General features: G+C 66.7%; 54 protein-coding genes and 4 tRNA genes (2 of these 58 running past the window's edge). 46 read left to right on the top strand and 12 right to left on the bottom strand.

Features of this window, described 5'->3' with window-relative positions; all coding sequences use genetic code 11:
• The 3 genes in view from HGB39_RS12960 to HGB39_RS12950 are tightly spaced (at most 44 nt apart) and all read left to right on the top strand, a layout consistent with a single transcriptional unit that may run on beyond the window.
• Window positions 1–45: the 3' portion of a PaaI family thioesterase gene (locus HGB39_RS12960; protein WP_005258299.1), read on the top strand. It extends 609 nt beyond the left edge of the window; only the last 45 of its 654 coding nucleotides appear in the window; its start codon lies off the left edge, out of view; its stop codon occupies window positions 43–45.
• Window positions 46–76: 31 nt separating this feature from the next.
• Entirely contained in the window at window positions 77–1,078 is a 1,002-nt protein-coding gene (locus HGB39_RS12955; protein WP_168442929.1) for an o-succinylbenzoate synthase, read from the top strand.
• A 44-nt stretch (window positions 1,079–1,122) separates the two neighbouring features.
• A complete protein-coding gene (locus HGB39_RS12950; protein ID WP_005574507.1) occupies window positions 1,123–1,569 on the top strand; it encodes a DUF6918 family protein in 447 nt (148 codons plus the stop codon).
• Window positions 1,570–1,623: 54 nt separating this feature from the next.
• On the opposite strand, the gene HGB39_RS12945 is transcribed toward HGB39_RS12950, so the two are convergent.
• Both HGB39_RS12945 and HGB39_RS12940 read right to left on the bottom strand, forming a co-directional pair.
• Window positions 1,624–2,451, bottom strand: a complete 828-nt coding sequence (locus HGB39_RS12945) for a siderophore-interacting protein (protein WP_005574506.1) — start codon at window positions 2,449–2,451, stop codon at window positions 1,624–1,626.
• Between the two features lie 61 nt (window positions 2,452–2,512).
• Entirely contained in the window at window positions 2,513–3,109 is a 597-nt protein-coding gene (locus HGB39_RS12940) for a flavin reductase family protein (protein ID WP_005574505.1), read from the bottom strand.
• 93 nt (window positions 3,110–3,202) lie between these two features.
• Between HGB39_RS12940 and menD the strand changes: the two genes are divergently transcribed.
• The 5 genes from menD (at window position 3,203) to HGB39_RS12915 (ending at window position 8,677) form a co-directional block, all read left to right on the top strand.
• Window positions 3,203–4,828 (top strand): 2-succinyl-5-enolpyruvyl-6-hydroxy-3-cyclohexene-1-carboxylic-acid synthase, encoded by a 1,626-nt coding sequence (gene menD / locus HGB39_RS12935; RefSeq protein ID WP_064080679.1) that lies wholly within the window; start codon window positions 3,203–3,205, stop codon window positions 4,826–4,828.
• A complete protein-coding gene (locus HGB39_RS12930; protein ID WP_043793881.1) occupies window positions 4,825–5,265 on the top strand; it encodes a DUF3592 domain-containing protein in 441 nt (146 codons plus the stop codon). The genes menD and HGB39_RS12930 overlap by 4 nt, the downstream gene beginning before the upstream one ends.
• Window positions 5,266–5,337: 72 nt before the next feature.
• A complete protein-coding gene (locus HGB39_RS12925) occupies window positions 5,338–6,483 on the top strand; it encodes a glycosyltransferase family 4 protein (RefSeq protein ID WP_081276596.1) in 1,146 nt (381 codons plus the stop codon).
• 56 nt (window positions 6,484–6,539) lie between these two features.
• Complete coding sequence (locus HGB39_RS12920; RefSeq protein WP_064080680.1) at window positions 6,540–7,916, top strand: NAD-dependent succinate-semialdehyde dehydrogenase; 1,377 nt, start codon at window positions 6,540–6,542, stop codon at window positions 7,914–7,916.
• 62 nt (window positions 7,917–7,978) lie between these two features.
• Window positions 7,979–8,677 (top strand): demethylmenaquinone methyltransferase, encoded by a 699-nt coding sequence (locus HGB39_RS12915; RefSeq protein WP_037204242.1) that lies wholly within the window; start codon window positions 7,979–7,981, stop codon window positions 8,675–8,677.
• A gap of 3 nt (window positions 8,678–8,680) precedes the next feature.
• On the opposite strand, the gene HGB39_RS12910 is transcribed toward HGB39_RS12915, so the two are convergent.
• Complete coding sequence (locus HGB39_RS12910; protein ID WP_064080681.1) at window positions 8,681–9,943, bottom strand: geranylgeranyl reductase family protein; 1,263 nt, start codon at window positions 9,941–9,943, stop codon at window positions 8,681–8,683.
• 129 nt (window positions 9,944–10,072) lie between these two features.
• On the opposite strand from HGB39_RS12910, the gene HGB39_RS12905 reads away from it, so the two are divergent.
• Both HGB39_RS12905 and htpX read left to right on the top strand, forming a co-directional pair.
• Window positions 10,073–11,128: a polyprenyl synthetase family protein gene (locus HGB39_RS12905; RefSeq protein ID WP_005571705.1), complete on the top strand. Its 1,056-nt coding sequence runs from the start codon at window positions 10,073–10,075 to the stop codon at window positions 11,126–11,128.
• 144 nt (window positions 11,129–11,272) lie between these two features.
• Window positions 11,273–12,133 carry a zinc metalloprotease HtpX gene (gene htpX / locus HGB39_RS12900; protein ID WP_005252087.1) on the top strand — a complete coding sequence of 287 codons (861 nt, stop codon included), beginning with the start codon at window positions 11,273–11,275 and terminating at the stop codon, window positions 12,131–12,133.
• A 68-nt stretch (window positions 12,134–12,201) separates the two neighbouring features.
• Here htpX and HGB39_RS12895 read toward each other — a convergent pair whose 3' ends face one another.
• Window positions 12,202–12,693: a YajQ family cyclic di-GMP-binding protein gene (locus tag HGB39_RS12895; RefSeq protein WP_005252088.1), complete on the bottom strand. Its 492-nt coding sequence runs from the start codon at window positions 12,691–12,693 to the stop codon at window positions 12,202–12,204.
• 198 nt (window positions 12,694–12,891) lie between these two features.
• Between HGB39_RS12895 and HGB39_RS12890 the strand changes: the two genes are divergently transcribed.
• From HGB39_RS12890 to rplA, 11 genes are all read left to right on the top strand, one after another.
• A tRNA-Tyr gene (locus tag HGB39_RS12890) sits at window positions 12,892–12,974 on the top strand.
• A gap of 347 nt (window positions 12,975–13,321) precedes the next feature.
• A tRNA-Thr gene (locus HGB39_RS12885) sits at window positions 13,322–13,394 on the top strand.
• 45 nt (window positions 13,395–13,439) lie between these two features.
• Window positions 13,440–13,512, top strand: a tRNA-Met gene (locus HGB39_RS12880).
• A 61-nt stretch (window positions 13,513–13,573) separates the two neighbouring features.
• A complete protein-coding gene (gene rpmG / locus HGB39_RS12875) occupies window positions 13,574–13,741 on the top strand; it encodes a 50S ribosomal protein L33 (RefSeq protein ID WP_005252089.1) in 168 nt (55 codons plus the stop codon).
• An 89-nt stretch (window positions 13,742–13,830) separates the two neighbouring features.
• Entirely contained in the window at window positions 13,831–14,394 is a 564-nt protein-coding gene (gene hadA, locus HGB39_RS12870; RefSeq protein ID WP_005571706.1) for a (3R)-hydroxyacyl-ACP dehydratase subunit HadA, read from the top strand.
• Window positions 14,381–14,806: a (3R)-hydroxyacyl-ACP dehydratase subunit HadB gene (gene hadB / locus HGB39_RS12865; RefSeq protein ID WP_005252091.1), complete on the top strand. Its 426-nt coding sequence runs from the start codon at window positions 14,381–14,383 to the stop codon at window positions 14,804–14,806. Before hadA ends, hadB begins: the two co-directional genes overlap by 14 nt.
• Window positions 14,807–14,990: 184 nt before the next feature.
• A tRNA-Trp gene (locus HGB39_RS12860) sits at window positions 14,991–15,063 on the top strand.
• Window positions 15,064–15,094: 31 nt separating this feature from the next.
• Entirely contained in the window at window positions 15,095–15,547 is a 453-nt protein-coding gene (gene secE / locus HGB39_RS12855; RefSeq protein WP_005258268.1) for a preprotein translocase subunit SecE, read from the top strand.
• A 58-nt stretch (window positions 15,548–15,605) separates the two neighbouring features.
• Window positions 15,606–16,508 (top strand): transcription termination/antitermination protein NusG, encoded by a 903-nt coding sequence (nusG, locus tag HGB39_RS12850; RefSeq protein ID WP_005571707.1) that lies wholly within the window; start codon window positions 15,606–15,608, stop codon window positions 16,506–16,508.
• Between the two features lie 59 nt (window positions 16,509–16,567).
• A complete protein-coding gene (gene rplK / locus HGB39_RS12845; RefSeq protein WP_005252095.1) occupies window positions 16,568–17,002 on the top strand; it encodes a 50S ribosomal protein L11 in 435 nt (144 codons plus the stop codon).
• A gap of 157 nt (window positions 17,003–17,159) precedes the next feature.
• Entirely contained in the window at window positions 17,160–17,876 is a 717-nt protein-coding gene (gene rplA / locus HGB39_RS12840) for a 50S ribosomal protein L1 (protein WP_005252097.1), read from the top strand.
• A 66-nt stretch (window positions 17,877–17,942) separates the two neighbouring features.
• Here the strand turns inward: rplA and HGB39_RS12835 are convergent, their stop codons facing one another.
• Window positions 17,943–19,562 carry an MFS transporter gene (locus tag HGB39_RS12835; protein WP_043792661.1) on the bottom strand — a complete coding sequence of 540 codons (1,620 nt, stop codon included), beginning with the start codon at window positions 19,560–19,562 and terminating at the stop codon, window positions 17,943–17,945.
• A 461-nt stretch (window positions 19,563–20,023) separates the two neighbouring features.
• Here HGB39_RS12835 and rplJ point away from each other — a divergent pair, with 461 nt between their 5' ends.
• The 13 genes from rplJ to HGB39_RS12770 all read left to right on the top strand — a co-directional run bounded on the left by rplJ (window position 20,024) and on the right by HGB39_RS12770 (window position 33,074).
• Window positions 20,024–20,584: a 50S ribosomal protein L10 gene (rplJ, locus tag HGB39_RS12830; RefSeq protein ID WP_005252102.1), complete on the top strand. Its 561-nt coding sequence runs from the start codon at window positions 20,024–20,026 to the stop codon at window positions 20,582–20,584.
• A 78-nt stretch (window positions 20,585–20,662) separates the two neighbouring features.
• Window positions 20,663–21,049, top strand: coding sequence for a 50S ribosomal protein L7/L12 (rplL, locus tag HGB39_RS12825; protein ID WP_005252104.1), 387 nt, complete (start codon window positions 20,663–20,665; stop codon window positions 21,047–21,049).
• A 303-nt stretch (window positions 21,050–21,352) separates the two neighbouring features.
• Entirely contained in the window at window positions 21,353–22,447 is a 1,095-nt protein-coding gene (locus tag HGB39_RS12820) for an ABC transporter ATP-binding protein (protein WP_005571709.1), read from the top strand.
• Between the two features lie 9 nt (window positions 22,448–22,456).
• Window positions 22,457–23,251 carry an MlaE family ABC transporter permease gene (locus HGB39_RS12815; RefSeq protein WP_005252107.1) on the top strand — a complete coding sequence of 265 codons (795 nt, stop codon included), beginning with the start codon at window positions 22,457–22,459 and terminating at the stop codon, window positions 23,249–23,251.
• 4 nt (window positions 23,252–23,255) lie between these two features.
• Complete coding sequence (locus HGB39_RS12810) at window positions 23,256–24,116, top strand: MlaE family ABC transporter permease (protein WP_005258256.1); 861 nt, start codon at window positions 23,256–23,258, stop codon at window positions 24,114–24,116.
• Entirely contained in the window at window positions 24,113–25,471 is a 1,359-nt protein-coding gene (locus tag HGB39_RS12805; RefSeq protein ID WP_037204233.1) for an MCE family protein, read from the top strand. The genes HGB39_RS12810 and HGB39_RS12805 overlap by 4 nt, the downstream gene beginning before the upstream one ends.
• Complete coding sequence (locus HGB39_RS12800) at window positions 25,468–26,547, top strand: MCE family protein (protein WP_005258253.1); 1,080 nt, start codon at window positions 25,468–25,470, stop codon at window positions 26,545–26,547. Before HGB39_RS12805 ends, HGB39_RS12800 begins: the two co-directional genes overlap by 4 nt.
• On the top strand, window positions 26,544–27,539 hold the full coding sequence (locus HGB39_RS12795; protein WP_005564073.1) for an MCE family protein: 996 nt from the start codon (window positions 26,544–26,546) through the stop codon (window positions 27,537–27,539). The genes HGB39_RS12800 and HGB39_RS12795 overlap by 4 nt, the downstream gene beginning before the upstream one ends.
• Window positions 27,539–28,795 (top strand): MCE family protein, encoded by a 1,257-nt coding sequence (locus HGB39_RS12790; RefSeq protein ID WP_005564074.1) that lies wholly within the window; start codon window positions 27,539–27,541, stop codon window positions 28,793–28,795. The genes HGB39_RS12795 and HGB39_RS12790 overlap by 1 nt, the downstream gene beginning before the upstream one ends.
• The gene (locus HGB39_RS12785) at window positions 28,792–30,090 is read left to right on the top strand and encodes an MCE family protein (protein WP_005564075.1); all 1,299 of its coding nucleotides are present in this window, start codon (window positions 28,792–28,794) and stop codon (window positions 30,088–30,090) included. Before HGB39_RS12790 ends, HGB39_RS12785 begins: the two co-directional genes overlap by 4 nt.
• Entirely contained in the window at window positions 30,087–31,334 is a 1,248-nt protein-coding gene (locus tag HGB39_RS12780; RefSeq protein ID WP_005258243.1) for an MCE family protein, read from the top strand. The genes HGB39_RS12785 and HGB39_RS12780 overlap by 4 nt, the downstream gene beginning before the upstream one ends.
• Before the next feature lie 134 nt (window positions 31,335–31,468).
• On the top strand, window positions 31,469–32,065 hold the full coding sequence (locus HGB39_RS12775; RefSeq protein ID WP_005574377.1) for a hypothetical protein: 597 nt from the start codon (window positions 31,469–31,471) through the stop codon (window positions 32,063–32,065).
• Window positions 32,066–32,144: 79 nt separating this feature from the next.
• Window positions 32,145–33,074 (top strand): hypothetical protein, encoded by a 930-nt coding sequence (locus HGB39_RS12770; RefSeq protein WP_043793821.1) that lies wholly within the window; start codon window positions 32,145–32,147, stop codon window positions 33,072–33,074.
• 108 nt (window positions 33,075–33,182) lie between these two features.
• Here the strand turns inward: HGB39_RS12770 and HGB39_RS12765 are convergent, their stop codons facing one another.
• Window positions 33,183–35,345 (bottom strand): MMPL family transporter, encoded by a 2,163-nt coding sequence (locus tag HGB39_RS12765; RefSeq protein WP_005574379.1) that lies wholly within the window; start codon window positions 35,343–35,345, stop codon window positions 33,183–33,185.
• 408 nt (window positions 35,346–35,753) lie between these two features.
• Here HGB39_RS12765 and rpoB point away from each other — a divergent pair, with 408 nt between their 5' ends.
• From rpoB to HGB39_RS12750, 3 genes are all read left to right on the top strand, one after another.
• Entirely contained in the window at window positions 35,754–39,260 is a 3,507-nt protein-coding gene (rpoB, locus tag HGB39_RS12760; RefSeq protein WP_005258235.1) for a DNA-directed RNA polymerase subunit beta, read from the top strand.
• 117 nt (window positions 39,261–39,377) lie between these two features.
• Window positions 39,378–43,334 (top strand): DNA-directed RNA polymerase subunit beta', encoded by a 3,957-nt coding sequence (locus HGB39_RS12755; RefSeq protein ID WP_005252128.1) that lies wholly within the window; start codon window positions 39,378–39,380, stop codon window positions 43,332–43,334.
• 146 nt (window positions 43,335–43,480) lie between these two features.
• On the top strand, window positions 43,481–44,713 hold the full coding sequence (locus HGB39_RS12750) for a M23 family metallopeptidase (RefSeq protein WP_005574380.1): 1,233 nt from the start codon (window positions 43,481–43,483) through the stop codon (window positions 44,711–44,713).
• A gap of 167 nt (window positions 44,714–44,880) precedes the next feature.
• On the opposite strand, the gene HGB39_RS12745 is transcribed toward HGB39_RS12750, so the two are convergent.
• Window positions 44,881–45,267 carry a TetR/AcrR family transcriptional regulator gene (locus HGB39_RS12745; protein ID WP_005574382.1) on the bottom strand — a complete coding sequence of 129 codons (387 nt, stop codon included), beginning with the start codon at window positions 45,265–45,267 and terminating at the stop codon, window positions 44,881–44,883.
• A 119-nt stretch (window positions 45,268–45,386) separates the two neighbouring features.
• Here HGB39_RS12745 and HGB39_RS12740 point away from each other — a divergent pair, with 119 nt between their 5' ends.
• Window positions 45,387–45,587 carry a hypothetical protein gene (locus HGB39_RS12740; protein WP_005258232.1) on the top strand — a complete coding sequence of 67 codons (201 nt, stop codon included), beginning with the start codon at window positions 45,387–45,389 and terminating at the stop codon, window positions 45,585–45,587.
• 5 nt (window positions 45,588–45,592) lie between these two features.
• Here the strand turns inward: HGB39_RS12740 and HGB39_RS12735 are convergent, their stop codons facing one another.
• Both HGB39_RS12735 and HGB39_RS12730 read right to left on the bottom strand, forming a co-directional pair.
• Window positions 45,593–46,105, bottom strand: a complete 513-nt coding sequence (locus HGB39_RS12735) for a SixA phosphatase family protein (protein ID WP_005258230.1) — start codon at window positions 46,103–46,105, stop codon at window positions 45,593–45,595.
• 9 nt (window positions 46,106–46,114) lie between these two features.
• Window positions 46,115–47,128, bottom strand: coding sequence for an aldo/keto reductase (locus tag HGB39_RS12730; protein ID WP_005574383.1), 1,014 nt, complete (start codon window positions 47,126–47,128; stop codon window positions 46,115–46,117).
• A 134-nt stretch (window positions 47,129–47,262) separates the two neighbouring features.
• On the opposite strand from HGB39_RS12730, the gene HGB39_RS12725 reads away from it, so the two are divergent.
• Window positions 47,263–48,099, top strand: coding sequence for a helix-turn-helix transcriptional regulator (locus HGB39_RS12725; protein WP_005574384.1), 837 nt, complete (start codon window positions 47,263–47,265; stop codon window positions 48,097–48,099).
• On the opposite strand, the gene HGB39_RS12720 is transcribed toward HGB39_RS12725, so the two are convergent.
• Complete coding sequence (locus HGB39_RS12720) at window positions 48,100–48,879, bottom strand: acyl-[acyl-carrier-protein] thioesterase (protein WP_005258224.1); 780 nt, start codon at window positions 48,877–48,879, stop codon at window positions 48,100–48,102.
• Window positions 48,880–49,031: 152 nt separating this feature from the next.
• Between HGB39_RS12720 and HGB39_RS12715 the strand changes: the two genes are divergently transcribed.
• The 7 genes from HGB39_RS12715 (at window position 49,032) to HGB39_RS12685 (ending at window position 56,470) form a co-directional block, all read left to right on the top strand.
• Window positions 49,032–50,693 carry an FAD-dependent oxidoreductase gene (locus tag HGB39_RS12715; RefSeq protein ID WP_005574385.1) on the top strand — a complete coding sequence of 554 codons (1,662 nt, stop codon included), beginning with the start codon at window positions 49,032–49,034 and terminating at the stop codon, window positions 50,691–50,693.
• A 37-nt stretch (window positions 50,694–50,730) separates the two neighbouring features.
• Window positions 50,731–51,696 carry an NADPH:quinone oxidoreductase family protein gene (locus HGB39_RS12710; RefSeq protein WP_043793824.1) on the top strand — a complete coding sequence of 322 codons (966 nt, stop codon included), beginning with the start codon at window positions 50,731–50,733 and terminating at the stop codon, window positions 51,694–51,696.
• Between the two features lie 107 nt (window positions 51,697–51,803).
• The gene (locus tag HGB39_RS12705) at window positions 51,804–52,274 is read left to right on the top strand and encodes a MarR family winged helix-turn-helix transcriptional regulator (RefSeq protein WP_005574387.1); all 471 of its coding nucleotides are present in this window, start codon (window positions 51,804–51,806) and stop codon (window positions 52,272–52,274) included.
• The gene (locus HGB39_RS12700) at window positions 52,271–53,800 is read left to right on the top strand and encodes a DHA2 family efflux MFS transporter permease subunit (protein WP_005258217.1); all 1,530 of its coding nucleotides are present in this window, start codon (window positions 52,271–52,273) and stop codon (window positions 53,798–53,800) included. The genes HGB39_RS12705 and HGB39_RS12700 overlap by 4 nt, the downstream gene beginning before the upstream one ends.
• Window positions 53,801–53,945: 145 nt before the next feature.
• Window positions 53,946–55,043 (top strand): LLM class flavin-dependent oxidoreductase, encoded by a 1,098-nt coding sequence (locus HGB39_RS12695; RefSeq protein ID WP_005574388.1) that lies wholly within the window; start codon window positions 53,946–53,948, stop codon window positions 55,041–55,043.
• A complete protein-coding gene (locus tag HGB39_RS12690; protein WP_005574390.1) occupies window positions 55,027–55,473 on the top strand; it encodes a MarR family winged helix-turn-helix transcriptional regulator in 447 nt (148 codons plus the stop codon). The genes HGB39_RS12695 and HGB39_RS12690 overlap by 17 nt, the downstream gene beginning before the upstream one ends.
• A 19-nt stretch (window positions 55,474–55,492) precedes the next feature.
• Window positions 55,493–56,470, top strand: a complete 978-nt coding sequence (locus tag HGB39_RS12685; RefSeq protein WP_005574392.1) for a pirin family protein — start codon at window positions 55,493–55,495, stop codon at window positions 56,468–56,470.
• Window positions 56,471–56,482: 12 nt separating this feature from the next.
• Here HGB39_RS12685 and HGB39_RS12680 read toward each other — a convergent pair whose 3' ends face one another.
• Entirely contained in the window at window positions 56,483–57,427 is a 945-nt protein-coding gene (locus HGB39_RS12680; RefSeq protein ID WP_005574393.1) for a serine/threonine dehydratase, read from the bottom strand.
• 31 nt (window positions 57,428–57,458) lie between these two features.
• Window positions 57,459–57,671, bottom strand: partial view of a PaaI family thioesterase gene (locus HGB39_RS12675; RefSeq protein WP_005574395.1) — the 3' portion only. It continues 216 nt past the right edge of the window; only the last 213 of its 429 coding nucleotides appear in the window; its start codon lies beyond the right edge, outside the window; the stop codon is at window positions 57,459–57,461.

Raw genomic sequence — 57,671 nt, 5'->3', positions numbered from 1 at the left:
GACTGCGAGGCTCTCATGCTCCAGTTGCTGCCCGGGCAGCCCTGACGTCGTGACGTCCCTGCCCTCCCTGCCCTCCCTGCCCTCCCTGCCCTCCCTGGAGGAGGTCCTGGCCGATGCCGTCGTGGTGAGTCTGCCCATGCGCGTGCGGTTCCGCGGCATCACGACGCGAGAAGCGTTACTGCTGCGCGGTCCCGCGGGGTGGGGCGAGTTCGCGCCGTTCCCCGAGTACGCGGACGACGAGGCGGCGCACTGGTTGCAGTCGGCGATCGAGGACGCCTGGCTCGGGCCGCCGCCCGCGGTACGAACGCGAGTGCCGATCAACGCCACCGTCCCCGCCGTCGACGCCGCCCGGGTGCCCGCCGTGCTCGAGCGTTACCCCGGTGCCCGGACCGCGAAAGTGAAAGTGGCCGAACGTGGTCAGACGCTCGACGACGACGTCGCGCGGGTGCGGGCGGTCCGCGCACTCGTTCCGAACGTGCGCGTCGACGCGAACGGGGGGTGGTCGGTCGACGAGGCCGAGACCGCGCTGCGGGCCCTGACCGTCGACGGTCCGCTCGAATACGCCGAGCAGCCGTGCGCGAGCGTGCCCGAGCTGGTGGAGGTCCGCAGGCGGATGCCCGACGTGCGGGTGGCCGCCGACGAGAGCATCCGGCGCGCCGAGGATCCGCTGAAGGTCGTGCGGGCCGGCGGTGCCGACGTGGCCGTCGTGAAGGTCGCCCCGCTCGGGGGAATGCGGCGGCTGCTGTCGCTCGCGGACGAGTTGTCTTCGTACGGTGTGCCGGTGGTCGTGTCGAGCGCCTTGGACACCGCTGTCGGTATCGCCGCCGGTGTCGCCGCTGCCGCCGCGCTCCCCGAATTGCAGTTCGCCTGCGGTCTGGGTACCGGGGGACTCTTCGAGGCGGACGTGGCCCGCCCACGCGAACCGGTCGGCGGCGAACTCACCGTCGACGCGGTGGCACCCGACGTCGAACGCGTCACGGCTCTCGCCGCGTCCGCGGAGCGTTCACGCTGGTGGATCGAGCGGGCCCGCCGGTGCCATGGCCTGCTCGAACAACGCGGAGTCCGGTTTTTCGTATAGTGTCTGCCGGACCTGATCGCTCAGTCAATACGGAGGCATTGAAAGTGGTTGCAGCTCTGAACGAAACCCTGCTCGACGAGTCGCGCGTTCCTGCGGTCATCGCAGACGTCCAGGCTCTCATCGACGCGGAGGTTTCGGACAAGTCGGGGGCCTCGGGACTGGCACTCAAGGGTGGATACGGCGCGGTCAAGAAGGTGGGACCGTCGATCGTGCCGGACGCCATCGAGGGCCTGCTGCCGGCATTCGTCACCAAGCTCGAGCCGTACTGGCAGGCCTTCACCGCCAGCGGTGAGGCCGGATTCTCCGAGTACCTGGTCGCGCGTGGCGAGGAGGTCGCGGACTCGCTCCTCGGTGTGACCGACGAGCGCATCGAGGGCAGCGACCGCGGTGCTGTCAAGAAGGTGTACTCGTCGCTGCGTCCGTCGGCGAAGAAGAATGTGATCGAGGCACTTCCGCGTCTGGGCGCCCTCGTTCAGAAGCACGCCAACTGAGAACCCAGGTGAGTGGCCCGGCGCGCCCCGGCGTGCTGTGCCACTCACCTGTGGTCAGTTGGCAGCGTGGCCGTGGCGCCAGTACCCGGTGAACGAGATGTCGGACTTCGGGATGCGGCGCTCGTTCACGAGGTGGCGTCGCAGCGCCGTCGTCAGCTCGCTCTCGCCTGCCACGAACGTGTAGGACGGCCCGGTCGGCAGCTCCGCCTGTTTCACGGTGTCGAGCGCGAGCACTCCCGGACGGGCATCGGCGTCCTCGCGCACCAGCCAGTGCACGTTCACGCCGTCACCCACCGAAACTTCCTGAGCGTCTTCGACATCGGGAATCTCGACGAAGACTTCGGCCCGCAGGTCCCGCGGAGCCGATCGCAGGATCCCGACGATGGCGGGAAGCGCGCTCTCGTCACCGACGAGCAGCTGCCACTCGGCGTCCGGCGTCGGGTTGTAGATCAGCCCCTCGTCGAGGATCGCCACCTCGTCACCGGCCGCGGCCGAGTTGGCCCACGCCGACGCGGGACCGAGGTCGCCGTGCGAGGCGAAGTCGATGTCGATCTCGGTGCTGTCGCCGAACGTTCCCGATCCCGCCAACCGGATCTCGCGGATCGTGTAGTTGCGCACGACCGGCCGGGTGTCCTTGGACATCAGCTTGTACTGCGCGTACCAGAGGTTGCTCGCGCTGGTCGGTAACCGCAGCGTGCTCTGTCCCCGCTGGGGGATGAACATCCGGAACCACTGGTCGAACCCCATCGGGTTGACGGAGTCGAGTTCCTCGCCCGCGATGGTGACGCGGACGAAGTTCGGGCTGATCTGCTTGCCCGCCACGACGCGTGCGGACGCGATCCGGCGACTCTGAGGTTTGACGAACTTGCTGCGTTGAGCCATGGCGTCGGTTACTCCCCCGGTAGCGGTGCGATTTGTCAGGTAAGCCTAACCAATCGATCCGTTAGGCGGGGCGATGCGGTCGGTCGAGCCTCACGACCTTCGGCGGCAGACCCCACTCGTTGCGGCCGAGCCGGCTGAGCGGGGCGAGTTCCGCGAAGTCCGGAAGTCCGTCGTCGGCGAGCGCCTCGGGCCGCACCGCGACCGTCACGACGTCGCCCATCACCACGAACGAATCACCGACAGGTATCACCTGGTGCAGGGTGCACTCGATGGCGACCGGCGAACCCGCGACCCGCACGGGACGGACCCGCTCACTGGGTTCGGTGTCGATGCCCAGCGCGGCGAACTCGTCGACCTCGCTGTCGAACGTGGCGGAACTGGCGTTGACCGTCGAGATCAGCGGCTCGGTCGCCACGTTGATCACGAACTCTCCCGTCGCCTCGATGTTGCGGAGGCTGTCCTTGCGGGTCACCGACGTGAACTGCACCACCGGCGGGTGGGTGCTGGACACAGAGAAGAAGCTGTACGGGGCCAGGTTGGCCACCCCGTCCGCCGAGACGGTGGACACCCACGCGATCGGCCGGGGCACGATCGAGGCGGTCAGCACCTGATACATGCGGTGTGGGGGAAGTTCGGCGGGATCGAAGACTGTGCGCATGCGTTCATGGTGTCAGCGCCCGCGATGTGGCCGTGAACTCACCCGGCGAGGTCGCCGGGCGGGGGTGCCGGAGGATCTGACACTCTTGATGTCGTGAACCCGTCCACTGCACAAGCCACCGCGGTCGTCGACGAACTGGTCCGCGGGGGAGTACGCGAGGTCGTGCTCTGCCCGGGTTCGCGCAACGCGCCGCTGGCGTTCGCCCTGCAGGCCGCCGACCTCGAGGGCAGGCTCCGTCTGCACATGCGCATCGACGAACGCACCGCGGGATTCCTCGCGCTCGGCCTGGCCGTGGCCGGCAAGCGTCCCGTCCCGATCGTCATGACGTCCGGCACCGCCGTCGCCAATCTCGGACCCGCGGTCCTCGAGGCGAACTACGCCCGGGTGCCGCTCGTGGTGCTCAGCGCCAACCGCCCGTACGAGATGCTCGGCACGGGCGCCAACCAGACCATCGAACAACTCGGTCTGTTCGGCAGCCAGGTGCGCGCGACCATCAGCCTGGGCCTGGCCGAGGACGATGCCCGGCAGAACAGCCAGTGGCGTTCGGCTGTGTGCCGGGTCCTCGCCGCAGCGCGCGGCACGAGGTCGGGCAACGCCGGTCCCGTGCACTTCGACATCCCGCTCCGGGAACCGCTCGTCCCCGACGTCCACGCGCAGGGTCCGGTCCCGCAGGGACGACCGGGCGGGGCGGCGTGGACCACCACCCAGCACGCGACGCTCGACGTGCCGATGGACCTCGACCTCACCCCCGACACCATCGTGATCTCCGGGCACGGGTCCGCCCTGCGGCCCGAACTCGCCGGACTGCCGACGGTCGCCGAGCCGACCGCGCCGCTGCACGGCATCCCGGTGCATCCGATGGCGTTGCCGCAGCTCAAACCGCGGCAGGCCGTCATCACCGGACGCCCCACCCTCCACCGGTCCGTGTCGAAGGTCCTCGCCGATCCGGCGGTGGCCGTCTACGCGCTCACCACCGGCCCCCGCTGGCCCGACGTGTCCGGCAACGTGCTGGCCACCGGAACCCGGGCGGTCGTGTCCGGTGAACCCGACCGGGCCTGGATCAATCGGTGCCGCACGCTGTCCGAACACACCGACAAGGCGGTGCGCGCGCAACTCGCCGCCCACCCGAAGGCGACGGGACTGCACGTGGCGGCCGCCGTCATGGACGCCCTGACCGACGGTGACCAGTTGCTGCTCGGGGCGTCCAACCCCGTGCGGGACGCCGCGCTCGTCAGCTATCCGGCGCCGAAGATCCGGGTGCTGTCCAACCGGGGTGTCGCCGGCATCGACGGCACCGTGTCCGCGGCCGTCGGGTCGGCGCTGGCCTACGAGGAGGGGCGGACGGTGGCCCTGCTCGGCGACCTGACGTTCCTGCACGACGCGTCCGGGCTGCTCATCGGCTCGGGCGAACCGCGGCCCCGGGACCTGACCATCGTGGTCGCCAACGACGACGGTGGCGGCATCTTCGAACTGCTCGAGCAGGGCGATCCGCAGTACGCCGGTGTGTTCGAGCGGGTCTTCGGTACTCCGCACGGGATGGATCTCGCCGCACTCTGTGCCGCCTACCGGGTGGAGCATCACCTGGTGGGTCTGGGTGAGCTGTCGACGCGGCTGAGCGCGCCCGACGCGCCCGGCGACCGCGGAATCCGGGTGCTCGAGGTGACCACCGAACGTTCCGGGCTGCGCGAACTGCACGCCGCGGTGCGGGCACAACTGTGAATGCGCGGGTGTCGCGGCGCGTCCGGCGGGGGGTGCTGGTGGCGGTGATCGGCATCTCGGTCCTGGCCGTGCTCCTCGTACTGGCCGCCTGGCGCAACGACCACACCATCCAATCCGACCGGGGCGTGGCCACGGCGGAGGTGCTGTCGGCGGGCTCGCTGCGGTCGGCTATCAGCTTCGTCACCCCTGACGGGGTGACGCACAACCCCGAACTGGGCGTGCTGTACCCGACGAAGCTCACGGTGGGGCAGCGCATCGACGTCGAGTACGCGCGCAGCGACCCCGACCTGGTGCGGGTGTCCGGGCGCGACGCCAGCGTCGCCGTCGTCCCCGCCGGTTCGCTGATCGTCGTGACCTGGCTGATCGCGGGACCGGTGATCTGGTACCTGCGGCGGCGGGAGAGTTCGGCGGAGGCCCAGCCGGCAGTGTCATCCTGAGTTTCCCGGAACTTCGCGCGACGGTCACGTCGATCTCGCTGCTGTGACCACGAGCACTGCCACGCTGAGCGCGTGAGAGTAGCCATCGTCGCGGAATCGTTTCTTCCCAACATGAACGGTGTGACCAACTCGGTGCTGCGGGTTCTCGACCATTTGCAGCGCACCGGACACCAGGCGATGGTCGTCGCCCCGGACACGGTCGGATCGCAGACGTCCGCGCCGACCGAACACGGCGGCGTACCCGTCTACCGGGTGCCTGCGGTGATGGTGCCGAAGGTCAGTTCGCTCCCGGTGGGTCTGCCGCAGCCCGGACTCACCGCCGCGCTGCGGGCGTTCGACCCCGACGTCGTGCATCTGGCGTCACCGTTCCTCCTCGGTGCGGGCGGGCTGGGTGCGGCGCACCGGCTCGACGTCCCCACGGTCGCGGTGTACCAGACGGACGTGGCGGGTTTCGCCGAGAGCTACGGCCTCGGCATCACCAGTCGCGCGGCGTGGGCCTGGACGCGTCGCATCCACCGGGGCTGCACGCGCACTCTCGCGCCGTCCACGTCGGCGGTCGAGGCGCTCGCCGAGCAGCGGATTCCGAGGGTCTATCGCTGGGCGCGCGGCGTGGAGACCACTCGATTCGCACCGTCGCGTCGCAGCACCGGTCTGCGGGACTCCTGGCTGGGCGGCTCGGATCGGCTGGTCGTCGGATTCGTGGGCAGGCTCGCGCCCGAGAAACACGTCGAGCGGCTCGCCGCACTCGCCGGCGACCAGCGGGTGCGGCTGGTGATCGTCGGCGACGGTCCGGAGCGGGCCCGCCTGCACCGGTTGATGCCCGACGCGGTGTTCACCGGGCAGCTCGGCGGTGTGGAGCTCGCGGAGGCCTACGCGAGCCTGGACGTCTTCGTCCACCCCGGCGAGCACGAGACGTTCTGCCAGGCGGTGCAGGAGGCGCTGTCCAGCGGGGTGCCGGTGATCGGACCGGATGCCGGGGGTCCGCGGGATCTGGTCGCGCACTGCCGCAACGGCTACCTGCTTCCGGTCGACCGGTTCGGCGAACTGCTGCCGAGCGCCGTCGACGCACTGCGCGACCGCCGCATGCGCGCCCGCTTCGGTGAGGCCGCCCGGCAGTCGGTGCTGCACCGCACGTGGCCTGCGATCTGCGACGAGTTGCTGGGTCACTACGCGGCGGTTGTGGGCGGGCAGGACTTTCGCGAGTCCCGGGCGGCCTGACCAGCGGATCGAAACCGGTGGGGAATTCGAGAGGCCGGCTCGTGGTTGCCCGGAGTATGGCGAAGTACAAGACTGTCAATCCCGCGACCGGTGAAACCGTCCGGGAATTCACGACCTTGGACGATGCAGGAGTGGAGTCGGCGCTCTCCCGCGCCCACAACGGATATCTCGACTGGCGGACGACCGCCGCCGAGGAACGCGCCCGGATTCTGGGCCGAACCGCCGATCTCTACGCGGAGCGCGAAGACGAACTGGCGCGGATGATCGCCCTCGAGATGGGCAAACCCGTCCGGGAGGCCAAGGGCGAAGTCAAGCTCTCGTCGGCGATCTACCGCTACTACGCGGACAACGGCCACGCGCTGCTCGAGGCGGAACGGCTCGACGTGCCGGGTGCGGACGAATCGGTGGTCTACCGCAGGCCGATCGGTGCGCTCGTCGGCGTGATGCCGTGGAACTACCCGTACTACCAGGTCGCCCGCTTCGCGGCGCCGAACCTCATGCTCGGCAACACCGTGCTACTCAAGCACGCCCCGAACTGTCCGCAGTCGGCACTGCTGATGGAGGAGATCTTCCGGCAGGCCGGTCTCCCGGAGGACGCCTACATCAACGTGTTCGCCACCAACGAGCAGATCGCCGACATGATCGCGGATCCGCGTGTCCAGGGCGTCTCGCTCACCGGCAGCGAGCGGGCCGGGACCAGCGTCGCCGAGACGGCGGGCCGCAACCTCAAGAAAGTGGTGCTCGAACTCGGCGGGTCCGACGTGTTCGTCGTCCTCGACACCGACGATATGGACGCCACGGTCAAGACCGCGACCCGTGCCCGCCTGTCCAACGCGGGCCAGGCCTGCAACTCTCCCAAACGTTTCATCGTGACCGAGCCGAACTACGACGAGTTCGTCTCCAAGCTCGCCGAGTCCTTCAAGGCCACCCCGACCGGCGATCCGCTCGACGCGAAGACCGTCCTCGGGCCGCTGTCCTCGCAGAGTGCCGCGGATTCGCTGATCGAGCAGATCGAGGACGCCGTCGCCAAGGGCGCGACGCTCCTCGCCGGCGGGAAGAAGATCGACGGCCCCGGCTCGTACGTCGAACCGACCCTGCTCGTCGACGTGACCCCCGAGATGCGGGCGTACAGCGAGGAACTGTTCGGGCCCGTCGGCGTCGTCTACAAGGTCGCCACCGCCGACGAAGCCGTGGAACTCGCCAACTCCTCCTCCTACGGTCTCAGCGGTTCGGTGTGGAGCACCGACCTCGACGGGGCACGTGAGGTCGCCGACCGGCTCGACGTCGGCATGGCCTTCGTCAACGAGCACGGCACCACGCTTCCCGGGTTGCCATTCGGCGGCGTCAAGCGCTCCGGCGTCGGGCGCGAACTCGGTCCGTGGGGAATGGACGAATTCGTCAACAAGAAGCTGGTGCGGGTCTCCAAGAAGTGACCGCCTCGCCGCCGCGCCCGGCGCCGACATCGGCGCCGGGCGCGGTTGGTAGCGTTTCGGGCGTGGCAACTACACACGGTTCGCGGGCGTCGCTCGAAAAGGATCCGCACGAGGTCGCGTCGATGTTCGACGGCGTCGCGAAGCGCTACGACCTCACCAACACGATCCTGTCGTTCGGTCAGGACCGCAGTTGGCGCAAGGCGACGCGCTCGGCCCTGGCACTGAAGCCGGGGGAGCGCGTTCTCGACCTCGCGGCGGGGACCGGGGTCTCTACCGTCGAGCTCGGACGGTCGGGTGCCTGGTGTGTGGCCACCGACTTCTCCAAGGGGATGCTGCAGGCCGGCAGTGGACGCCACGTCCCGATGGTCGCGGGCGACGCGATGCACCTGCCCTACGCCGACGCCGTGTTCGACGCCGCGACCATCTCCTTCGGGCTGCGCAACGTCTCCGACTTCGACGCCGGTCTCCGCGAGATCGCCCGCGTCACCAAACCCGGCGGGCGCCTCGTCGTGAGCGAGTTCTCGACCCCGGTGTTCGGGCCGTTCCGCACGGTCTACATGGAGTACCTGATGAGGGCGCTGCCGCGGGTCGCGCGCGCCGTCAGCAGCAACCCTGACGCCTACGTGTACCTCGCGGAGTCCATCCGCGCCTGGCCGACCCAGCAGGAACTCGCGCAGCGCATCGAGGCCGCCGGGTGGCGGAACGTGCAGTGGCGCAACCTCACCGGCGGTGTGGTTGCCCTGCACCGCGCCACCCGCTGAACGTCAGCCGAACAGCGGTCGTGAGTCGACCTTCGTCGACAGCAGACCGGACGCCCGCCACGCGCGGGCGGTGAGGTCGCTGTCCTCCTCGGTGACGAGGTTGCCCATGACCCGGACCGCGATGGTCATCAGCGCACGGGACCGCATGGCCACCGGACCGGACGCGGGCAGAACCCGGGGGACGGTCAGCAGCCCGGCGAGTCGCCGCGCCACGGAGAACGCCCGGCCGTACCGCTCCCGGAGGATCGCGGGCCACAGCTCCGTCAGGTCGTCGGCGTCGAGGATTTCCGCGACCAGGCGACCGCCTTCGAGCCCGTAATCGATGCCCTCGCCGTTCAGCGGATTCACGCACGCCGCCGCGTCGCCGATGATCGCCCAGTTCCGGCCCGCGATGTGGGACACCGCACCGCCCATCGGCAGCAACGCAGACGCCACCGCGCGCAGCTCGCCGTCCCAGTTCCATTCGTCGCGCCGCTGCGCCGTGTACAGGTCGAGCAGCGGTCGCAGCGCACCCGTGGCCGGACGTTTGGCTGTGGCCAGTGTGCCGACGCCGATGTTCACCTCACCGGTGCCGAGGGGGAATACCCAGCCGTAGCCCGACTGCAGCGTCCCCGCTCCGTCCCGCAGCTCGAGGTGCGAGGTGATCCACGGGTCGGCGCTGCGGTCGGTGGCGATGTAGGCGCGGGCGGCAACACCGTAGGCCGTGTCCCGGTGCCATTCACGGCCGAGCTGCTTGCCCAGTGTGGACCGGACGCCGTCCGCGACGATCAGCGTCCGGCAGCCGATGGTGTGGGTTCCGTCGGACGTCTTCAGCGTCACCGCCGTTACCCGGTCGCCGTCCCGTTCGACGCCGGTTGCCTTGGCGCCCTGCACCATGACGGCCCCGGCGTCGACGGCGGTCGCACGGATCCTGTCGTCCAGCTCGGTGCGGGCGACGGCGCTGCCGACCGCCGGGAACGACCTGCCCGGCCACTCCAGTTCGAGCTCCTGACCGAACCCGCTGAGCCTCAGCCCGCGGTTGGTTCCTTTCGACCGCACCCAGTCGCCGAGACCGAGATGGTCGAGCTCGGCGACGGCACGCGGAGTGAGTCCGTCGCCACACGTCTTGTCGCGGGGAAACACCGCCGCGTCGGCGAGAACCACGTCACGACCCGCGCGGGCCGCCCACGCGGCAGCCGAGGAACCGGCCGGACCAGCACCGATGACCAGGACATCGGTGGCGGTGGGAAGCGGGGATCCCGCGGGCGACTGTTCTGCTGCGACCACACCTACATCCTGTCAGGCTTCGCTATGCGACCGCGGCGAGGCCGACGGGCAGCGGAACCGCTAGGTTCACTACCGTGGTAGCCGAGCCGCCACCGACGGCGCGGGAACCGAGCCGTCACTGACGACAGGATGGGTACTGAGAACGTGAGCACCGAGGGCGCAGCACACACCGCTGCCGACGCTGTAGTGGGCACCACGGTCGCCGGGATCGATCTCGGCGACCCGCAGCTCGCTGCCACGGTCCGTGAAGGACTGAAGGAAGTCGAGGAACTGCTGGTCAGTGAGCTCTCCGACGGGGAGGACTTCCTCACGGAGGCGGCGTTGCATCTCGCGAAGGCGGGAGGCAAGCGTTTCCGTCCGCTGTTCACGGTGCTCACCGCCCAGCTCGGGCCGAAGGCCTCCGACCCGTCGGTGGTCACGGCGGCCACCGTCGTCGAGCTGGTCCACCTCGCCACGCTGTACCACGACGACGTGATGGACGAGGCGTCGATGCGCCGCGGTGCACCCAGCGCGAACTCGCGGTGGGGCAACAGCGTTGCGATCCTCGCCGGCGACTATCTGTTCGCGCACGCGTCCCGTCTCGTCTCGACGCTGGGACCGGAGGCGGTGCGCATCATCGCCGAGACGTTCGCCGAACTCGTCACCGGCCAGATGCGCGAGACGATCGGGCTTCGCGGCGAGCAGGATCCGGTCGAGCACTACCTCAAGGTCGTGTGGGAGAAGACGGGCTCGCTCATCGCGGCGTGCGGACGCTTCGGCGGCACCTTCTCCGGCGCGGACGCCGACCACGTGAAGCGGCTCGAACGCCTCGGCGACGCCGTGGGCACCGCCTTCCAGATCTCCGACGACATCATCGACATCTCCTCGGTGTCCGCGCAGTCCGGCAAGACACCCGGAACCGACCTGCGTGAGGGCGTCCACACGCTGCCCGTCCTGTACGCGCTGCGCGACGAGGGCCCCGACGCCGATCGCCTCCGGGTGCTCCTCGACGGCCCCGTCACCAACGACGACGACGTCGCGGAGGCGCTCGCGCTCCTCGAACGGTCGCCCGGCATGGCCGCCGCCAAGGCGAAGCTGGAGGAGTTCGCGGTCCAGGCGCGCGCGCAGCTCGCCGAGCTGCCGCAGGGCCCCGCCAACGACGCCCTCGTGAAGCTCGTCGATTACACGATCGAGCGCGTCGGCTGAGCCGTATCGTCAGTATCTGAACTCGTCTTCACCCGATTTCTCGTCGTCCGTGCGGGAACCGTCCCACCACTGTGTTTCGTTGAATGATCAAGATCCCGAAACTCGTGCGACGTGATCGGGTGTCAACGACAAGGAAGGCGTGACGTGCGCTACGCAAACGGGGCGAAGACTCTGGTTCTGTTGGTCGGCATGTCGGCGCTGATCGTGTTCATCGGCGCGCTGTTCCGCAACCCCACCATCCTGCTGCTGGCGATCGTGTTCGCGGTCGGAATGAACGCGTACGTGTACTTCAACAGCGACAAGATGGCTCTCAAGGCCATGCACGCCCAGCCGATCACCGAAGTGCAGGCCCCGGTCATCTACCGCATCGTCCGGGAACTGGCCACCACCGCGCACCAGCCGATGCCGCGGCTCTACATCAGCCCCACGTCCGCGCCCAACGCTTTCGCCACCGGGCGCAGTCCGCGCCACGCCGCGGTGTGCGTGACGAGCGGCATTCTGCAGATCCTCAACGAACGAGAGTTGCGGGCCGTGCTCGGACACGAGCTGTCGCACGTCTACAACCGCGACATCCTGATTTCCTCCGTCGCCGGCGCCATGGCCGCCGTCGTGTCGGGACTCGCGAACTTCGCCATGTTCGCCAACATGTTCGGCGGGCGCGGCGGGGGACAGGGCGCCAACCCGATCGCGCTGCTCCTCGTATCACTGCTCGGGCCCATCGCCGCGACCGTCGTCAAACTCGCGGTGTCCCGGTCCCGGGAGTACCAGGCCGACCAGTCGGGCGCAGAGCTCACGGGCGACCCCCTGGCGCTGGCGTCCGCGCTGCGGAAGCTGGAGCAGGGCACTCAGGCAGCACCGCTGCCGCCGGAGCCTCAGCTCGCCGCGCAGTCGCACCTGATGATCGCCAACCCATTCCGCACCGGCGAGAAGATGAGCCGGATGTTCTCCACCCACCCGCCGATGGCCGACCGGATCGAGCGGCTCGAGCGCATGGCAGGCATGTAGGCGGCTTCGCCGCCCGTGCGCCTTTCTGGTCGTTCCTACAACCAGAAAGGCGCACGGGTGCGGAGCGCCTACCGGTAGTTCACGAACTGCAGCGCGATCCCGAAGTCCTCACCCTTCAGCAGGGAGATCACGGCCTGCAGGTCGTCGCGCTTCTTGCTGCTCACCCGCAGTTCCTCACCCTGGATCTGCGCCTTGACGCCCTTGGGGCCCTCGTCGCGGATCTTCTTGGTGATCTTCTTGGCGTTCTCCGTGGTGATGCCCTGGACGAGGCTGCCGGACAGCTTGTAGATCTTTCCGGACTGCGCCGGCTCGCCCGCGTCGAACGCCTTCAGGGAGATGTCACGCCGGATCAGTTTCTCCTTGAAGACGTCCAGGGCGGCGAGCAGTCGCTCCTCGGTGTCGGCCGTCAAGGTGATGGTTTCCTCGCCGGACCATTCGATCGATGCTCCCGTGTTCCGGAAGTCGAACCGGGTCGACAGCTCCTTGCCGGCCTGATGCAGGGCGTTGTCCACCTCCTGACGCTCCACCTTGCTCACCACATCGAAGGACGAATCAGCCACTTCACACTCCCGGTTTCGTCTAGTTCTCCCCGCCGCGACCCGGCAGGGGGCTCGCCGAATGCCGACGAGCAGATTCGACGCTATCGGTTCGCAACCGCCCGTATCCACCCGGTTTGCAAAACGGGGGGCCGTTCGTTGTATTCTTCTTTCCGCAGCGGAGAGCGATTTCGCATTGATTTCGCGCTCCTCGTGCAACCCGGCAGATTGCCCGAGCGGCCAATGGGAGCGGACTGTAAATCCGTCGGCTTATGCCTACGTAGGTTCGAATCCTACATCTGCCACACACAGAACCCCGGTGAGCGACAGCTCACCGGGGTTCTGTCGTTCGTGGACGAAACTGGGCGCCCACGCATGCGGCGATGCCGACCGGATCGTCGGCGACATGGCCCGACGCGTCGCATGCACCTCTTCGGACGCGAACGCTGGGACCGGCCGAAGGTACGGCCGCCCGGCTGGACGGACTTCGGCGTGCTCCCCGAGCTCGATCGCAGGTCTCGAGCACGGCCACCAGCGGAACTGTCGGGTGCACCGACTTGTGAAAGCCGCTGACCAGGCAATTTGGTTCTGGACGCGAACTCTGTGTAATCTCGTCAAGGCTTCAGCGCGCAGCGATGTGCGAGCGAAGCACGCCCCCTTAGCTCAGTCGGCAGAGCGTTTCCATGGTAAGGAAAAGGTCAACGGTTCGATTCCGTTAGGGGGCTCGCTGGATTGAAGTGGAGCGCCTAGTGCGCGACACTCGACACCGAGGCGGTGTAGCTCAGTTGGTAGAGCAAACGACTCATAATCGTTGCGTCGCCGGTTCAAGTCCGGTCACCGCTACACAATATGCATGATCCACCCTGATTGTTCGTAATCAGATTCACCCGAAAGAAGGCATCCCGTGGCCTCCTCGACTGACGTTCGGCCCAAGATCACTTTGGCCTGCGAGGTATGCAAGCACCGCAACTACATCACCAAGAAGAATCGGCGCAACGACCCCGATCGCCTGGAGATCAAGAAGTTCTGCCCGAACTGCGGAACTCACCAGTCGCACCGCGAGTCCAAGTAACACGGTCCGGAACTAGGACTGCGTTCGCGAAGGGAGTCCTCTAGGCTGCCCTCACGCGCCGACGTCAAGGGTAGAAGAGGTTCTTTCGCGTGACTGACACTGTGACAGAGACAGAGGCCTACGTGCCCGCGGCTGTTCCTGCCGATCCTGCCGCGCACGCACTGGCGATGGTCGGGCACCACTACCGCGTCGACGACTTCTACGAGGTCGGACGCGAGAAGGTGCGCGAGTACGCGCGTGCCGTGCAGGACTGGCACCCCGCTCACCACGACGAAGAAGCCGCGAAGGGCCTCGGTTACGACGGTCTCCTCGCTCCTCTGACGTTCATCTCGCTTGTCGGCATCATCGCTCAGGGGCGCCTCTTCAAGGAGATCGTCACCGGTTACGATCCGAGCCAGATTCTCCAGACCGACCAGCGGCTCGAGTTTCACAAGCCGATCAAGGTCGGCGACCGTCTGGTCTGTGACGTGTACCTGGAGTCGTTCCGCCAGATGGGCGGCAGCGACATCATCGTCACCAAGAACATCGTCACCGATCAGCACGACGAACTGGTCCAGACCACTTGGACGACGCTCGTCGCGCGTACCGGCGGCGAGATCGACGAGAACATCGCTCACGCAGTCAAGGACGTGATCATGCATGGCGCTTCGTAAGTTCGAGGACGTCTCGGTGGGTGAAGAACTCCCCGAGCGCATCGTGAAGCTCACGCGTGGCGACCTGGTCAACTACGCGGGCGTGTCCGGCGATCCCAACCCGATCCACTGGAGCGACGAGGTCGTCAAGCTCGCCGGTCTGGACAACGTGATCGCGCACGGAATGCTCACCATGGGTCTCGGCGGCGGATTCGTCACGTCGTGGCTCGGCGATCCGGGTGCGGTCAAGGAGTACAACGTTCGTTTCACGAGCTCGGTCTACGTCCGTGAGGACGAGGCCGCGCAGGTCGAGTACACCGGTAAGGTGAAGTCACTCGACGAGGAAAGCAAGACAGCAGTGGTCGCGATCGTGGCGCGTTCCGAGGGAAAGAAGATCTTCGGTCGCGCCACCGCAACGGTCCGTCTGGCCTGACAGCCGGGTGGATTGGGTTTGTTCCGGGGCTTTGAAGTACACTGAGATTTCTGGGATTACTCAGCGCTGCGCGCTGCCCTACGGTGCTGTACGGCCGGCAAGGGTGGCGCGCGTGTCATGTAATCACAGAGAGGTCGGTCAAGAATTGGTTCGAGGCTAGTTTCGGACCAGGTCTCCCGACCAAAGGGGCGTAGCTCAACTGGCAGAGCAGCGGTCTCCAAAACCGCAGGTTGCAGGTTCAAGTCCTGTCGCCCCTGCCCCCGGATGCCAGCGACTGAGAGGAACGACGTGAGCGAGGAGCGCGCCAAGCGCGACGGCGACACTTCAGGGTCGACGCGCCCGGACGGTGCCGACGACACCGCGGCCGACGCCACCACCACGCGTTCCGCCACGCCCTCGGGAAAGCCCAGCGGTAAGCGCCAGGGCCGTCGTTCACCGGCAGGTACCGAGGTCGCCGCGAGTTCTGTGAAGTCACCGGAACTCTCGAAGTCGGACACGACCACCAAGGTCAAGCCGGCGAAGAAGGATCGCGCCGACACGCCGCGCAAGGAAAACATCTTCAAGCGCCTGCGCCGGTTCCTCCGCGAGGTCATCGCCGAGCTGCGCAAGGTCATCTGGCCCAATCGCAAGCAGATGATCACCTACACCAGTGTCGTCCTGGTCTTCGTGGTGTTCATGGTGACGTTCATCGGCGTGTTGGATCTGGTGGTCATCAAGGGCGTCACCTGGTTGTTCGGTTGACGGAATCCGCCCCGGTGGATCCGAAGTATGTGAGTGACGAGAGGAAGCGAGTGCCCCAGTGAGCACCCCCGAGAACGACACGAATGAGGCTTTGGCCGAAGAGCGTGTTTCTGCCGAGGCGGCAGCCGAAGTGGATGTCGAGGCTGCCGAGGAGGGCACCGAAGCCGCGGAAATCGACGGTGACGACGTTGCCGAGGACGCCCCGGCTGACGAGATCGTCGCGGACGAGGCGCCCGTCGACGAGGCTGCGACCACCGACGAGGCTGCGACCACCGACGAGGCTGCGACCACCGACGAGGCAGCGATCACCGACGAGGCTGTGGCCGCCGAAGAGCCCGAGGATCCCGTTGCGGAACTCAAGGCCGCTCTGCGCCGCGCACCCGGTGACTGGTACGTCATTCACTCCTACGCGGGCTACGAGAACAAGGTCAAGGCCAACCTCGAGACCCGTGTCCAGAACCTCGACGTCGGCGACTACATCTTCCAGGTGGAAGTTCCCACCGAAGAGGTCACCGAGATCAAGAACGGCCAGCGTAAGCAGGTCAACCGCAAGGTTCTGCCCGGCTACATCCTGGTCCGCATGGATCTCAACGACGAGTCCTGGGGAGCCGTGCGCAACACGCCCGGCGTCACCGGATTCGTCGGTGCGACGTCGCGTCCGTCCCCGCTGACCCTCAACGAGGTGATCAAGTTCCTGCTCCCGCAGCAGGAGCAGAAGAAGCAGGCCGCCGCGGCAACCGTCTCGGCGGGGGAGACCGGCGGAGAGAGCTTCGCGAAGCCGCTCATCGAGGTCGACTTCGAGGTCGGCGAGTCGGTCACCGTCATGGACGGCCCGTTCGCCACGCTGCCCGCCAGCATCAGCGAGGTCAACGCCGAGCAGCAGAAGCTCAAGGTCCTGGTCTCGATCTTCGGTCGCGAGACCCCGGTCGAGTTGTCCTTCACGCAGGTCGCGAAGATCTAGCGCCACATACTTGCACTGCAGTAGCAAGAAACACACCCAGCAAGAAATAGGAAATCGAGATGCCCCCCAAGAAGAAGAAGCTCGCAGGGCTCATCAAGCTTCAGATCCAGGCCGGTCAGGCTAACCCTGCACCGCCCGTGGGTCCCGCGCTTGGTCAGCACGGCGTGAACATCATGGAGTTCTGCAAGGCCTACAACGCGGCGACTGAATCCCAGCGCGGCAACGTGGTGCCGGTCGAGATCTCGGTCTACGAAGACCGGACCTTCGATTTCAAGCTGAAGACCCCTCCGGCTGCCAAGCTGCTGCTCAAGGCTGCAGGCGTGCAGAAGGGCTCCGGCGAGCCGCACAAGACCAAGGTCGCTTCCGTGACCATGGATCAGGTGCGCGAAATCGCGAAGACCAAGCAGGAAGACCTCAACGCGAACGACATCGAGCAGGCCGCGAAGATCATCGCCGGCACCGCACGCTCGATGGGTATCACGGTCGACGGCTGAGTCAGCCCTGATCGATCGGCGGCGTCACCGTCGGCGATCGACTGACGGCACCGCCGTCGAAGAAAGCGTGGGAGGGCCGGCCAGGCCCAGACCACTACTGAACCATTCACCATCGCAGACGAGACACACACTGCGGTGAGAAGTTAGGACAGAAGAAATGGCAAAGCGCAGCAAGGCGTATCTCGCCGCCGCTGAGAAGATCGACTTCGACAAGCTGTACAGCCCGCTGCAGGCTGCGAAGCTGGCGAAGGAGACGTCGTCGAGCAAGATGGACGCGACCGTCGAGGTTGCAGTCCGTCTGGGCGTCGACCCCCGCAAGGCGGACCAGATGGTCCGCGGCACGGTCAACCTGCCGCACGGCACCGGTAAGACCGCCCGCGTCATCGTGTTCGCAGTCGGAGAGAAGGCCGCCGAGGCCGAGGCAGCTGGAGCCGACGCCGTCGGTGCCGAGGACCTCATCGAGCGGATCCAGGGTGGATGGCTCGATTTCGACGCCGCCATCGCGACTCCCGATCAGATGGCCAAGGTCGGCCGCATCGCCCGCGTCCTCGGACCGCGTGGCCTGATGCCGAACCCGAAGACCGGCACCGTGACGGCTGACGTCACGAAGGCTGTCGCGGACATCAAGGGCGGAAAGATCAACTTCCGCGTCGACAAGCAGGCCAACCTGCACTTCGTGATCGGCAAGGCATCGTTCGACGACGCCAAGCTGGTGGAGAACTACGGCGCCGCGCTGGACGAGATCCTGCGTGCGAAGCCGTCCTCCGCGAAGGGCCGCTACGTCAAGAAGGTCACCGTTTCGACCACCACCGGCCCGGGCATCCCGGTGGACCCGAACCGCACCCGCAACCTTCTCGAGGATGCCGACGCGTAAGTCACGCTTCACACAGTTCGGCCGGTACGGAAATCTTCCGTACCGGCCGAACTGCTTTTCCCGGGTTCAGTCTTCGTCGGCGGTTCCCGATTCGGACTTCTTTCGCCACGCCAGCATCACGGAGTCCGTGCGAGCCGGCGCCCAGGGCATGAAGATCGCGACGACGAGCGCGCAGACCACCACGGCGCCCGCGGCGACGAGCGACGCAGTGTGCGAGCCCTGCAGGACCGTCGTCTTCATGGTGAGGATGAGATTCTCACGTTGCTGTTCGAGGAACGGCGGGATCTCCCGTTTCCGGATCTCGAGCACACTCAGGACCGTCGCGCGTGCGAACCCCTTCTCGTCGTCGTTCATCAACGCGGCCGGAATACGGTCGAGCAGAGGACTCATCGTCGTCGCGTAATACGACGCGACGATCGATCCGAGCACGGCGACACCGAGCGTTCCGCCGATTTCCCTGGTCGTGTCGTTCACGGCCGAGCCTGCTCCCGCCTCGTCGAGGGGCAGCGACGCCATGATCGATTCGGTCGCGGGCCCCTGCACGATGGCCAAACCGAGCGCCATCGACACCATCGACGGGAGGACGTCCGTCAGGTAGCTGCTGTCGACGGCCACCTGACCGCCGAGGTACAGGCCGACACCGGTGAGGAGGAGGCCGAACACGATGACCGGGGTCGTCCCGATTCGCTGCGCCAGAAGTGTGGCGACGGGAGCGCCGACCGCCACCGACACCGCGAACGGCAGCGACGCGACACCGAACTCGAACGGCGTGTACTCCCGGACGCCCTGGAAGTACTGCGTGATGAGGAACAGGAAGCCGAACATCGAGAAGTAGCCGATGGCGATCGCGAGGGCGGGCAGGGAGAACCTGCGGTTGCGGAACAGCCGCAGGTCGAGGATCGGGTATTCGGTGCGCAGCTCCCAGAGGACGAATCCGATCAGGACCGCGATCGAGAGGGCGACGGCGCCCAACGTGACGGACGACGTCCACCCGTGGTGAGGGGCTTCGATGATGGCCCACACGAGGACGGTGATTCCGGTGATCGAGGCGCCGATTCCGACGAGGTCCATCCGTCCGATGACGGAGGCGCGCGATTCCGGCACCAGGAGCAGCGTCGCCGCTGCCGCGCCCACGGCGATCGGCACGTTGATCCAGAAGACGGAGTGCCAGCTGAAATGCTCGAGCAGCCACCCGCCCGCCATCGGCCCGATGGCGATCGCGAATCCGGCCATCGCGGTCCAGGCGGCGATGGCCAGCGCCCGTTCCCGCACGTCGGTGAAGATGTTGATGACGAGGGCGAGGGTCGCGGGGAAGACGGCGGCCGCGAAGACACCCATCGCCGCGCGGGCCGCGATGACCTGCCCCAGACTCTCGGCGTTGGCGCCGGCGACCGACATGACGGCGACGCCGATCAGGCCGATGACCATGACGCGGCGACGACCGTAGCGGTCGCCGAGGTTGCCGAACGCCAGGAGCAGGCCTGCGAACGTCAGCGTGTAGGCGTCGACGACCCACTGCAGGCCGCTGACACTGGTGCGGAGTTCGACACCGATCGACGGGAGGGCGACGTTGACGATGGTGTTGTCGAGCACGACCAGCAGTTCGGCCAGGCAGATCACGGCAAGCGCGAGGAAGCGGCGCGTCCGGGACCCGGCCACGACGGTCCGGGCTTCGAGGATTGTCATGACCAAAAGTTAGCCCATACATGTAACGGTGCGTAACAGGTAATTGGACGCAGCTTCAGTCTGTTGAACCACACCGCAGCGATGAAGTGGCGCCGATCACTTCCGCGAGGCGGGTCGCGGCCACGATTTGGCGGTTGTGCAGGCCATGCCGTAATCTGTCCTGCGGAGTTCAATGCAGTATCTGAACTTCACCCCAAATCATGTTCTACCCAAGACCGTTGGTGATCGCGCCCGCAAGGGTGTGATTGAAAGTCCGGGAATGTCCGGCGGCCCACGCAGGAGGACGAGGTAGGGGGATGCGTATCGGTTGTGGGCTCGCGCCCTGACCGTATCGTTTCCTTTCACGCCCCGTGTGCCCTGCACCGGGGCGTTTTGCATGTCGTGGATTGTGTGCTCCGGGATTCCGGCGGTACGCAGCGGTTCCGAAGTGGGATAACGACTGTCATGAGAGGAGGCGAAGTATGGCAAAGCCTGAGAAGGTTTCCGCGGTTGCGGAGATCACCGAGCAGTTCAAGGGTTCGACCGCTGCTGTGATCACGGAATACCGTGGTCTGACGGTGGGCAACATCACGACACTGCGACGCGCTCTCGGAGAAGGTGCCACCTACTCCGTCGCCAAGAACACCCTGGTCAAGCGTGCCGCTGCTGAGGCGGGCGTCGAGGGCCTTGATGACCTTTTCGTCGGTCCGACCGCCATTGCATTCATCAAGGGCGAGCCCGTCGATGCTGCGAAGGCGCTGAAGAACTTCGCTAAGGACAACAAGGCGCTCATCATCAAGGGCGGCTACATGGACGGCGCTGCGCTGTCCGTGGACGAGGTCAACAAGATCGCGGACCTCGAGTCCCGCGAGATCCTGTTGGCCAAGCTTGCCGGCGCGATGAAGGGCAACTTGGCAAAGGCCGCAGGCCTGTTCAACGCTCCTGCTTCGCAGGTGGCCCGACTGGCTGCTGCTCTGCAGGAAAAGAAGGCCGCAGAAGGCGGAGCTGCCGAAGCTCCCGCCGAGGCTGCAGCCGAAAGCTGATCCGCACCCGCGCATCACTGCTATAACCCCGCCCGGTCGCGGATCAGCGACATGGGACTTACAGGAAGGACCGCCACAATGGCGAAGCTCAGCACCGAAGAGTTGTTGGACCAGTTCAAGGAGCTCACCCTCCTCGAGCTCTCGGAGTTCGTGAAGGCATTCGAGGAGACCTTCGAGGTCACCGCCGCTGCCCCGGTCGCCGTTGCCGCTGCAGGCGGAGCACCGGCTGCCGCCGAGGCTGCTGAGGAGCAGGACGAGTTCGACGTCGTCCTCGAGTCGGCCGGCGACAAGAAGATCCAGGTCATCAAGGTCGTCCGTGAGGTCGTTTCCGGCCTCGGCCTGAAGGAAGCCAAGGACCTCGTCGAGGGTGCTCCGAAGGCCATCCTGGAGAAGGTTGCCAAGGACGCGGCCGACGCCGCCAAGGAGAAGCTCGAGGCTGCCGGCGCGAAGATCACCGTCAAGTAAGACGGTCTCTCCCGCGCTGCTCGCCGAGCAGACGAAGAGGGCCACTCCCCATCCGTGGGGAGTGGCCCTCTTTTTGCGTCCGCAGACGGCTTCGGAGTGACGAGATTCCCGGCCGAAAGCTGGACGCGCGACCAGAAATTTCGCTACCGTTATCCCAGTTCAGACGCGTTGTTTTGCATAGTGGGACCCGCTGTTGGCATGCTTCCTTACTCATGAGTAGCATCCCTTGTCACAGGTAACACGTCGATGCGATAGAGTGACCCAACCCACACGGGGTGAGTGCATCGAACGGTCGCGGAGGTAATGGTGGGAGTCGAGGTATCCGTCGAGGGACTGACCAAGTCGTTCGGCTCGCAGAGGATCTGGCAGGACGTCACGTTGACCCTCCCTGCTGGTGAGGTCAGTGCGTTGCTCGGACCGTCGGGTACGGGTAAGTCGGTGTTCCTGAAGTCGCTGATCGGTCTGCTCCGCCCGGAGCAGGGTTCGATCGTGATCGACGGCACCAACATTCTCGAGTGCTCGTCCAAGGAGCTGTACGAGATCCGGAAGCTGTTCGGTGTGCTGTTCCAGGACGGCGCGCTGTTCGGGTCGATGAACCTGTTCGACAACGTGGCGTTCCCACTACGCGAACACACCAAGAAATCCGAATCCGAAGTCCGCAAGATCGTCATGGAAAAGATGGAACTCGTCGGCCTCCTCGGCGCCGAGGACAAACTGCCCGGCGAGATCTCCGGCGGTATGCGCAAGCGTGCGGGCCTGGCCCGGGCCCTGGTACTCGACCCACAGATCATCCTCGTCGACGAGCCGGACTCCGGCCTGGACCCGGTGCGCACCACCTACATCAGCCAGACGTTGATCGACATCAACGCCGAGATCGACGCGACGATCCTGATCGTCTCGCACAACATCAATCTCGCCCGGACGGTGCCGGACAACATCGGCATGCTGTTCCGCCGGCATCTGGTGATGTTCGGTCCGCGGGAGGTGCTGCTCACCAGTGAGGAGCCGGTGGTCAAGCAGTTCCTCAACGGCACGATGATCGGTCCGATCGGGATGTCGGAGGAGAAGGACGAGGCCACCATGGCGCAGGAGCAGGCGATGGTCGATGCCGGCCACCATGCCGGTGGTGTCGACGACGTCGAGGGCATCGTCCCGCAGATGAAGGCGACGCCGGGGATGCCGTTCCGGCAGGCCGTGGCCCGCCGTCAGGAACGCGTCCGGCACATCATGCACACCCTGCCGGAGAATGCCCAGATCGCCATCCAGGAAAGCCTCGACGAGACTTCCGGCGGAAACGGCGGCGGGGGCTACGACTACGCATACAGCCAGGAAGACACACAGGTCATCCCCGCATACCGGGGCGAAGGATACGAAAACACCACTCACGGGCAAGGGTAGGCATATCGGATGGGGGTTACCCGCAGCTCGGTCTTGCGGCCGGTCAACGGTGCGCTGACGCAGGCCGGAAATATCGTCGAGCTCTTCGTCGACGTCGCACGAAACACGTTCAAGCGGCCGTTCCAGTTCCGCGAGTTCATCGAACAGGCCTGGTTCATTGCCAGCGTCACGATCCTGCCGACGGCCATGGTCGCGATTCCGTTCGGCGCAGTGGTGTCTCTGCAGACCGGATCGCTCATCAAGCAGCTCGGTGCGGAGTCGTTCACGGGAGCGGCCAGCGTGCTCGCCGTCATCCAGCAGGGTTCCCCGCTGGTGACGGCACTTCTGGTGGCCGGGGCTGCGGGCTCGGCCGTCACGGCGGATCTCGGTGCGCGGACGATCCGCGAAGAGATCGACGCCATGGAGGTTCTCGGTATCAACCCGATTCAGCGACTCGTCGTGCCTCGGGTGCTTGCCATGGTTCTCGTCGCGATCCTGCTCAACGGCCTCGTGTCCGTGGTCGGTATCGCGGGCGGGTACTTCTTCAACGTCATTCTCCAAGGGGGTAATCCCGGTGCGTACCTGGCATCGTTCTCGGCCTTCGCGCAGCTTCCCGACATCTGGGTCGGCGAGCTCAAGGCGGCCGTCTTCGGTGTCATCGCCGGTGTCATCGCCGCGTACAAAGGCCTCCACCCGAAGGGCGGACCCAAGGGCGTCGGTGACGCGGTGAACCAGTCTGTGGTGATCACGTTCCTGCTGCTGTTCTTCGCGAACCTGATCCTGACCATGGTGTACCTCCAAATCGTTCCGGCGAAGGGATCGTGACCCGATGACAATCGCCAAGGGACGCGGTGACCGGACGCTGATGGCGGCACGCCGAGTCGGTCGTGCGCCGCTCAACGTGCTCGACCGGGCCGGCGAGCAGATGTCGTTCTACGCCAGGGCAATCGCCTGGTCGCCCCACACTCTCGTGCACTACCGCAAGGAAGTGCTCCGGCTGCTCGCCGAGGTCACATTCGGCAGCGGCGCGCTCGCCGTCATCGGCGGCACCATCGGCGTCATCGCGATGATGTCCGGCTTCACCGGCGTCGTCGTCGGACTGCAGGGTTTCGCCGCGCTCGAACAGCTGGGCAGCTCGGTCCTCACCGGCTTCCTGTCCGCGTACGTCAACACCCGTGAGATCGCGCCGATCGTTGCGGCACTCGCGCTCTCGGCCACCGTCGGTTGTGGTTTCACCGCGCAGCTCGGCGCCATGCGCATCTCGGAGGAGATCGACGCGCTGGAGGTCATGGCGGTACCGAGTGTGCCGTTCCTTGTCACCACCCGCATGATCGCGGGATTCGTCGCCGTCATCCCGCTGTACATTGTCGGTCTGCTCGCGGCCTATCTCGCCTCCCGCGTCATCAGTACCGTGTTCAACGGCCAGTCGACCGGGTCCTACGACCACTACTTCAACTTGTTCCTGCCACCGCAGGACGTCCTGTATTCGTTCGCGAAAGTGCTGATCTTCGCGTTCGTGCTGATCCTGATCCATTGCTACTACGGCTATCACGCGTCGGGTGGTCCCGCCGGTGTGGGTGTGGCCGTGGGTCGGGCGGTCCGCACCGCGATCGTCACCATCGCCGTTCTCGACTTCTTCCTGAGCCTCGCCATCTGGGGCACGACGACCACAGTGAGGGTGGCCGGATGAGCAACACGACATCTGTTGTGGGCCGACGGGTGCTGGGGCTGGTGTTCTTCCTCGTCCTCGCGTTGTTCCTGGTCTTCACGATCGGCATGTTCAACAAGACGTTCACCAAGGTCGTCAAGATCGACCTGCTCACGGACACCGCCGGAAATGCCCTGCCGCCCAATGCGGACGTGAAGGTCCGTGGCCTCATCGTCGGCGAGGTGCGCTCGGCGTCCTCCCATGAGGGCGAGGTCACCCTGGATCTTGCGATCCAGCCCGACAAGGCGCAGCTGATTCCGTCCAACGCGACGGCGCGGTTGCTGCCCAAGACGCTGTTCGGTGAGCGCTATGTGTCGCTGATCGTTCCCGAGGGCGACACCGCTCCGCCGATCCAGGCCGGCGACACGCTGCGTCAGGACAAGAGTGGCAACGCCGTCGAGGTCGGCGAGGTTCTGGACGGTCTGCTGCCGCTGCTGCAGGCGATTCCGCCGCAGGACCTGGCGAACACGCTCGGCGCGCTGTCCCAGGGACTGAGCGGGCGCGGTGCCGAACTCGGACTGACGCTCGACCGTCTCGAGGAGATCTTCGGCGGGCTGAACACGGAACTTCCTGCCATCCAGGAGGATCTGCGCGGTCTGGCAGATTTCTCGCAGACGTACTCCGAGGCGGCGCCCGACCTGGTCAACGCCCTCGACAATCTCCGTACCACCGGAAATACCGTGGTGGAGAAGCAGGGCGAGATCTCCACGTTGCTCGCGTCGCTGACCGGAACCGCGTCCAGCACCGCGGATCTCCTGCAGACCAACGCCGAATCGATCGTCAGTATCGCCGCCGATTCGCGTGAGGCACTGCAGATCCTCGGCCGTTACTCGCCGAGTTTCGGCTGCACGTTCGCGGGCTTCGCCAAGTCCGCTCCCGTCGCCCGTGAACTGCTGGCACCGGACGATCCGTACCCGGGTGTGCGTGCCAGCGTGCAGTTCGTCAATCCGAAGGGTCGCTACGTGCCCAACCAGGACGAGCCGCGGCTGCTCGACAACCGCGGACCGGCTTGCTACGACAACGTCACCGCTCCGGGTGGGAAGTTCCCGCAGTACCCGGGCGGGTCGTCCTACAACGACGGTGCCTACCAGGTGCCTTCGCGGAATCCCGGCCCGTCGACCATCGACTTCCTCCCGGCGCCCGCCGGAGTCCCCGATCAGGTCCCGGGGTACGGAGCCGAGGTCACGCCCGCAAGTTACGCGGGTTCGAAGATGGAGCAGGACACGTTGGACGTCGTCTACGGCGAGGCCGGGGGCATGGCGCCGGAGGACGTGCCGAGCTGGACGACACTCGTCGGCGCGCCGACCATGAGGGGGACTGAGGTGAGCTTCAAGTGAGGGGCCTGGCCGCACCATTGGTCAAGCTGATCGTGTTCGCCGTGGTCACCATCCTCGCGACCGGTTTGCTGGCCGCCACCATCGCCAACCTCGGTGGCGGCGGTGGCACCAAGTTCAACGCGATCTTCTCGGACGTCACCTCGCTCAACGAGGGCGACGAGGTCCGCATCGCCGGTGTGCGTGTGGGTCAGGTCGAGAAGATCGCGATCCACGACGACCGCGAAGCCGAGGTTCAGTTCACGGTGTCGGAACGGGACTGGCTGCCCGCCAGCACCACCGCGACCATCCGCTTCCGGAACCTCGTGGGGCAGCGCTACATCGCGCTCGAACAGGGCGAGGGGCAGCAGGGAATGAAGATGAGCGGCGGCGACACCATTCCGATGGAGCGGACGAAGCCTGCCGTCAACCTCACCACGCTGTTCGACGGGTTCCGTCCGCTGTTCCAGACCCTCAGTGCCGACGACGTGAACAAGTTGTCCTACCAGATCATCCAGGTGTTCCAGGGCGAGTCGGGAACCATCACGGAACTGGTCGAGAACACGGCAAGCCTCACCAACACCGTCGCCGACAAGGATCGGGTGATCGGTGCGGTGATCAACAACCTCAACGACGTGCTGGCCACGGTGAATCAGCGTGACGATCAACTCGATTCGCTGATCGTCAACACCCAGCAACTCGTCACGGGCCTGGCGAACGAGCGGGGAACGGTCGGTTCGGCGGTGACGTCCCTCGCGGGACTGACCGACGCGACGGCCGACCTGCTCGAACCCACCCGACCGTCCATCCAGGAATCCATCACGTCACTGAACACGCTGGCGACGACGTTGAACCGTAACTCCGACACGGTCAACAGCGTTCTCCAGACGCTTCCGGTAAAGCTCGAGAAGCTCGGCCGGGCAGCCAGTTACGGATCCTGGTTCCAGTTCTACCTCTGTGGAGTCGACATCGTCGCAGGACCAGGTACCGCGCCCCAACTGAACCTGCCCACGGGCTTGCCCACCGTCAACCAGCCGCTCTATACCAACTCGGCGAAACGGTGCACGCAGGACGGCCTACAGGAGTTGCAGACACGATGAGCAGACGTCGCAGCCCGGCAGTGGCTGGTGCCCTCGGCATTCTCGTGGTGCTGTTGGCCACCCTGTCGGCTTTCTTCCTCGATTCGCTGCCGTTCATCGGCGCCGGATCGACCTATCACGCCGAATTCACCGAGGCGGCAGGGCTCAAGCCCTCCAACGAGGTCCGGATCGCCGGCGTCAAGGTCGGCAAGGTCACGTCCGTCGAGCTCGACGGGGACCATGTGGACGTCGCCTTCAAGGTGTCGGACGCGTGGGTCGGCAACGAGACGTCGGCGTCCATCCAGATCAAGACGATCCTGGGTCAGAAGTACCTGGCCCTCGACCCCCGTGGTTCGGACACCCTGAATCCGAGCGACGTGATCCCGTTGGACCGCACCACGTCTCCGTACGACGTGATCGAAGCGTTCTCGGCCGCCGCACAGACGGTGGGTGACATCGACTCCGATCAGCTCGCACAGAGCATGGTGACGCTGTCGCAGGCTTTCGAGGGAACTCCCACGGAGATCCGAGCCTCCCTGGACGGTGTGAGCAGGCTGTCGCAGACCATCGCCAGCCGCGATCAGGAACTGCAGAAGTTGTTCGACGCGACCGGCAAGACCACCAAGGTCCTCGCCGACCGCAACGCCGAATTCAACCGGTTGATCAGCGACGCCGGTCTGCTGCTCGGTGAGCTCAACAGCCGTCAGCAGTCGATCTCTCAGCTGCTCACCGGAACTCAGCGGCTGTCGCAGCAGTTGACCGGACTCGTGCGCGACAACGAGGCCGCCATCGGTCCCGCGCTCGAACAGCTCGACGGTGTCGTCGAGATCCTCAAGGCCAACAACGAGAACCTGGACAAGGCGATGAAACTGTACGAGCCGTTCGTCCGCCTGTACACGAACGTGGTCGGTAACGGTCGCTGGTTCGACCAGGTCGTGGTGAACCTCCTGCCGCCGGGTCTGCCCGACATTCCCGGTCCGCGCGATCCCGTCCGCACGTTGGGGGGTAACTGATGGCAGACGTCGAGAACGGCGCCGAGCGCGGCGGACGCGGCGGGGTCGCCCTCATCGCGGGAATCGTCATCGTCGCGCTCGTGATCGCCGGGGCCCTGTGGTGGTTGTTCACCCGCGCAGGAACCACGCAGATCACCGCGTACTTCGACAAGTCGGTGGGCATCTACGAGGGTTCCGACGTGCGGATCCTCGGTGTGAAGGTCGGATCAGTCGACGGTGTCGAACCGCAGGGCGACCAGGTGAAGGTCGACATGCGCGTCGATCGTGGCGTCGACATCCCCGCCGACGCGAAGGCAGCCCAGGTCACGCCGTCCGTGGTGTCCGACCGCTACATCCAGCTCGCGCCTGCCTACACGGGCGGCGACAAGATGCAGAGCGGTGCCGTCATCTCGCGTGACCGCACGGCCACTCCTGTCGAGGTGGATGAGCTGTACGCGAGCATCGAGAAGCTCTCCACCGCTCTGGGCCCGGACGGGGCGAACAAGGAAGGCGCGCTGTCCCAGTTCGTCGAGACCGGCGCGGCCAACCTCGACGGCAACGGAGAGGCGCTGGGGCAGAGCATCAATCAGCTGTCCGACGCCGCCCGCACGCTCAACGAGAGCCGCGGCGACCTGTTCGACACCGTCAAGAACCTCCAGGTGTTCGTGGGTGCGCTGGCGGCCAACGATCAGCAGGTCCGCGACTTCAATTCGCAGCTCTCCGACTTGTCCGGATTCCTTGCGGGGGAGCGGGAGAACCTCGGTGCCGCCCTCAACCAGCTGGCGATCGCCCTCGGCGACGTCTCGAAGTTCGTGGCCGACAACCGGGAGATCCTCGCCGAGAACGTGGACGATCTGGTTCCGGTGACGCAGACCCTCGCGGACAACCGCGAGTCGCTCGTCAACTCGCTGACCCTGCTTCCGCTGGCGATCAGCAACCTGGCCAACTCCTACGACGCGGAGTCCGGCAACCTGGCATCGCGTCTGGCGTTCCCGGATCTGCAGGATCCGGCCGGCGTCGCGTGCAAGTTGATCGACCTCGGCAAGCTGGTTCCCGGCGATCCGCGGTTCGAGCAACTCGGGCGTCAGATGCAGCCGCTGATCGACAACTGCGCCAACATCACGTCGCAGATCACGCAATCGGCGAAGACGCCGTCGCTCGTGCTTCCCTTCGGGATCATGAGTGCCGACAACATTCAGCGGACGGTCACGCCCGGCACGGTGCCGGGTGTCGTGTCGCCGCGATTCGAAGGTGCAACGGGTGGTGAGGGCGAATGAAGCGGTCGGTAATCCTCGGCGCCGGTGCGTGCGCCGTCGCCATTGCAGTGACGTCATGCTCGTCGGAGGGAATCTACGGAGTTCCGCTGCCGGGCGGTCCGGATGTCGGTGACCACCCGATGCACCTGACGATCCAGTTCGACGACGTCCTCGACCTCGTCCCGCAGTCCGCAGTCAAGGTCGACGGTGTTCCGGTGGGCCGGGTCGAAACGATCAAGGTGGCGCCGGACGGCTGGACGGCGGATGTGGAGGTCGTCCTCGACTCGTCCGTCGATCTCGCGGCCAACGCGGTCGCCGCCATCGAGCAGACGAACCTGCTCGGCGAGAAGTTCGTCCAGTTGTCCGAACCGCCGGAGGACAAGGATCCCGCGCGGCTCGAGGACGGCGACACGATCTCCCTCGATCGCACCCGGCACGCCACCGAGATCGAGCAGGTACTCGGCGCGCTGTCGCTGCTGCTCAACGGTGGCGGCGTCGGCCAGTTGCAGCCGATCGTGCACGAACTGACCACCGCACTCGACGGGCGTGAGGATCGTGTCCGCGGACTTCTCGAGCAGGCGAACACGCTCATCGACGGTCTCAACCAGCAGCGCGACGACATCACCCGCGCCCTGGACGGACTCGACACCTTGACCACACGGGTGAACGAACAGAACGAGAAGATCGGGCTGATCCTCGATCAGCTCCCGATCGCCGCCGAAGTGCTCAACGAGCAGCGTCCGCAGCTCACCCAGATGCTGACGCAGCTGGACCGGCTCGGTACCGTCGGCACGGACGTGATCAACAGGTCGAAGAACGATCTGATCGCGGATCTCCTCGCACTGCGGCCGACGCTGAAGGCGCTCGCCGAGTCCGGCGACGACCTGCCCAATTCGCTCGCGTTCATCCCGACCGTCCCGTTCCCGGACGGTGTCGAGAAGATCGCGCTCGGCGGATCGGTCAACCTGTTCCTCACGGTCGACCTGCAGATCGGCGATGCGCTCAGCGCACTCGGCGTCGGTCAGGGCGACCCGGTGTACGTGCCGCCGAAGTTCGGTGAGCCCAAGCCGATCGTCGATCCCTCGAACCCGTACTACAACGGCAACGGACCGAAGCCGGGATGGCCGACGGTGTCGCTGCTGCCGATTCCGCCGATCATCCCCGCCCCGACGGGTCTGCGGATCCCGGGTCTCCCCGGAACCGCGCCCGCGGCCGGCAACGGTGCAGAGAACGGCACGACGGACGGCGCAGCGCCGTCGCCGCAGAACCCGCTCGGGGGACTGCTGGAGCAGTTCGGAATCGGGGGTGGACAGTGAGGTCACGACTGGTCAGGATCCAGCTCGTCGCGTTCGCCATCGTGGCGATGCTCGGGCTGGTCTACGTCGGCGCCAAATACGTCCGCCTCGACAACCTGCTCGGGTTCGGTGAATTCGACGTGAACGCGCAGTTCAAGGACTCCGGCGGCATCTTCACCAACGCCGAGGTCACGTACCGCGGAGTTCCCGTCGGCCGGGTCGGCGAGCTGTCCCTGACCGCGGACGGAATCAACGTCGAGTTGAAGATCTCCTCGGGTGGGCCCGACATCCCGGCGTCGGCCAAGGCCGTCGTCGCCAACCGATCCGCGATCGGTGAGCAGTACGTGGACCTGCAGCCCGACAGCGACCAGGGGCCGTTCCTCGAACAGGGCTCGGTGATCACCGAGGCCGACACGTCGACACCCGTTCCGGTCGAGCAGGTGCTGATGGCCACCGACGGTCTGGTCCGGTCGGTTCCGGTCGACTCGTTGCGCACGGTCGTCACCCAGCTGGGAACGGCATTCAACGGCAAGGGCGAGGATCTGCAGACACTCGCGGATTCGCTGTCGACGCTGACGAAGGACGGACTCGACGTCCTCCCGCAGACCCTGGCCCTCATCAGGGACAGCCAGACGGTGCTGGCGACGCAGTCCGATCAGTCCTCCGCGATCGCCCAGTTCAGTTCGGACCTCGACGCGGTTGCGGCGCAGCTGCGGACCAGCGACCCCGATCTCCGCGCGATCATCGACAAGGGAATTCCGGCGAGCGACGAGGTCGGTCTGCTGGTGAACCAGATCGGTCCGAGTCTCACCACCGACCTGACGAACCTCGCCGCTGTCGGCGACAAACTGGCTCCGCAGGCGATCGCGCTGCGGCCGATCCTGATGTTCCTGCCTGCCATCGCGGCGTCCGCGTCGACGGTGGCCCCCGGCGACGGCACGGTGCATCAGGGCATCGTCCTGGAAACCAACAATCCGCCGTCGTGCACACTCGGTTACGAAGGGACACAGGAAATCCTGGCCGAGATGAAGCGGCAGGACCCGAACTTCGACGACACCCAGCAGGACTTCCCGTACAACACGAAGGCCAACTGCGACGCTCCCCAGGGAAGCGTGACGGGTGTGCGAAGTGCAGACCGCATCGTGTTCGCCGATCCGGACACGATCCAGCCGTGGGATTTCAAGCCGAAGGTCATGCCTGACACTCTCAACTTGAATCCCATCGCAACGCAGCTCGCGCCGCTCCTCGGGGTTACTCCCAAGTAGCATTCGGTCCCGACCGAGGGCGAGTAGAAGAAAACAATCAGTAGGGTATTGGTGTGACGCGAATTACCACGCCCCCGGAGTCGGGACAATCGACTCCGGGGAAGGACAGAACTCTGAAGGCCTCGTTTGCTGCGGTGACCGCACTGGTGGTGATCGCGGTTGTCGCAGCCGGATGGTTTGGCTTCGGGTGGGCGCGCGCTCTCTTCGTGGACAAGCCGATCGCCGACGCACGCGATTCCGCGTTGACGGGCGCCCAGCAGGCCGCGATCAACCTCAACTCGGTCGATTCGAAAGACCTCGACGGATCGTTCGAGAATATGAAGTCGTCGATCACGGGCGACAAGATGAACCAGGACCTCCAGGCGACGATGGACGGGTTCACCGACCAGATGCGTCAGTCGGGTGCGGCGAGCAAGGCCGAGCTGATCCAGGGCACACTCACGGAACTGAACACCGACGACGGCACTGCGAAGGCGCTGGTCGTCGTGGCAGTCACCACCACGTGGCCCGACCGCTTCGACAAGGCCAAGGTGACGATGCGGATGGACGTCCAGGACGTGGACGGGGTCTGGAAGGCCTCGTCGGTCGAACCGGTGGGCGGGCGTATTCCGCTCGAGAGCGGTCCGGTGCCCGCCGACGGCGCGGCTCCCGCCCCGGCCCCCACCGAACCGGCTCCCGCCGAGCAGGCGCCGGCTGAACAGGTGCCCGAAGGCGACAGCGGCGGTCAGTAGTCCTGATGTGCCGCGGCGGCGTGTCGCTGCGGTGTCCACGTCGACGACAGCTCGTCGTGTAATGAGAAAGTGGTGAACTATGCCCCCCAAGCGCCGAAACAACGTGCCGGACAGCGCTGCAAAGGGCAGGCGTCCGCGCGTGGCGGGGACCCGTCAGACAACGCCGAAGCCGCCCCGATCGGAAACCCCGGCCACGGAGCCTGTGGCGAAGACGAAGAGCGAGCCGGTGACGAAGCCGGAACCGGCGAAGAAGCAAGAGCCGGTCGAGAAGTCGGCCCCGGTGGCGAAGGCCGAGGCCGCAACGACCGCAGCAGCAGCCGCGGCCTCCTCCGCCGCGTCCGACGGGGCGTCGAAGACCTCCGACACGAACGCGACCGTGTCGCTGGCCAAGTCGGTGTCGACCGCGAAGACCGCGTCCGCGGGAAAGACGAAGGTGCCCAACCTTCAACCGCGCATCAGCAAGCAGCAGGCCCCCACCGCCGCCGAGACCGCGGCCGATGGCAACGGGTCCGGCAGGATCACCTGGAAGCTCGTCGGGATCCTCGGAGCCGTGGCGGTGGTGCTCGGGGTGTTCGCGGTCGTCGCGGCGTTCAAGCCCGGCGCAGACATCACGAACACCGCCTGGGTCGACGAAGGCGCCACTGCCGAGGTGACCAAGGCGGGAACCGAGGCGATCGAGACGCTGTACACGTACAGCTACGAAACGATCGATCAGGACTTCGAGAAGGCGCGCGGCTACCTCAACGACGCCAAGCGTGACGAATTCGACTCGACCGCCGACACCACCAAGGAGGCCGCCATCCAGACCAAGACGGCCACCCAGGCCTCGGTCACCGACATCGGCGTCACGGTGCTCGACGGCGACCGCGCCGAGCTGCTCGCGCACATGAACGTCAGCGCCACCGGTGACGCCGTGGCTCAGGGCAGTGCCGCGACCCCGTTGTCGATCAAGATGGAGAAGATCGACGGCAAGTGGGTGCTGTCCGACATCTCCGACAGCGAGGGCTGATCCTGCCGCCCGGAAAGAATTGAGCCGGAACGGGATCCGCGCACGCTGCGCAGGTGCTCGCCGGATTGTCGTCTCCGGCAACGCGAACCGATTCCCATCCGATCGTCTTCACGATTGGATGGGAATCTGTTGCTGCGGTGTCGGTTTCGAATTCTCGGGTGAACCGGGGGTAGGTGCCTTCCGTGCCAGGAATCCCGGCGCCCACCAATTGGCCTCACCCATCAGTTTCACCAGGGCGGGCACCAGCATCATGCGGATCACGGTGGCGTCGATGAGCAGCGCGACGATCATGCCGAGTCCGATGAATCGCATCATCGTCAGCTCCGAGAGCGTGAACGCGCCGGTGACGACGATCAGCAACGCGGCGGCAGCAGTCACGATGCGCCCCGTATGTGCCGTGCCGATCCGCACGGCCTCTTCGGTCGATGCCCCCTTGTCGTGGGCCTCGACCATTCGCGACATCAGGAAGATCTCGTAGTCGGTGGAGAGCCCGAACACCACCGCGATGATGAGGACGACCATCGTCGCGGGCAGCGGCCCCGGCGTCACGCCGAGGAATCCGGCACCGTGGCCGTCGTCGAAGATCCACGTGAGCACGCCGAACGAGGCGGCGAGGCTCAGGGTGGCCATCGCGATCGCCTTCAGGGGCAGCACCACGGACCGGAACGCCAGCAGCATCAGCACGAAGGTGACGGCCACCATGATCCCGATCATCCACGGCAGCCGCGCCGCCATCGCGTCCAGTCCGTCGGCGGTCAGGGCGTTCAACCCGCCCAGCATCTTCTCGGTGCCATCCGGGGGCGGGAGGTCGCGCAGTGCGGCGGCCGTCGCCATGGCCCCCGTCGTGCGGTCGGCGTCGTCGAAGATGGCCCGGATGGCGACGAACGTGTCGGTGGCGCCGACCGGGACGACCCGCTGGACGCCGTCGACCGCGGCCGTCGCCCGGAAGAGCTCTGCCGTGGCGGCCGGGGGCGGGGCCTTGCCGTCGCTGCCCTGCAGGATCAGGGTCGCCCCGTTGTTGGCGAGCGGGAAGTCCGCGGCGAGATCGTCGACGGCTAGCCGGAGCGGGTGAGTCGCGGGCAGTCCGGTGTGATCGAGATCGCCCAAGGATGCGCCTGCGAGGGGCGCGGCGAGCACGAGCAGCCCCGCAACGATGGCTGTCGCGATCGGGACGGGCCGCCGCATGACCCGGGCGGCGACGCCGCCCCAGAACCGGTGCGCCCGGTCTTCGCCGCGTTCGACCACACCCGGTCGCCAGGTGAGCGAGTTGATGCGAGGCCCGAGCAGCGCGAGTGCCGCGGGCAGCGCCGACAGCGACAACACGGCGGCGATCCCGATGGCCGCCATCCCGCCGTAGGCGAACGACCGGACGATGGCCTGGGGGAACACGAGCATGCCCACGAAGCCGCACACCAGGAGGAGGGCGGAGAACCCCACGGTCCGGCCGGCCGTGGCGAGCGTCCGGCGGACGGCGTCGTCGGTGTGGGCGCCCGACCGCAGCTCCTCGCGGAACCGGGTCACGACGAACAATCCGTAGTCGATGGACATGCCGAGCCCGACGAGGCTCGCGATGTTCACCGAGAATGCGCTGACTTCGGTGAAGTAGGAGATCACGCGCAGGGCGCCGAGGGCGCCGAGGATCGCGAGCCCGCCGACGCACAGCGGGACGGCCGCGCCGACGAGGCCGCCGAAGATGACGAGCAGAAGGAGCAGCAGAAGCGGGAACGACACCGCCTCGGCGCGCAGTAGATCACTCTCGGACACCTCGTTGAAGGCGTTGGCGGCCGCGCTGAAGCCGCTGAACTCCGCATCCGTGCCGTCGATGACCAGCAGGGGTTCGAGATCGTGATACGCGGCGATCCGAGTGTTCTCGTCGCCGCTCAGCGACAGCACCACCAATCCCTCGGTGCCGTCGGTGGACCGCAGGAACTCCTTCGCCTGCGGCGGCGCCGACCAGTACGACAGGGGAGTGCTGGCGAGCATTCTGGGGTCGATCTGAGCGAGGTGCGCGGACACCTCAGGCCCGAGGTCGTCGATCGTCGAACCCGGACGTGCGTGGTAGGTGACCGCCAGATCGGGGGTCTGCCGTCCGAACGTCCCCTCGATCAGGCGCTCGACGCCCGCGGACTCGCTGCCCGGATCGGTGTACCCGCCGAGGCTCAGCCGGTCGAACACACCCGATCCCCACGCCCCACCGAGCAGCACCAGCAGCACCGTGGCGGCGAGGACCAGCTTCGGACGGGCGACGACGAACGAACTCCAGCGCGTCACGGCTCTGCTTCCCTCGCGAAATCGACGGCGATCGCGTGCGCATATTGTTCACCGCCCGTCAGCGGCTGGGAAGGGGCGGCGGGAACAACCCGGGCCTCGCGAAACGACGCGACACGCCCCCTAACTCTTGACGCCGCGATGATCACGCGTCACTCTGATGCGTGAACATGCGCAGTGACGCGTGGCCAAGCGCCCGGCTGGGTGCTGTTTCGGGTGCCCGACTCGACATCTACTGAGTTTGGGTGTACTTTTGGACGTTGCGCTGGCTGCCTCCTGTCCACCCCTCGTCCGCACCGCTGCGAAGTGATTCACTCTTCAGCAACTGTGACGAGTTTCGTTCGGGTTGTGACCAGCGAAATTCGAAGCAGATACAGCGGCGGTCGCAACAGCAAGAGCGGCCCGCGTGAGGTGCTGGAAGGACGCATCTTGGCAGTCTCTAGCCAGACCAAGGCAGTTTCCGGAATCCCCGGAGCCCCGAAGAGGGTTTCGTTCGCAAAGATTCGCGAACCCCTCGAAGTTCCCGGGCTTCTTGATGTACAAACCGATTCGTTCGAGTGGTTGATCGGTGCGCAGAGCTGGCGCGAACGCGCCGCCGCTCGTGGCGACAGCGCAATCTCCGGAGGTCTCGAGGACATTCTCGCGGAGCTTTCCCCGATCGAGGATTTCTCGGGCTCGATGTCTCTGTCCTTCTCGGACCCGCGTTTCGACGAGGTGAAGGCCTCGACGGACGAGTGCAAAGACAAAGACATGACCTACGCGGCGCCGTTGTTCGTCACCGCGGAGTTCATCAACAACAACACCGGTGAGATCAAGAGCCAGACGGTCTTCATGGGCGACTTCCCGATGATGACCGACAAGGGCACGTTCATCATCAACGGCACCGAGCGTGTCGTGGTCTCGCAGCTGGTGCGTTCCCCCGGCGTCTACTTCGACCACTCCGTCGACAAGGGCACCGAGAAGGACCTGCACAGCGTCAAGGTCATCCCGGGCCGTGGTGCATGGCTCGAGTTCGACGTGGACAAGCGCGACACGGTCGGCGTCCGCATCGACCGCAAGCGCCGCCAGCCCGTCACCGTGCTGCTGAAGGCCCTCGGCTGGACCACCGAGCAGATCACCGAGCGCTTCGGCTTCTCGGAGATCCTCATGGCGACGCTCGAGAAGGACAACACCGCCGGCACCGACGAGGCGCTGCTCGACATCTACCGCAAGCTGCGTCCGGGCGAGCCGCCGACCAAGGAGAGCGCGCAGACGCTCCTGGAGAACCTGTTCTTCAAGGACAAGCGCTACGACCTGGCTCGCGTGGGTCGCTACAAGATCAACAAGAAGCTGGGCCTGAACCTCGGACAGCCGATCGTCGCGTCGACCCTCACCGAGGAAGACATCGTCGCCACCATCGAGTACCTGGTGCGCCTGCACGCCGGTGACACCGAGATGACCGCCCCCGGCGGCAGTGCGGTGCCCGTCGAGGTCGACGACATCGACCACTTCGGTAACCGTCGTCTGCGCACGGTCGGCGAGCTCATCCAGAACCAGATCCGCGTGGGCCTGTCCCGCATGGAGCGCGTGGTTCGTGAGCGCATGACGACCCAGGACGTCGAGGCCATCACGCCGCAGACGCTGATCAACATCCGGCCCGTCGTGGCTGCGATCAAGGAGTTCTTCGGAACCTCCCAGCTGTCGCAGTTCATGGACCAGAACAACCCGCTGTCGGGGCTGACGCACAAGCGTCGTCTGTCCGCCCTCGGCCCGGGTGGTCTGTCCCGTGAGCGCGCCGGCCTCGAGGTGCGAGACGTTCACCCGTCGCACTACGGCCGCATGTGCCCGATCGAGACCCCTGAGGGTCCGAACATCGGTCTGATCGGTTCGCTGTCGGTGTACGCACGGGTCAACCCGTTCGGCTTCATCGAGACGCCGTACCGCAAGGTGGAGAACGGCCAGGTCACCGACCAGGTCGACTACCTGACCGCGGACGAAGAGGACCGCCACGTCGTCGCCCAGGCCAACTCGGCCCTCGACGCGAACGGTCACTTCACGGACGATCGTATTCTGGTCCGTCGTAAGGGTGGCGAGGTCGAGTTCGTCTCGTCCGCCGAGATCGACTACATGGACGTCTCGCCGCGGCAGATGGTGTCCGTCGCGACCGCGATGATTCCGTTCCTCGAGCACGACGACGCCAACCGTGCCCTGATGGGTGCGAACATGCAGCGTCAGGCGGTGCCCCTCGTTCGCAGCGAGGCTCCGCTGGTCGGTACCGGCATGGAACTGCGTGCCGCCGTCGACGCGGGCGACGTCATCGTCACCGAGAAGACCGGTGTCGTGGAAGAGGTCTCCGCCGACTACGTCACGGTCATGGCCGACGACGGCAGCCGCAAGACCTACCGGATGCGCAAGTTCGCGCGCTCGAACCAGGGCACCTGCGCCAACCAGCGTCCGATCGTGGACGAGGGGCAGCGTGTCGAGGTCGGACAGGTCCTCGCCGACGGCCCCTGCACCGAGAACGGTGAGATGGCGCTCGGCAAGAACCTGCTCGTCGCGATCATGCCGTGGGAAGGCCACAACTACGAGGACGCGATCATTCTGTCGCAGCGCCTCGTGGAAGAGGACGTCCTGACCTCGATCCACATCGAGGAGCACGAGATCGATGCCCGCGACACCAAGCTCGGTGCCGAGGAGATCACTCGCGACATCCCGAACGTCTCCGACGAGGTCCTCGCCGACCTCGACGAGCGCGGCATCATCCGTATCGGTGCCGAGGTTCGTGACGGCGACGTGCTGGTCGGAAAGGTCACGCCGAAGGGTGAGACCGAGCTGACCCCCGAGGAGCGCCTGCTGCGCGCCATCTTCGGTGAGAAGGCCCGCGAGGTTCGCGACACGTCGCTGAAGGTTCCCCACGGTGAGACCGGCAAGGTCATCGGCATCCGCGTGTTCTCGCGCGACGACGACGACGATCTGCCCCCCGGTGTCAACGAGCTGGTCCGCGTCTACGTGGCGCAGAAGCGCAAGATCCAGGACGGCGACAAGCTCGCCGGCCGCCACGGCAACAAGGGCGTCATCGGCAAGATCCTCCCGCAGGAGGACATGCCGTTCCTGCCCGACGGCACTCCGGTCGACATCATTCTGAACACCCACGGTGTTCCGCGTCGTATGAACATCGGTCAGATCTTGGAGACCCACCTCGGGTGGATCGGCAAGACCGGCTGGAACGTTCAGATCGCCGGCGACGGCTCCCGTCCCGATTGGGCGGAGCAGCTGCCGGAGGAGATGCTGTCTGCACCTGCCGACTCCAACATCGCCACCCCGGTGTTCGACGGCGCCAAGGAAGACGAGCTCACCGGTCTCCTCGGTTCGACGCTGCCGAACCGCGACGGCGAGGTCATGGTCGCGTCCGACGGAAAGGCCACGTTGTTCGACGGCCGTTCCGGCGAGCCGTTCCCGTACCCGGTCTCGGTCGGCTACATGTACATCATCAAGCTGCACCACCTGGTCGACGACAAGATCCACGCTCGTTCGACCGGTCCGTACTCGATGATCACCCAGCAGCCGCTCGGCGGTAAGGCCCAGTTCGGTGGCCAGCGCTTCGGTGAGATGGAGTGCTGGGCGATGCAGGCCTACGGCGCCGCATACACGCTGCAGGAGCTGCTCACCATCAAGTCGGACGACGTGGTGGGTCGAGTCAAGGTGTACGAGGCCATCGTCAAGGGCGAGAACATCCCCGAGCCGGGTATCCCCGAGTCGTTCAAGGTGCTCCTGAAGGAGCTCCAGTCGCTCTGCCTCAACGTGGAGGTGCTGTCCTCGGACGGCGCGGCCATCGCGATGGCCGACGGTGACGACGAGGACCTGGAGCGGGCCGCAGCGAACCTGGGCATCAACTTGTCCCGGAACGAAGCGGCGACGGTCGACGACCTCGCGAACTAGGTTTCGGTCCCCGGGTCCTGAGAAATCAGGGTCCGGGGGCGTAGTTCACATTTGAATTGGCAGTCAGGTATCGGCGGCCACCGCTGATCCACAATCCCTCTGGGGAAAGGAAGTTACGTGCTCGACGTCAACTTCTTCGATGAACTCCGCATTGGCCTCGCCAGTGCAGAGGACATCCGCAATTGGTCCTACGGCGAGGTCAAGAAGCCGGAGACCATCAACTACCGCACGCTCAAGCCCGAGAAGGACGGCCTCTTCTGCGAGAAGATCTTCGGCCCCACCCGGGACTGGGAGTGCTACTGCGGTAAGTACAAGCGTGTCCGCTTCAAGGGCATCATCTGTGAGCGCTGCGGTGTCGAGGTGACCCGCGCCAAGGTTCGGCGTGAGCGCATGGGCCACATCGAACTGGCTGCCCCGGTCACGCACATCTGGTACTTCAAGGGCGTGCCCAGCCGTCTCGGCTACCTGCTCGACCTGGCGCCGAAGGATCTCGAAAAGATCATCTACTTCGCCGCGTACGTCATCGTCGGTGTCGACGAGGAACTGCGTCACAACGAGCTGTCCACTCTCGAAGCCGAGATGCAGGTCGAGAAGAAGTCCGTCGCGGATCAGCGTGACGCCGACCTCGAGGCCCGCGCTCAGAAGCTCGAAGCCGACATCGCCGAGCTGGAGGCGGAGGGCGCGAAGTCCGACGTCCGCCGCAAGGTCAAGGACGGCGGCGAGCGCGAGATGCGTCAGCTCCGTGACCGCGCGCAGCGTGAGCTGGATCGTCTCGACGAGATCTGGACCACGTTCACCAAGCTGAGTGTCAAGCAGCTCATCGTCGACGAACTGCTGTACCGCGAGCTCGTCGACCGCTACGGCGAGTACTTCACGGGCGCGATGGGTGCCGAGTCGATCCAGAAGCTCATGGAGAGCTTCGACATCGACGCCGAGGCCGAGAACCTCCGCGAGACCATCCGCAGCGGCAAGGGGCAGAAGAAGCTCCGTGCGCTGAAGCGTCTCAAGGTCGTCGCAGCCTTCCAGGTCAACCAGAACTCGCCCATGGGCATGGTTCTGAACGCCGTCCCGGTGATCCCGCCGGAGCTGCGTCCGATGGTTCAGCTCGACGGTGGCCGCTTCGCCACCTCCGACCTGAACGACCTGTACCGCCGCGTGATCAACCGCAACAACCGCCTCAAGCGACTGATCGACCTCGGTGCCCCCGAGATCATCGTCAACAACGAGAAGCGGATGCTGCAGGAGTCCGTGGACGCGCTGTTCGACAACGGCCGTCGTGGCCGTCCGGTCACGGGTCCCGGTAACCGTCCGCTGAAGTCCCTGAGCGACCTGCTCAAGGGCAAGCAGGGTCGCTTCCGTCAGAACCTGCTCGGTAAGCGCGTCGACTACTCGGGTCGTTCCGTCATCGTCGTCGGCCCGCAGCTCAAGCTGCACCAGTGCGGACTGCCGAAGCTGATGGCTCTCGAGCTGTTCAAGCCGTTCGTGATGAAGCGCCTGGTCGACCTGAACCACGCGCAGAACATCAAGTCCGCCAAGCGCATGGTGGAACGTCAGCGCGCACAGGTGTGGGACGTCCTCGAAGAGGTCATCGCCGAGCACCCCGTGCTGCTGAACCGTGCACCGACGCTGCACCGCCTGGGCATCCAGGCCTTCGAACCGCAGCTGGTCGAGGGTAAGGCCATTCAGCTCCACCCGCTGGTGTGTGAGGCCTTCAACGCCGACTTCGACGGTGACCAGATGGCCGTGCACCTTCCGCTGTCCGCGGAGGCGCAGGCCGAGGCTCGCATCCTGATGCTGTCGTCGAACAACATCCTGTCGCCCGCGTCGGGTCGACCGCTCGCCATGCCCCGTCTGGACATGGTCACCGGTCTGTACCACCTGACCCGGTTGGACGAGGGTGCGATCGGTGAGCTCGCGGCGTCGACCAGCGACGAGGCGGAGCAGGGCGTGTACTCCTCGCCTGCCGAGGCTCAGATGGCCGTCGATCGTGGCGCGCTCGTCGTGCAGGCGAAGATCAAGGTGCGGCTCACGCAGCAGCGCCCGCCCCGCGACATCGAGTCGGAGCTGTTCCCCGAGGGCTGGAACTACGGTGACGGCTGGACCGCGGAGACGACGCTGGGTCGCGTGCTCTTCAACGAGCTGCTGCCCGCGGACTACCCGTTCGTCAACGAGCAGATGCCGAAGAAGCGTCAGGCGACGATCATCAACGATCTCGCCGAGCGCTACCCCATGATCGTGGTCGCGCAGACCGTCGACAAGCTGAAGGACGCCGGTTTCTACTGGGCCACGCGTTCGGGTGTCACGGTCTCGATCTCCGACGTCCTCGTGCCGCCGGAGAAGGCTCAGATCATGGAGTCCTTCGAGGCTCAGGCCGACCAGATCGAGAAGAAGTACCAGCGTGGTGCTCTGAACAAGACCGAGCGCAACAGCGCCCTGGTCAAGATCTGGTCCGAGGCCACCGACGAGGTCGGTAAGGCCATGGAGGCCCACTTCCCCGACGACAACCCGATCCCGATGATCGTGAAGTCCGGCGCCGCCGGCAACATGACCCAGGTTCGTTCGCTCGCCGGTATGAAGGGTCTGGTGACCAACCCGAAGGGTGAGTTCATCCCGCGTCCGATCAAGTCTTCCTTCAAGGAAGGCCTGACCGTTCTCGAGTACTTCATCAACACGCACGGTGCCCGTAAGGGTCTGGCCGACACCGCGCTCCGCACCGCCGACTCGGGTTACCTGACCCGTCGTCTGGTGGACGTCTCGCAGGACGTCATCGTCCGCGAGGTCGACTGTGGAACCGAGCGCGGCATCGTCACCACGATCGCCGAGAAGCAGGCCGACGGCACGCTGATCCGCGACGCTCACGTGGAGACGAGCACGTACGCCCGAACCCTGGCCGCCGACGCGGTCGACGAGAACGGCAACGTCATCGTCGAGCGTGGACACGACCTGGGCGACCCGGCTATCGACGCGCTGCTCGAGGCAGGCATCACGCAGGTCAAGGTCCGCTCGGTGCTCACCTGCACCACCGGCACCGGCGTCTGCGCCACCTGCTACGGCCGCTCCATGGCCACCGGCAAGCTCGTCGACATCGGTGAGGCCGTCGGTATCGTCGCCGCACAGTCCATCGGTGAGCCCGGTACCCAGCTGACCATGCGTACGTTCCACCAGGGTGGTGTCGCCGGAGACGACATCACCGGTGGTCTGCCGCGTGTTCAGGAGCTGTTCGAGGCCCGCGTCCCCAAGGGCAAGGCGCCGATCGCCGACGTCAGTGGCCGCGTGCAGCTCGAGGACGGCGACCGCTTCTACAAGATCACCATCGTCCCGGACGACGGTGGCGAAGAGGTTGTCTACGACAAGCTCTCGAAGCGTCAGCGTCTGCGTGTCTTCAAGCACGACGACGGCACCGAACGCCTTCTGGCCGACGGTGACCACGTCGAGGTCGGTCAGCAGCTGATGGAAGGTGCTGCCGATCCGCACGAGGTGCTGCGTGTCATGGGCCCCCGTCAGGTGCAGATCCACCTCGTCAACGAGGTCCAGGAGGTGTACCGGAGCCAGGGTGTGTCGATCCACGACAAGCACATCGAGGTCATCGTGCGCCAGATGCTGCGTCGCGTGACGATCATCGACTCGGGCGCCACGGAGTTCCTGCCCGGTTCGCTGACCGAGCGTGCGGACTTCGAAGCGGCCAACCGCCGTGTCGTCGCCGAGGGTGGCGAGCCGGCAGCCGGACGTCCGGTGCTGATGGGTATCACCAAGGCATCGCTGGCGACCGACTCGTGGCTGTCCGCGGCGTCGTTCCAGGAGACCACTCGCGTGCTGACCGATGCGGCGATCAACTGCCGCTCGGACAAGCTGATCGGTCTGAAGGAAAACGTGATCATCGGAAAGCTGATCCCCGCCGGTACCGGTATCAACCGTTACCGCAACATCCAGGTTCAGCCGACCGAAGAAGCCCGCGCTGCTGCGTACGCGGTTCCGTCCTACGACGACCAGTACTACAGCCCGGACGGCTTCGGCCAGAACACCGGTGCCGCGGTGCCGCTGGACGATTACGGTTTCAGTAACGATTACCGGTAGGCGCTCCGCGCCCGTGAGCGGTTGACGAGTCCCAGGACTCGCCGGGCACTCACCAAGGACGAAGGCCCCACCCCTCTCTCTTCGGGGGTGGGGCCTTCATCTGTTTCCTTGCCTTGTCGCCGGGTGTTCGCCGTTGCTAGCGTCGGATGATGGCCCGGTCGAGGTTCGCCATCGCGCTTCTTCTCGCCGTCGTCATGGGGGCAGCGACCTCCTGCACGGCCTCGGACACCCAGCAGAGCGAGGCGACGTCGTCGGCGGCGCCGGCCACGTCCGCCGGTCCCGCCGTGCTCACTCCGGTGGTCGCGGATGTGGTGGCCGCGCCTATCCCGGTGACGGGCAGCGACGGTCGCGTGCATCTCGCCTACGAACTGCGGCTGACGAATACCGGTTCGCAGCCGGCGACGATCACGTCGCTGCAGGTGAAGGGCGACGGCCGCACGCTGGTGGACCTGAGCGGCGAGGCGCTGACACCGTGGTTCCAGGCCCTCGGCGGTGGACCGAGGACCGGCACCGTTCTCACCCCCGGACAGCAGGGGCTGGTGTGGATCGACGCGACATTGAACAGTCCCGACGACGTGCCCCGTAGCCTCGGCCACGTCGTGAACGTCGACTTCCCGCAGGCGACGTCGCTCGTGCCTTCCCAGCTGGCCGAGAACGTGGCTGACACCGAAGTCGACACCCGCGACGCCGTCCGGATCCGCGCTCCCCTCGACGGGCCGCGGTGGCTCGACGGCACCGGCTGCTGCACGGTCACGTCCCACCGCGCGGCCGTGCTGCCGATCAACGGACGGATGCTCGCGGCCGAGCGCTTCGCGATCGACTTCGTCCAACTCGACGAGCAGGGACGCATCTACGTCGGCGACAAGACTCAATTGTCGAGCTACGAGTACTACGGCGCACCGGTCCGTGCGGTGTCGGACGGCAAGGTGATCGCCGTCGTGGGTGATCTGTCCGAACAGGTTCCGGGTGCCAGTCCGCAGGGACTGCCCCTCGACCAGTACGGCGGAAATCACGTCGTCCAGGACATCGGGAACGGGCGGTACGCGTTCTACGCGCATCTGCAGCCCGGCAGCGTGGACGACATCAGCGTCGGCCAGGACCTGCGGGCGGGCGACCAACTCGGGCTGCTGGGCAACAGCGGAAACACCGACGCACCGCATCTGCACTTCCATCTGATGGACGGGCCGGACTATCTGGCGTCGAACGGCATTCCGTTCGAGTTCGAGAACTTCGACCTCGACGGGCGGGTGACGGGGGAGAGCTTCGAGGCCGCTGCGACCGCCGGCGCCCCGGTGGTCGACGCGACGGGAACGCAGACCGGGTCGCGCACCGACGAGATGCCGCTGTACCTCGACGTCGTGACGTTCCCGGGCAGTTAGCCGAGGAGGCCGCGCTCGACGAACCGGGTGAGTGCGGCGATGCCCTCGTCGTCGCCGTCCCGCAGGCCGACGAAGGCGGTCGCCACCGCGGCGATCAGCTGGGCACTGACGTCGGGGCTCGCGGGGAGGTGCGCGCCGTCCGCGGCGAGTGCCGTGAGGAGTTCGGCCTACGGCTTCATCTGTTCGATCCCGAAGTCGTGCATCCGCTGCGCGAACGCGGGATCGACGAGGGCTGCGTCACGGAGCGCGGCCATCACCGTGCGATGCCGCGACTGGAGTTGCCAGAACACGGCGAGATGCGGGCCGAGGTCCCGCAGATCGTCCGGGGACGTGGCGATGAGTGCATCCGCGTCGTTGCCGATGTCGCCCGCGAGCGCGAGGAGCAGCGCCTCCTTGCCGTCGACATGGTTGTAGAACGAGCCCGCGGCCTTGCCGGCCTCGGTGGTGATGTCGGTGATGGTCGCGTTCAGATACCCCTTGCGTTCGAAGACCACTTGGGCGGCGTCGAGCAAGTCCCGGCGTGTCTGGGCGGCCATCTCCTGTCGGGTGGTCACTGCGCTTTCCTCATCTCCTCGCCGCTCGTCTGCCCTCGCTCGGAGGCTGGTTCTCGTCCGGGAAGACTATCCTCGAGCACACCTGTCCGATATGCGTGGTTTAGCTGAACGGGGACGAGATGTCCGAGAAGAAGATCGATCGCGTCAAGACCGAGTCGGCACTCGAAGTGCTGCGGGAAAGCCCCACGATCGCACTCATCACCGTGGCCCCGGCACTGGTCGTCTTCGGGGTGGTGTGGTGGCTGTTCGGATTCTGGTCAGCCCTCGTGCTGGTCCTCATTCTGGGTGTCGTCGCCGTCGTCGGCCGGAAGCTGTTCTGAGACCGCTACCGCGGAACGTGGAACGCGGCGAGTGACGCCGCGCTCGACGTGAGTTCGTCCCAGTCGCACGGCACCGTGAGGACGGCGAGCGCGGACGTCGGGAACTTCTCCCGCATCAGGTTGGCCTCCCCGGTATCGGGGTTGCCCGCCAGATCCAGTGCCGTCGACGGCATGCCGGGAACGTGCCCGACCACGAGCAGGGTACGCACCGACGGTTCGACCCGCACGATCTCCATGAGCACCTCGGACGGGTACGCGCCGTACAGCTCCTCGGCGAACCGGGCGGGAGCGCCGACCCGGGTCGCCTCCAGCGTTTCCCGGGTGCGGCGCGCGGTCGAACACAGCACGGCGTCGATCGGCGGCTGAGTCGACCGCAGCCACTCACCGGCCAGACCCGCCTGCTTCCGGCCGCGCGGCGCCAACGGCCGCTCGTGATCCGCGACCCCCTCCGGGTACGCAGACTTGCCGTGGCGCATCAGGATCAGGGTGCGATTCCGCGACGAGCTGTGCGAGGCCATGGCTAGACGCTAGCGCCCCACGCCGACGCGTTCACTGTCGAGCTGGGCCATCTGCGCGGGCGCGTAGCGTTCCCCGGCGACAGCGGTGTCGGGAACCGCTGCCGCGATGGCCGCGAGGTCACCGGCGCCGAGGTGGACGTCGAGTGCGCCGAGCGTCTCCTCGAGCCGGGCGACGGTGCGCGCTCCGACGACGGGCACGATGTCGTCGCCCTGGGCGAGTACCCACGCGATCGCCAGCTGCGCGACGCTCACCCCGTGCTGCGCGGCCACGGCGGCGAGCGAGTCGACGAGGGTGAGGTTCTGCCGGAGGTTCTCGCCTTGGAATCGGGGGCTGTGTGCGCGGAAGTCGTCGGCCGCGAGGGTCTGATCGGTGCGTAGCGAGTCGCTGAGCAGGCCTCGGGAGAGTACGCCGTAGGCCGTCACGCCGATCCCGAGTTCCCGGCAGAGCGGGAGGATCTCGGCCTCGATACCCCGGGAGACGAGCGAGTACTCGATCTGCAGGTCCACGATCGGGTGCACCGCCGCCGCTCGGCGAAGGGTCTCGGGACCCATCTCGGACAGGCCGATGTGGCGCACGTAGCCGGCCTCGACGAGTTCACCGATCGTGCCGACGGTGTCCTCGATCGGCACGTCGGGGTCGAGACGGGCGGGGCGGTAGATGTCGATGTAGTCGACGCCGAGACGCTGCAGCGAGTACGCGAGGAAGTTCCGGATCGACTCGGGTCGCGTGTCGACTCCCGCCCATGTGCCGCCGGGGCCGCGCAGGCCGCCGAACTTGACGCTGAGGGTCACGTCCTCGCGTCGGCGGCCGGCGAGGGCCTTGCCGATCAGAGACTCGTTGTGGCCCGATCCGTAGAAGTCCCCGGTGTCGACGAGGTCGATCCCGGCGTCGAGCGCCGCGTGGATCGTGGCGACGGACTCCGCGTCGTCCGTCTTGCCGTACATCCCGGACATGCCCATGGCGCCGAGGCCGAGCCGGCTGACGTTGGGACCGGTGGTTCCGAGTGCGGTGGTGCTGATCATGTTCTGCTCCGATGGTCGGTGGCTGTTCCGGACTGTTACCAGCGTCGCCGTTGCCGGGAGCGGCAACCAGAGACCGCTCATCGGGGGACCGGCGATCCCTGGCAGCGGGCAGGCGGGTCCGGCACAGTTGATTCATGAACCGCTCCGAGTTGGCCGACTTCCTCCGCCGTCGCAGGGAACAGCTGGTTCCGGCCGACGTCGGACTGCCACCGGGAGTGCGGCGGCGGACGCCGGGGCTCCGGCGCGACGAGGTGGCGATGCTCGCGGGAATGTCGACGGACTACTACACGCGACTCGAGCAGGCACGCGGCCCGCATCCGTCGACGCAGGTCCTGGCGTCGATCGCGCGGGCGCTGCGGCTGACCGACGATCAGCGCGACCATCTCTACCTGTTGTCGGGTCAGGTTCCGCCGATGCGGGCCGCGGGCAACAAGCACGTCGGACCGGGACTGCTGCATCTGCTCGACAAGCTCGACGACACCCCGGGCTGCGTCATCTCGGACCTCGGGGAAGTGCTGGTCCAGAACCGCATGCACGTGATCCTGTTCGGCGACGCGTCCCGGTATTCGGGTCTCGATCGGTACGTGCCGTGGCGGTGGTTCGCGCACCCCGGCGAGCGCGGGATGTTCCCTGAAGACGATCACGAGCGGCTCGCCGGACGTCACGTCGCGGATCTGCGGGCGACAGCCGCCCGGCGGGCGGGTGACGCCGACGTGACGGAACTGGTGGACCGCCTCTACGAGAGCAGCACCGAGTTCGCGGCGCTCTGGGACAGGCACGATGTGGCCGTCCGCCGGTCCGACACGAAGACCGTCCTCCGCGCCGAGGTCGGACGTATCGACCTCGTCTGCGAGACGCTGCTGACCCCGAGCGCCTATCAGCACCTGCTCGTGTACATGCCGCAGCCGGGCTCCGATGCGCGGGCCAGACTCGACCTGTTGCGGGTGATCGGCACCCAGCAGATGGTCTGATCAGGTGGTGAGTGGCCCGACCCGGGCCACGGCGCGCAGGGCGTCGTCGACCAGGAACCACACGGTCAGCGACGTGTCGTCCCGCCGCGAACGCAGGACGATCCGGTCGGTCGACACGATGGGCGAGAGGTATTCGAGCACGGCGCGATGGGGGTTGTCGACGAGGCGGCCACCGCCCGGATGCTCGTGGTCGGCGAGCAGTTCTTCGACGGCCTGCCAGTAGACGGCGTTGTTGACGTGGTCGAACGGGTCGATGTCGGTGCGGCGCAGGACGAACTCGGTGTCCACGATGCCGTCCTCGTCGGCGGCCGGAGCATTCTCGACGAGCCACCGCTTCCACTTGAGCCGGTGTTCGTCCGCCGATTCCCCGAGGCGTTCGATGAACCCGTCGTCGATGCGGGTGGGCATTCCCGTTTCGCCGCTGATGTGGATCCAGAAACCTTCGGTCTCGATGAGCGCGCCCGCCTCACCCTCGATCTGGACCCGCATGTTCGTCCAACGGGTCGACAGTGCCGAGCACCAGCGCCGCAGGTGCACCCGCTCGGGCCACACCGCGGGCCGCACGACGTCGATGACGGTGCGCCGGACGATCCACAGCGGGTGGCTGTCGGCGGCGTCGACCGCGTCGAGGTTGTCCAGACCGGCGTCCTGCAGATAGCGCGCGATCCCGTCGAGACGGAGGCGCTTGGCGGCATCGATGTCGCCGGTGCGGACCGGCCAGGACGTCTCGAAGAAGCGGCCGCGTGCGGGGGGAGCGGCGAGGGGTAGGTCGAGTGCCAAGATGCGGTTCCTTCGCTCGTGGACGGAGCTTTGATTCTTCCATCCGGCGCCGGTGCTTGTTTGCGGACGCGATTCTCAGTACAGTTCATATAACTGTTACTACGTGTAACATAAACGAGTTCGATGGTCCGGACAGGTGTGAGGAAACCGCAATGGCATATGTCATCACCCAGGCGTGCTGCAACGACGCGAGCTGCGTCTCCGCATGCCCCGTGAACTGCATCCATCCGACACCGGAGGAGCGGGAATTCGCGCAGACCGAGATGCTGCACATCGACCCGGAAACCTGCATCGACTGCGGGGCCTGCGTCGATGCCTGTCCGGTCGACGCGATCTTCCCGGAAGACAAGCTCATCGGTTCGCTCACCCGCTACAAGGAGATCAACGCCGAGTACTACACGACCAACCCGATGCCGACCGGGTGGATCCCCCTCACGCCGGCGACTCCGCCGCGCCGTGACCTCGGCACACTCCGGGTCGCCGTCGTCGGCGCCGGCCCCGCGGCCTGCTACGCGGCGGGTGAACTGCTCGAACGTTCGGACGTCGAGGTCGAGATGTTCGAGAAGCTCCCGACCCCGTGGGGACTCGTCCGCGCCGGTGTCGCACCCGACCATCCCGGCACCAAGGAGGTGACCCGGATGTTCGAATGGAGCCTCGACCGGCCGAACTTCGCGTTCCACCTCAACGTCGAGGTCGGCAAGCACGTCACCCACGACGAGCTGCTGGAGCATCACCACGCCGTCATCTACGCCGTCGGGGCGTCGAGCGACCGGCGTCTGGGAATCCCGGGTGAGGACCTTCCCGGCGTGCACGCTGCCACCGAGTTCGTGGCCTGGTACAACGGCCACCCGGACTACGCGGAGCGCACGTTCGACCTGTCCGCGAAGCGCGCGGTGATCGTCGGCAACGGCAACGTCGCGCTCGACGTGGCCCGCATCCTCACGATGAACGTCGAGGAGCTGGAGCGGACGGACATCGCCGATCACGCCCTCGCCGCGCTGCGGCGCAGCAACATCGAGGAGGTCGTGCTCCTCGGCCGCCGCGGGCCCGCGCAGGCCGCCTACAGCAACCCCGAGTTCCTGGCGCTCGGCGACCTCGAGAACGTGGACGTCGTCATCGACGACGCCGACCTCGACCTGGACCCGGCCAGTGAGGCACTGCTGGACGACCCGGCCACCGCGATGAAGGTCCGGCTGGCACGGGAGTTCGCGCAGCGTGCCCCGCGGCCCGGTCACAAGCGCATCGTGTTCCGCTACCTGGCGTCGCCGCTCGAGGTCACCGGATCCGGCAAGGCCGAGGCCCTGCGCTACGGACGCAACGAACTGGTGGTCGACGAGTCCGGCGCGTTGTCCGCCCGGGCTCGGGGCGAGGAGGGCTCGCTGGACACCTCGCTCGTGCTGCGTTCCATCGGGTACCGCGGCAATCCCGTCGGCGGTGTCGCGTTCGACGAGAAGCGCGGCGTGATCCCCAACGAGCACGGCCGGGTCACCGACCGGGTGTACGTGACCGGATGGATCAAGCGTGGTCCCAGCGGCGTCATCGGCACCAACAAGGCGTGCGCGAAGGAGACGGTGTCGTCGCTGCTCGCGGATTTCGAGGCCGGAAAGCTCCTCGGCACGGTCGGCACCCGCAAGGACGTGAAGAAGCTGATCGAGCGACGCCAGCCGGAACAGATCGGCTTCCCCGGCTGGCGTGCGATCGACAAGGCGGAGACCGGCCGCGCGGCGGGGTCCGGCCGGCCCCGCGTCAAGATGACCGACACGGTCGAGCTGGTCTCCGTCGCCCGCAGGCGGAAGCGGCTGTTCGCTCGTTGACGCCTCTCGCCACCCCTGCGCGTCTAATGTTTCGAGCATGCGCGCAGTGGTGGTGACGGAGCTGTCGGGGCCGGGCGGCATGACGCTGCAGGACATCCCCGAACCAGCGGCCGACGGACTCGTCCTGATCGACGTCAAGGCCAGCGGTGTGTGCTTCCCCGACCTGCTGATCAGCTACGGCAAATATCAGCTGGGCCCCGAGTTGCCGTTCGTTCCCGGTGCCGAAGTCGCGGGTGTCGTGGTGTCCGCACCGGCAGGCAGTGGGTTCGAGCCCGGTCGCCGGGTGCTCGCGGCGTCGCAGGTCGGCGGTTACGCCGAACGGGTCGCGGTGCCGCCGGCGCAGGTGCTGCCCATCCCGTCGATCCTGGATTTCGACGAAGCGGCGTCGCTGATCATCAACTATCAGACGATGGAATTCGCGCTGGAGCGCCGGGCTCGGCTGCGGGCAGACGAAACCGTCGTCGTCCTCGGCGCGGCGGGTGGGGTGGGAACGTCCACCATCCAGTTGGCCAAGGCGCACGGCGCCCGCGTGATCGCGGTGGTGCGCCGGGACGGGGCCGACGACTTCCTGCGCGAACTGGGGGCCGACGAGGTCGTCCGCCTCGGCGACGGCTGGGGCGCCCGGGTCCGTGAGCTGACCGGCGGCCGGGGCGCGCAGATCGTGGTCGATCCGGTCGGCGGCGACGCGTTCGACGAGGCCGTCCGGGTGCTGGCCCCGGAAGGCCGGCTGGTCGTGATCGGTTTCGCGGGAGGGACGATCCCCGAGGTGAAGGTGAACCGGGTGCTGTTCCGCAACATCAGCATCGTGGGTGCGGCGTGGGGTGAGTTCATCCGGACCGAACCGACTGCGCTGGAAGAGGTGCATGCCGCGTTGATCCGGCATGTCGAACGCGGACTGCGTCCCGTGGTCACCTCGCGGTATCCCCTCGAGCGGGCCGCGGACGCACTGCGTGACCTCGAGGCAGGCCTCGTGCTGGGTAAAGCGGTGCTCGTCCAGGACTGAACCCGCAGGTCCAGGCTGCCGCCGGGGGATGTGATACCTGACACCATTTATTCGGTTGCGTCATAGTTGCCCTTGGGCAATAGTTGCATGAGCGCTAGCATTCGAGGGTGCCCGACAAATCTCCTGATCTTCTCTTCGAACTACTCAACGACTTCTTCACCCAACTGTTGAGTGCGGGGGAGTCGGAGTCGATGGACAACCTCATCGAACTGGACCTCACGTTTTCGCAGGTGCGCATGCTCTTCGCGCTGGTTCAGCACGGTGAGCCACTTCCGATCAACGAGGTGGCCGAGCGGTTGCGGCTCTCGGTGGCCGCAGCGGGTCGGAACGTCGATCAACTCGTGAAACTGGGTCTGGTCGTTCGCCGGGAGGACGAACGCGACCGGCGGGTCAAGCGGGTCTCCTTGTCGGAGGCCGGACATAAGGTCGCTACCCAGCACATCGAATGCAAGCGTGATCAGTTGCGACGGTTCGCATGGCGGGTTCCGGAGATCGAGCGGACTCGGCTGATCGAGGCACTACAACCGATCCTCGCGGGGGAGTCCCTGCGAGAACTCAACCAGGAGATACTCGGATGACATCGCCGACCGCCGCGAACGCGGCGCCCGACAAGCTCGACGGCACGGTCCTCAAGATCGCGTCCGTGGTGGTGCTCGGTGCCATCATGTCGATCCTCGACGTCACCGTCGTCAGCGTCGCGTTGCCGACGTTCGCCACGGAGTTCGACACCACGTACGCCACCGTCGCGTGGACGATGACCGCGTACACGCTCGCCCTGGCCACCGTCATCCCCGTCACCGGGTGGGCGGCCGACCGATTCGGCACCAAGCGCCTCTACATGACGGCGCTCGTGCTGTTCGTGCTCGGCTCGGTGCTGTGTAGCTTCGCGTGGGACATCACGTCGCTCATCGGCTTCCGCGTCCTGCAGGGCCTCGGCGGCGGCATGTTGATGCCGCTCGGCATGACGATCATGACGAAGGCGGCCGGCCCCGACCGTGTCGGCCGGGTCATGGCGGTTCTCGGAATCCCCATGCTGCTCGGCCCCATCGGTGGTCCGATCCTCGGTGGCTGGCTGATCGAGGCGGCGAGCTGGCACTGGATCTTCCTGATCAACCTGCCCATCGGCATCATCGCCCTGGCCGCCGCGTTCATCATCCTGCCGTCCGACAACGCGTCGCCGTCCGAGTCCTTCGACTTCCTCGGCATGCTGCTGCTCTCGCCGGGTCTGGCTCTGTTCCTGTTCGGTGTGTCGTCCATCCCGGAGGTGGGGACCGTTGCTTCGGCTCGCGTGCTCGTGCCCGGTGCGGTCGGCTTGGCGCTGATCGTCGCGTTCGTGTTCCACGCGCTCCGCAAGGATCACCCGCTGATCGACCTGCACCTGTTCAAGAACCGGCAGCTGTCGGTCGCGGTCATCACGACGTCGCTGTTCATCGTCGCGTTCATGGGGGCCGGTCTGCTGTTTCCCAGCTACTTCATCCAGGTGGGCGGGCACACCACGCTCGCGGCCGGTCTGCTGATGGCTCCGCAGGGTATCGGCGCGATGCTGACCATGCCGGTGGCCGGACGTCTCGTCGACAAGATCGGGCCCGGCAAGATCGTGCTGACGGGTCTGCCGCTGATCCTGATCGGTCTGGGCGTCTTCACGCAGGTGGCGTCGGACTCACCGACCTGGCTGCTGATGGGTGCGCTGTTCGTGATGGGCATGGGCATGGGCTGCACGATGATGCCGCTGATGACCGCAGCGATCGTCACGCTGTCCAACGAGCAGGTCGCGCGCGGTTCCACGCTGATGAACATCGTCCAGCAGACCGCGGGTTCGATCGGTACCGCCGTCATGTCGGTGGTCCTCACCAACCAGTTGCTCGATCGCGGTCTCGACAGCCAGACGGTCGCGATGCAGCACGTGCCCGAGGTCGCCGCGCAGGAGCCTCCCGGGATGGTGGACCAGGTCCTGAGTCAGGCCGCCGATGCGTTCGGCAACACGTTCCTGGTCGCCACCGTGCTGATCGCGTTGACGCTCATCCCGGCGTTCCTGCTGCCGCGCAAGAAGTCGGTCAACCCGCAGCTCGAGGCGGAAGGTGCCCCCACGGTCATGATGCACTGATCGGGCTCGTTCGATCCGAGTGTCGCCGAGGGCGGCAAGCGCACTGCGCTTGCCGCCCTCGGCCGTTTCCGGAATAGGGCGAAGTGGTTGAATGTTGCAATAGGTTCATGCAAACGCATGGAGTTCTGGCGCGAGAGGAACAGCTATGCAGTTCGGAATCTTCACCGTCGGCGACGTGACCCCCGATCCCACCACCGGCCGCACCCCCACCGAGCACGAACGCATCAAGGCGATGACGACCATCGCAAAGCATGCCGAGGACGTCGGGCTCGACGTGTTCGCCACCGGCGAGCATCACAACCCGCCGTTCGTGCCGTCCTCCCCGACCACGATGCTCGGCTACCTCGCAGCGCAGACCGAGAAGATCATCCTGTCGACGTCCACGACGCTGATCACCACCAACGACCCGGTGAAGATCGCCGAGGACTACGCGATGCTGCAGCACCTCGCGGACGGCCGGGTGGATCTCATGATGGGTCGCGGAAACATGGCCCCCGTCTACCCGTGGTTCGGACAGGACATCCGCCAGGGAATTCCGCTGGCGCTCGAGCACTACCGGCTGCTGCGCCGGCTGTGGGACGAGGACGTCGTGGACTGGCAGGGACAGTTCCGCACCCCGCTGCAGGGCTTCACGTCGACCCCGCGTCCGCTCGACGGCATCCCGCCCTTCGTGTGGCACGGCTCGATCCGCAGCCCGGAGATCGCCGAGATCGCGGCGTTCCACGGTGACGGCTTCTTCGCCAACAACATCTTCTGGCCCAAGGAGCACTACATCGCCCTGATCAACCTCTACCGCGAACGGTACGAGCACTACGGTCACGGCCGCGCGGATCAGGCGATCGTCGGACTGGGCGGGCAGGTGTTCATGCGCAGGAACGCCAAGGACGCCGTCGACGAGTTCCGGCCCTACTTCGACAACGCACCCGTCTACGGCCACGGGCCGAGCCTCGAGGACTTCACCGATCAGACCCCGCTCACCGTCGGCACACCGGAACAGGTGATCGAGAAGACCCTGACGTTCGCCGACTTCTTCGGCGACTACCAGCGGCAGTTGTTCCTCGTCGACCATGCGGGGCTTCCCCTGAAGACGGTGCTGGAGCAGCTGGATCTGCTCGGCGGCGAGGTCGTGCCCGTGTTGCGCAAGGAGTTCGCCGCCCGGCGACCTGCGGGCGTGCCGGACAACCCGCCGACGCACGCGTCGATGAAGGCCGATCGCGAGCCGGTCGATGCCGCCCGTCAGTAGGACCGAACGAGCGGCCGAGGCGTGGGAGGCTCTCTTCCGCGCCCAGGTCGCGGTGATGCGCAACCTCGCCGCCGACGACGTGTGGGACGAACTGAGCATGCGCGAATACGACGTGCTGTTCACCCTCGCCCGGGCACCCGGACACAGACTGCGCTTGCACGATCTCAACCGGGAGATCCTGCTCAGCCAACCGTCGCTGAGCCGGCTCGTCGAGCGGCTGTCCGGCTCTGGATTCGTCACGCGGGAGTGCGATCCCGGCGACCGCCGGGGAACCGTCGTCGCCCTGACGGACGAGGGTGCGCGCGTGCAGAAGTCCGTCGGACGCAGGCACGCGGCGAGCATCCGGCGGCACGTCGGCGCGGCACTGTCCGACGACGAACTCGACACACTCACCGAACTCTGCGCGAAACTGCGCGGCGCACAGGACTGACGGAAGGCACGATGGAGCAGTGAGCAATCTGGAGACGAATTCGGTGGAAGAGCGGTGCGAGTCGCACCCCGACGGCGGGGGCATCCAGGTGCTCGGCTCGCGCGAGGTCCCGCTCGGTGGTCCCCGCGCGATGCCGGTCCGGCGCACTCTCCCACAGCGCGAACGATCGCTGATCGGAGCCTGGTGCTTCGCCGACCACTACGGTCCGGACGACGTCGGGAACACGGGCGGGATGAACGTGCCACCACACCCGCACACGGGACTGCAGACGGTGAGCTGGCTGTTCACCGGCGAGATCGAACACCGTGACAGCATCGGTTCGCACGCGATGGTGCGTCCCGGCGAGCTCAACCTGATGACCGCGGGTCGGGGGATCGCGCACTCCGAGGTCTCGACACCGCAGACGCGCATCCTGCACGGTGCGCAGCTGTGGGTGGCGTTGCCGGCGTCGGCGCAGGACGCGGATCCGGCGTTCGAGACGTACGCACCCGACCCGGTCGAACTGGACGGCGCGACGGTGCGGGTGTTCCTCGGGAGCACGGCGGGCTCCACGTCACCGGTCCGCACGTTCACGCCGCTGCTCGGCGCCGAGATCCTCCTGGAGCCGGGTGCGGACGTCACCCTCGACATCCAGCGCGGCTTCGAGGTCGGGGTGCTCGTCGACGAGGGTGAGGTGCAGCTGCGCGGGACCACGCTGCGGTGGGCGGAACTCGGCTATCAGCCGCCCGGGGAATCGCTGGTGGCGTTGCGCAACACGGGCGGGACCCGGGCCCGGCTGCTGCTGCTCGGTGGTGAGCCGCTGGGCGAGCAGGTGATCATGTGGTGGAACTTCCTCGGCCGTAGCCACGAGGACATCGTCGGCTACCGCCGCGAGTGGCAGTCCGAGCTCCGGGGCGCGGCGCCCGCCGACCCCCGGTTCGGCACGGTCGAGGGTTACGACGGCGATCCGCTGCCCGCACCCGAACTGCCGAACAGCCGGCTGAAACCGCGCGGCTGACACGTCTGAGGATCAGAAGCTGGTCATCGACGTGTTGGCGCCGCAGAGCACCACACAGAGCGGCTTGTCGTCGGCGGGGGCGAGCTGTCCGGTGATGATCGCGGCGAGCGCCGCGGCAGTGCCGTGCTCGACGACGATCCGGAACTCCTCCCACAGCAGCGTTCGCGCGTCGATGAGGGCGTCGTCGTCGACGATCAGGCTGGACACGGGCCGCGACCGGACGGTGTCCCAGGCGATGGAACCGATCTTGGTGGCGCCGAGGGAATCGCCGGCGATGCTGTCGATGTCGATGTCCACGGGCTGCCGGGCGGCGACCGCGGAGTGCAGCGTCGCCGCCCCGCTCGGTTCCACGCCGTAGATGCTGTCGTCCTCGCCGCTGCCTGCGACGACACCGGAGAGCAGTCCGCCGCCGCCGACGGCAATCACGTAGGACAGCGGCTCGGCGACGTCGTCCTGGATCTCGAGTGCGATGGTGCCTGCCCCGGCGACGATGTCGGGGAGATCGTAGGCGTGCAGGGTCAGGGCGTTCGACGACGTCGCGAGTTCGTCCGCGTACTCGGCCGCCTCGGCGTATCGAGCACCGACCTTGCGCACGTCCGCGCCGAGCGCGATCAGCTTGTCGATCTTGACGTCGGGTGCCGTGACGGGGACGACCACCGTGCACTTCACGCCCCTGAGCCGCGACGCCCAGGCCGCTCCGATCGCGGCGTTCCCGCCGGACGCGATGACGACGCCCGCGTCGTCGAGCCGCCCGTCCTCCTCCGCGTGGAGCAGAGCGTTGAGGCTGCCCCGCACCTTGAACGAGCCTCCGTACTGCAGGAACTCGAGTTTGAAGATCACCGGTACGGGGCCGTGCACGGTGGGGACGGTGGCACGGAACGTGGGTGTCCGGCGGATCAGGCCGGTGATGCGCTCACGCGCCCTGTCCACGGATGCGCGATCGACGGAGTGAGCCATGGTCCCATCGTTCCATCCCGTGCGGCCGCGACTACCGCGGCTGCTTGACCGTCGCCGTGCCCTGGGCGGCGGCGCACAGTACCTCCGAGCCGTCGTCCTGCACCGCGTAGATGTCGCACCGGCACAACGCCTGGCGCCGGGTCGAGGCGTCGGCTCGGGCGTCCGCCCGCAGCAGCACGCCCTGTGCGGGACGGAGGTAGGTGATCGTGAAGCCCGCGGTCATGATGTTCGCGCCGAGCACGGT

Source organism: Rhodococcus opacus (assembly GCF_012396235.1).
Classification (GTDB): Bacteria; Actinomycetota; Actinomycetes; order Mycobacteriales; family Mycobacteriaceae; genus Rhodococcus_F; species Rhodococcus_F opacus.
The sequence above is the reverse complement of the archived record's forward strand: the minus strand, read 5'-3'. Positions and strand labels throughout refer to the sequence as shown.

Bases quoted from the DNA above. Each gene is read 5' to 3' on its own strand.
- HGB39_RS12945 (WP_005574506.1), bottom strand. From the start codon at position 2,451: ATGGCTCAACGCAGCAAGTTCGTCAAACCTCAGAGTCGCCGGATCGCG.
- HGB39_RS12940 (WP_005574505.1), bottom strand. From the start codon at position 3,109: ATGCGCACAGTCTTCGATCCCGCCGAACTTCCCCCACACCGCATGTAT.
- HGB39_RS12920 (WP_064080680.1), top strand. From the start codon at position 6,540: ATGGCGAAGTACAAGACTGTCAATCCCGCGACCGGTGAAACCGTCCGG.
- HGB39_RS12905 (WP_005571705.1), top strand. From the start codon at position 10,073: ATGGGTACTGAGAACGTGAGCACCGAGGGCGCAGCACACACCGCTGCC.
- hadB (WP_005252091.1), top strand. From the start codon at position 14,381: ATGGCGCTTCGTAAGTTCGAGGACGTCTCGGTGGGTGAAGAACTCCCC.
- rplK (WP_005252095.1), top strand. From the start codon at position 16,568: ATGCCCCCCAAGAAGAAGAAGCTCGCAGGGCTCATCAAGCTTCAGATC.
- rplA (WP_005252097.1), top strand. From the start codon at position 17,160: ATGGCAAAGCGCAGCAAGGCGTATCTCGCCGCCGCTGAGAAGATCGAC.
- HGB39_RS12835 (WP_043792661.1), bottom strand. From the start codon at position 19,562: ATGACAATCCTCGAAGCCCGGACCGTCGTGGCCGGGTCCCGGACGCGC.
- rplJ (WP_005252102.1), top strand. From the start codon at position 20,024: ATGGCAAAGCCTGAGAAGGTTTCCGCGGTTGCGGAGATCACCGAGCAG.
- rplL (WP_005252104.1), top strand. From the start codon at position 20,663: ATGGCGAAGCTCAGCACCGAAGAGTTGTTGGACCAGTTCAAGGAGCTC.
- HGB39_RS12820 (WP_005571709.1), top strand. From the start codon at position 21,353: ATGGTGGGAGTCGAGGTATCCGTCGAGGGACTGACCAAGTCGTTCGGC.
- HGB39_RS12815 (WP_005252107.1), top strand. From the start codon at position 22,457: ATGGGGGTTACCCGCAGCTCGGTCTTGCGGCCGGTCAACGGTGCGCTG.
- HGB39_RS12810 (WP_005258256.1), top strand. From the start codon at position 23,256: ATGACAATCGCCAAGGGACGCGGTGACCGGACGCTGATGGCGGCACGC.
- HGB39_RS12805 (WP_037204233.1), top strand. From the start codon at position 24,113: ATGAGCAACACGACATCTGTTGTGGGCCGACGGGTGCTGGGGCTGGTG.
- HGB39_RS12795 (WP_005564073.1), top strand. From the start codon at position 26,544: ATGAGCAGACGTCGCAGCCCGGCAGTGGCTGGTGCCCTCGGCATTCTC.
- HGB39_RS12790 (WP_005564074.1), top strand. From the start codon at position 27,539: ATGGCAGACGTCGAGAACGGCGCCGAGCGCGGCGGACGCGGCGGGGTC.
- HGB39_RS12785 (WP_005564075.1), top strand. From the start codon at position 28,792: ATGAAGCGGTCGGTAATCCTCGGCGCCGGTGCGTGCGCCGTCGCCATT.
- HGB39_RS12770 (WP_043793821.1), top strand. From the start codon at position 32,145: ATGCCCCCCAAGCGCCGAAACAACGTGCCGGACAGCGCTGCAAAGGGC.
- HGB39_RS12750 (WP_005574380.1), top strand. From the start codon at position 43,481: ATGATGGCCCGGTCGAGGTTCGCCATCGCGCTTCTTCTCGCCGTCGTC.
- HGB39_RS12740 (WP_005258232.1), top strand. From the start codon at position 45,387: ATGTCCGAGAAGAAGATCGATCGCGTCAAGACCGAGTCGGCACTCGAA.
- HGB39_RS12735 (WP_005258230.1), bottom strand. From the start codon at position 46,105: ATGGCCTCGCACAGCTCGTCGCGGAATCGCACCCTGATCCTGATGCGC.
- HGB39_RS12730 (WP_005574383.1), bottom strand. From the start codon at position 47,128: ATGATCAGCACCACCGCACTCGGAACCACCGGTCCCAACGTCAGCCGG.
- HGB39_RS12725 (WP_005574384.1), top strand. From the start codon at position 47,263: ATGAACCGCTCCGAGTTGGCCGACTTCCTCCGCCGTCGCAGGGAACAG.
- HGB39_RS12715 (WP_005574385.1), top strand. From the start codon at position 49,032: ATGGCATATGTCATCACCCAGGCGTGCTGCAACGACGCGAGCTGCGTC.
- HGB39_RS12710 (WP_043793824.1), top strand. From the start codon at position 50,731: ATGCGCGCAGTGGTGGTGACGGAGCTGTCGGGGCCGGGCGGCATGACG.
- HGB39_RS12700 (WP_005258217.1), top strand. From the start codon at position 52,271: ATGACATCGCCGACCGCCGCGAACGCGGCGCCCGACAAGCTCGACGGC.
- HGB39_RS12695 (WP_005574388.1), top strand. From the start codon at position 53,946: ATGCAGTTCGGAATCTTCACCGTCGGCGACGTGACCCCCGATCCCACC.
- HGB39_RS12690 (WP_005574390.1), top strand. From the start codon at position 55,027: ATGCCGCCCGTCAGTAGGACCGAACGAGCGGCCGAGGCGTGGGAGGCT.
- HGB39_RS12680 (WP_005574393.1), bottom strand. From the start codon at position 57,427: ATGGCTCACTCCGTCGATCGCGCATCCGTGGACAGGGCGCGTGAGCGC.